This is a genomic window from Pseudomonas sp. GW821-FHT11D10 (assembly GCF_058808435.1).
On sequence record NZ_JBXARR010000005.1, the window covers coordinates 112726 to 169505 of the forward strand.

The 56780-nt window shown below is 62.3% G+C and carries 50 protein-coding genes and 2 pseudogenes (2 of these 52 only partly in view); 21 read left to right on the forward strand and 31 right to left on the reverse strand.

Translation table 11 applies throughout. The annotated features are described in order from the left end of the window. On the forward strand, positions 1–290 hold the end of the coding sequence (locus tag AC1RT4_RS17010; RefSeq protein ID WP_007952395.1) for a malic enzyme-like NAD(P)-binding protein. It extends 979 nt beyond the left edge of the window; the window shows 290 of its 1269 coding nt (coding positions 980–1269); the start codon falls outside the window, past its left edge; the stop codon is at positions 288–290. Positions 291–452: 162 nt separating this feature from the next. On the opposite strand, the gene AC1RT4_RS17015 is transcribed toward AC1RT4_RS17010, so the two are convergent. Further along, positions 453–2897 (reverse strand): penicillin-binding protein 1A, encoded by a 2445-nt coding sequence (locus AC1RT4_RS17015; RefSeq protein ID WP_371915874.1) that lies wholly within the window; start codon positions 2895–2897, stop codon positions 453–455. Between the two features lie 220 nt (positions 2898–3117). Between AC1RT4_RS17015 and AC1RT4_RS17020 the strand changes: the two genes are divergently transcribed. The 11 genes from AC1RT4_RS17020 to hemE all read left to right on the forward strand — a co-directional run bounded on the left by AC1RT4_RS17020 (position 3118) and on the right by hemE (position 18937). Further along, on the forward strand, positions 3118–4182 hold the full coding sequence (locus AC1RT4_RS17020; RefSeq protein ID WP_493086486.1) for a pilus assembly protein PilM: 1065 nt from the start codon (positions 3118–3120) through the stop codon (positions 4180–4182). Further along, positions 4182–4748 (forward strand): PilN domain-containing protein, encoded by a 567-nt coding sequence (locus AC1RT4_RS17025; protein ID WP_007952387.1) that lies wholly within the window; start codon positions 4182–4184, stop codon positions 4746–4748. The genes AC1RT4_RS17020 and AC1RT4_RS17025 overlap by 1 nt, the downstream gene beginning before the upstream one ends. Next, positions 4745–5368, forward strand: coding sequence for a type 4a pilus biogenesis protein PilO (gene pilO / locus AC1RT4_RS17030; protein ID WP_493086489.1), 624 nt, complete (start codon positions 4745–4747; stop codon positions 5366–5368). The genes AC1RT4_RS17025 and pilO overlap by 4 nt, the downstream gene beginning before the upstream one ends. Continuing rightward, positions 5365–5889, forward strand: a complete 525-nt coding sequence (locus tag AC1RT4_RS17035; RefSeq protein ID WP_197869308.1) for a pilus assembly protein PilP — start codon at positions 5365–5367, stop codon at positions 5887–5889. Before pilO ends, AC1RT4_RS17035 begins: the two co-directional genes overlap by 4 nt. 14 nt (positions 5890–5903) lie before the next feature. Next, a complete protein-coding gene (locus AC1RT4_RS17040; RefSeq protein ID WP_492620074.1) occupies positions 5904–7982 on the forward strand; it encodes a type IV pilus secretin PilQ in 2079 nt (692 codons plus the stop codon). A 4-nt stretch (positions 7983–7986) separates the two neighbouring features. Continuing rightward, positions 7987–8505 carry a shikimate kinase AroK gene (gene aroK, locus AC1RT4_RS17045; RefSeq protein ID WP_045121685.1) on the forward strand — a complete coding sequence of 173 codons (519 nt, stop codon included), beginning with the start codon at positions 7987–7989 and terminating at the stop codon, positions 8503–8505. A 150-nt stretch (positions 8506–8655) separates the two neighbouring features. Beyond that, positions 8656–9756, forward strand: a complete 1101-nt coding sequence (aroB, locus tag AC1RT4_RS17050; protein WP_493086491.1) for a 3-dehydroquinate synthase — start codon at positions 8656–8658, stop codon at positions 9754–9756. Positions 9757–9766: 10 nt separating this feature from the next. Then, positions 9767–11368: an AAA family ATPase gene (locus AC1RT4_RS17055; RefSeq protein ID WP_493086493.1), complete on the forward strand. Its 1602-nt coding sequence runs from the start codon at positions 9767–9769 to the stop codon at positions 11366–11368. A 350-nt stretch (positions 11369–11718) separates the two neighbouring features. Beyond that, positions 11719–16164: a glutamate synthase large subunit gene (gene gltB / locus AC1RT4_RS17060; RefSeq protein WP_493086495.1), complete on the forward strand. Its 4446-nt coding sequence runs from the start codon at positions 11719–11721 to the stop codon at positions 16162–16164. A 33-nt stretch (positions 16165–16197) separates the two neighbouring features. After that, positions 16198–17616: an FAD-dependent oxidoreductase gene (locus AC1RT4_RS17065; RefSeq protein WP_007909438.1), complete on the forward strand. Its 1419-nt coding sequence runs from the start codon at positions 16198–16200 to the stop codon at positions 17614–17616. A 253-nt stretch (positions 17617–17869) separates the two neighbouring features. Further along, on the forward strand, positions 17870–18937 hold the full coding sequence (gene hemE, locus AC1RT4_RS17070; RefSeq protein ID WP_007952372.1) for a uroporphyrinogen decarboxylase: 1068 nt from the start codon (positions 17870–17872) through the stop codon (positions 18935–18937). A 71-nt stretch (positions 18938–19008) separates the two neighbouring features. Here hemE and AC1RT4_RS17075 read toward each other — a convergent pair whose 3' ends face one another. Continuing rightward, a complete protein-coding gene (locus AC1RT4_RS17075; protein WP_493086497.1) occupies positions 19009–20283 on the reverse strand; it encodes an MFS transporter in 1275 nt (424 codons plus the stop codon). Between the two features lie 118 nt (positions 20284–20401). Here AC1RT4_RS17075 and AC1RT4_RS17080 point away from each other — a divergent pair, with 118 nt between their 5' ends. Next, a complete protein-coding gene (locus AC1RT4_RS17080) occupies positions 20402–21298 on the forward strand; it encodes a LysR family transcriptional regulator (RefSeq protein ID WP_493086499.1) in 897 nt (298 codons plus the stop codon). Here AC1RT4_RS17080 and AC1RT4_RS17085 read toward each other — a convergent pair whose 3' ends face one another. Then, the gene (locus AC1RT4_RS17085) at positions 21299–21736 is read right to left on the reverse strand and encodes an excinuclease (RefSeq protein ID WP_493086501.1); all 438 of its coding nucleotides are present in this window, start codon (positions 21734–21736) and stop codon (positions 21299–21301) included. Positions 21737–21906: 170 nt separating this feature from the next. Between AC1RT4_RS17085 and AC1RT4_RS17090 the strand changes: the two genes are divergently transcribed. After that, on the forward strand, positions 21907–22194 hold the full coding sequence (locus tag AC1RT4_RS17090) for an addiction module antidote protein (protein WP_011332089.1): 288 nt from the start codon (positions 21907–21909) through the stop codon (positions 22192–22194). 48 nt (positions 22195–22242) lie between these two features. Here the strand turns inward: AC1RT4_RS17090 and AC1RT4_RS17095 are convergent, their stop codons facing one another. From AC1RT4_RS17095 to AC1RT4_RS17195, 21 genes and pseudogenes are all read right to left on the reverse strand, one after another. After that, positions 22243–22683 carry a hypothetical protein gene (locus tag AC1RT4_RS17095; protein ID WP_007952363.1) on the reverse strand — a complete coding sequence of 147 codons (441 nt, stop codon included), beginning with the start codon at positions 22681–22683 and terminating at the stop codon, positions 22243–22245. A gap of 20 nt (positions 22684–22703) precedes the next feature. After that, positions 22704–23939 (reverse strand): beta-ketoacyl-ACP synthase, encoded by a 1236-nt coding sequence (locus tag AC1RT4_RS17100; RefSeq protein ID WP_375745020.1) that lies wholly within the window; start codon positions 23937–23939, stop codon positions 22704–22706. After that, positions 23939–24667 carry a 3-ketoacyl-ACP reductase FabG2 gene (locus tag AC1RT4_RS17105; protein ID WP_262195778.1) on the reverse strand — a complete coding sequence of 243 codons (729 nt, stop codon included), beginning with the start codon at positions 24665–24667 and terminating at the stop codon, positions 23939–23941. Before AC1RT4_RS17105 ends, AC1RT4_RS17100 begins: the two co-directional genes overlap by 1 nt. Continuing rightward, positions 24660–25124, reverse strand: coding sequence for a hotdog family protein (locus AC1RT4_RS17110; protein ID WP_127796688.1), 465 nt, complete (start codon positions 25122–25124; stop codon positions 24660–24662). The genes AC1RT4_RS17105 and AC1RT4_RS17110 overlap by 8 nt, the downstream gene beginning before the upstream one ends. After that, positions 25121–26317, reverse strand: a complete 1197-nt coding sequence (locus tag AC1RT4_RS17115) for a beta-ketoacyl-[acyl-carrier-protein] synthase family protein (protein ID WP_493086504.1) — start codon at positions 26315–26317, stop codon at positions 25121–25123. Before AC1RT4_RS17115 ends, AC1RT4_RS17110 begins: the two co-directional genes overlap by 4 nt. Continuing rightward, a complete protein-coding gene (locus tag AC1RT4_RS17120; protein ID WP_493086506.1) occupies positions 26314–26796 on the reverse strand; it encodes a hypothetical protein in 483 nt (160 codons plus the stop codon). The genes AC1RT4_RS17115 and AC1RT4_RS17120 overlap by 4 nt, the downstream gene beginning before the upstream one ends. Next, positions 26796–27521, reverse strand: coding sequence for a class I SAM-dependent methyltransferase (locus AC1RT4_RS17125; RefSeq protein ID WP_127796691.1), 726 nt, complete (start codon positions 27519–27521; stop codon positions 26796–26798). Before AC1RT4_RS17125 ends, AC1RT4_RS17120 begins: the two co-directional genes overlap by 1 nt. Continuing rightward, positions 27518–28765 (reverse strand): NAD(P)/FAD-dependent oxidoreductase, encoded by a 1248-nt coding sequence (locus tag AC1RT4_RS17130; protein ID WP_493086508.1) that lies wholly within the window; start codon positions 28763–28765, stop codon positions 27518–27520. Before AC1RT4_RS17130 ends, AC1RT4_RS17125 begins: the two co-directional genes overlap by 4 nt. Then, positions 28752–29912: pseudogene (locus AC1RT4_RS17135) on the reverse strand (cation:proton antiporter). Before AC1RT4_RS17135 ends, AC1RT4_RS17130 begins: the two are co-directional and overlap by 14 nt. After that, a complete protein-coding gene (locus tag AC1RT4_RS17140) occupies positions 29909–32248 on the reverse strand; it encodes an MMPL family transporter (protein WP_493086510.1) in 2340 nt (779 codons plus the stop codon). The pseudogene AC1RT4_RS17135 and the gene AC1RT4_RS17140 overlap by 4 nt, the downstream one beginning before the upstream one ends. After that, the gene (locus tag AC1RT4_RS17145; protein ID WP_201817129.1) at positions 32232–32834 is read right to left on the reverse strand and encodes an outer membrane lipoprotein carrier protein LolA; all 603 of its coding nucleotides are present in this window, start codon (positions 32832–32834) and stop codon (positions 32232–32234) included. Before AC1RT4_RS17145 ends, AC1RT4_RS17140 begins: the two co-directional genes overlap by 17 nt. Beyond that, positions 32831–33256: an acyl-CoA thioesterase gene (locus tag AC1RT4_RS17150; RefSeq protein ID WP_207984801.1), complete on the reverse strand. Its 426-nt coding sequence runs from the start codon at positions 33254–33256 to the stop codon at positions 32831–32833. The genes AC1RT4_RS17145 and AC1RT4_RS17150 overlap by 4 nt, the downstream gene beginning before the upstream one ends. Next, a complete protein-coding gene (locus tag AC1RT4_RS17155; protein ID WP_163973891.1) occupies positions 33249–34793 on the reverse strand; it encodes an HAL/PAL/TAL family ammonia-lyase in 1545 nt (514 codons plus the stop codon). Before AC1RT4_RS17155 ends, AC1RT4_RS17150 begins: the two co-directional genes overlap by 8 nt. Next, on the reverse strand, positions 34774–35721 hold the full coding sequence (locus AC1RT4_RS17160; protein ID WP_039766474.1) for a lysophospholipid acyltransferase family protein: 948 nt from the start codon (positions 35719–35721) through the stop codon (positions 34774–34776). Before AC1RT4_RS17160 ends, AC1RT4_RS17155 begins: the two co-directional genes overlap by 20 nt. Next, positions 35718–36452 (reverse strand): glycosyltransferase family 2 protein, encoded by a 735-nt coding sequence (locus tag AC1RT4_RS17165; protein WP_493086515.1) that lies wholly within the window; start codon positions 36450–36452, stop codon positions 35718–35720. The genes AC1RT4_RS17160 and AC1RT4_RS17165 overlap by 4 nt, the downstream gene beginning before the upstream one ends. Then, positions 36445–38124 carry an ApeI family dehydratase gene (locus tag AC1RT4_RS17170; protein ID WP_493086517.1) on the reverse strand — a complete coding sequence of 560 codons (1680 nt, stop codon included), beginning with the start codon at positions 38122–38124 and terminating at the stop codon, positions 36445–36447. Before AC1RT4_RS17170 ends, AC1RT4_RS17165 begins: the two co-directional genes overlap by 8 nt. After that, entirely contained in the window at positions 38121–38666 is a 546-nt protein-coding gene (locus AC1RT4_RS17175; protein WP_493086519.1) for a COG4648 family protein, read from the reverse strand. Before AC1RT4_RS17175 ends, AC1RT4_RS17170 begins: the two co-directional genes overlap by 4 nt. After that, positions 38663–38917 carry an acyl carrier protein gene (locus AC1RT4_RS17180; protein WP_007947135.1) on the reverse strand — a complete coding sequence of 85 codons (255 nt, stop codon included), beginning with the start codon at positions 38915–38917 and terminating at the stop codon, positions 38663–38665. Before AC1RT4_RS17180 ends, AC1RT4_RS17175 begins: the two co-directional genes overlap by 4 nt. Positions 38918–38926: 9 nt before the next feature. After that, positions 38927–39187 carry a phosphopantetheine-binding protein gene (locus AC1RT4_RS17185; RefSeq protein ID WP_007952344.1) on the reverse strand — a complete coding sequence of 87 codons (261 nt, stop codon included), beginning with the start codon at positions 39185–39187 and terminating at the stop codon, positions 38927–38929. Beyond that, a complete protein-coding gene (locus AC1RT4_RS17190; RefSeq protein WP_007952342.1) occupies positions 39168–39977 on the reverse strand; it encodes a lysophospholipid acyltransferase family protein in 810 nt (269 codons plus the stop codon). Before AC1RT4_RS17190 ends, AC1RT4_RS17185 begins: the two co-directional genes overlap by 20 nt. Then, on the reverse strand, positions 39953–40678 hold the full coding sequence (locus AC1RT4_RS17195; RefSeq protein ID WP_493086522.1) for a beta-ketoacyl synthase chain length factor: 726 nt from the start codon (positions 40676–40678) through the stop codon (positions 39953–39955). The genes AC1RT4_RS17190 and AC1RT4_RS17195 overlap by 25 nt, the downstream gene beginning before the upstream one ends. A 370-nt stretch (positions 40679–41048) precedes the next feature. Here AC1RT4_RS17195 and AC1RT4_RS17200 point away from each other — a divergent pair, with 370 nt between their 5' ends. Next, positions 41049–41819: a ParA family protein gene (locus tag AC1RT4_RS17200; RefSeq protein ID WP_007952339.1), complete on the forward strand. Its 771-nt coding sequence runs from the start codon at positions 41049–41051 to the stop codon at positions 41817–41819. 7 nt (positions 41820–41826) lie between these two features. Here AC1RT4_RS17200 and trxC read toward each other — a convergent pair whose 3' ends face one another. Further along, entirely contained in the window at positions 41827–42261 is a 435-nt protein-coding gene (trxC, locus tag AC1RT4_RS17205; protein WP_064592954.1) for a thioredoxin TrxC, read from the reverse strand. A 235-nt stretch (positions 42262–42496) separates the two neighbouring features. On the opposite strand from trxC, the gene mazE reads away from it, so the two are divergent. After that, a complete protein-coding gene (gene mazE, locus AC1RT4_RS17210; RefSeq protein WP_197869280.1) occupies positions 42497–42766 on the forward strand; it encodes a type II toxin-antitoxin system antitoxin MazE in 270 nt (89 codons plus the stop codon). Continuing rightward, the gene (gene mazF, locus AC1RT4_RS17215; protein WP_493086524.1) at positions 42766–43128 is read left to right on the forward strand and encodes a type II toxin-antitoxin system toxin MazF; all 363 of its coding nucleotides are present in this window, start codon (positions 42766–42768) and stop codon (positions 43126–43128) included. Before mazE ends, mazF begins: the two co-directional genes overlap by 1 nt. Before the next feature lie 6 nt (positions 43129–43134). Here mazF and selO read toward each other — a convergent pair whose 3' ends face one another. The 4 genes from selO to AC1RT4_RS17235 form a co-directional block, all read right to left on the reverse strand. Next, complete coding sequence (gene selO, locus AC1RT4_RS17220) at positions 43135–44598, reverse strand: protein adenylyltransferase SelO (RefSeq protein ID WP_493086526.1); 1464 nt, start codon at positions 44596–44598, stop codon at positions 43135–43137. A 48-nt stretch (positions 44599–44646) separates the two neighbouring features. Continuing rightward, on the reverse strand, positions 44647–48000 hold the full coding sequence (mscK, locus tag AC1RT4_RS17225; RefSeq protein WP_493086528.1) for a mechanosensitive channel MscK: 3354 nt from the start codon (positions 47998–48000) through the stop codon (positions 44647–44649). Positions 48001–48034: 34 nt separating this feature from the next. Then, entirely contained in the window at positions 48035–49777 is a 1743-nt protein-coding gene (locus tag AC1RT4_RS17230; protein ID WP_493086530.1) for a potassium/proton antiporter, read from the reverse strand. Positions 49778–50113: 336 nt separating this feature from the next. Next, positions 50114–51739 (reverse strand): methyl-accepting chemotaxis protein, encoded by a 1626-nt coding sequence (locus AC1RT4_RS17235; protein WP_493086532.1) that lies wholly within the window; start codon positions 51737–51739, stop codon positions 50114–50116. Between the two features lie 278 nt (positions 51740–52017). On the opposite strand from AC1RT4_RS17235, the gene AC1RT4_RS17240 reads away from it, so the two are divergent. The 4 genes and pseudogenes from AC1RT4_RS17240 to AC1RT4_RS17255 all read left to right on the forward strand — a co-directional run bounded on the left by AC1RT4_RS17240 (position 52018) and on the right by AC1RT4_RS17255 (position 54585). Beyond that, on the forward strand, positions 52018–52248 hold the full coding sequence (locus AC1RT4_RS17240) for a hypothetical protein (protein WP_007952320.1): 231 nt from the start codon (positions 52018–52020) through the stop codon (positions 52246–52248). Next, positions 52245–52547, forward strand: coding sequence for a cell division protein ZapA (locus AC1RT4_RS17245; RefSeq protein WP_007952314.1), 303 nt, complete (start codon positions 52245–52247; stop codon positions 52545–52547). The genes AC1RT4_RS17240 and AC1RT4_RS17245 overlap by 4 nt, the downstream gene beginning before the upstream one ends. Positions 52548–52692: 145 nt before the next feature. Continuing rightward, positions 52693–53718 (forward strand): annotated as a pseudogene (locus tag AC1RT4_RS17250) (cache domain-containing protein); the annotation flags it as partial. 135 nt (positions 53719–53853) lie between these two features. After that, the gene (locus AC1RT4_RS17255; protein WP_459797306.1) at positions 53854–54585 is read left to right on the forward strand and encodes a methyl-accepting chemotaxis protein; all 732 of its coding nucleotides are present in this window, start codon (positions 53854–53856) and stop codon (positions 54583–54585) included. Positions 54586–54729: 144 nt separating this feature from the next. On the opposite strand, the gene AC1RT4_RS17260 is transcribed toward AC1RT4_RS17255, so the two are convergent. Both AC1RT4_RS17260 and putA read right to left on the reverse strand, forming a co-directional pair. Then, positions 54730–56532 (reverse strand): acyl-CoA dehydrogenase, encoded by a 1803-nt coding sequence (locus AC1RT4_RS17260; RefSeq protein ID WP_493086534.1) that lies wholly within the window; start codon positions 56530–56532, stop codon positions 54730–54732. A gap of 181 nt (positions 56533–56713) precedes the next feature. Further along, positions 56714–56780: the end of a trifunctional transcriptional regulator/proline dehydrogenase/L-glutamate gamma-semialdehyde dehydrogenase gene (gene putA, locus AC1RT4_RS17265; RefSeq protein WP_493086536.1), read on the reverse strand. It continues 3887 nt past the right edge of the window; the window shows 67 of its 3954 coding nt (coding positions 3888–3954); its start codon lies beyond the right edge, outside the window — the gene reads right to left on this strand; the stop codon is at positions 56714–56716.

Below are 56780 nucleotides of genomic sequence, written 5' to 3' on the forward strand. Positions count from 1 at the left end.
GTGCCCTGGACGTTCGCGCCAAGCGCATCAACGAAGAAATGAAGATCGCCGCCGCCAACGCCCTGCGCGAACTGGCCAAGCTGCCGGTACCTCAGGAAGTGTGCGACGCCTACGGCGGTATCTCCCTGGAATTCGGCCGTGAGTACATCATTCCGAAGCCAATGGACAAGCGCCTGATCACCGTGATCTCCGACGCCGTGGCCAAGGCCGCGATCGAGACCGGTGTGGCGACCCTGCCGTATCCGAAGAACTACCCGCTGAAAAGCGTGGATGACGTGTTCAACGGCTAAGTCGTTGTAGCGCTTCAACCGAAAGCCCTGGCTCGCGAGAGTCGGGGCTTTTTTGTGCCTGAGGGTTTTGTGTCGGGTGGGTCGCGTTATCCACTGTCCATGCTGCAGGCAATAAAAAGCCCCGCACTTCTCACGAAGGCGGGGCTTTTTGGCAGATCAGGATCAGAACAGATCGATCGGCGCCTGCTCATCCGCCGGCAGCGGGCTGCCCGGCACGGTGCCATTGCCGATCTCATTGACCGACGGTGGCGTGTCCTCAGCCTTGAACAGCTCGAAGTACGCGCCCGGTGTGCTCGGCGATGCCGCGCGACCACTCACCGGATCCACCCGCAGGCTGAGGATGCCTTCCGGCTCCGGCTGGACATGTGGCGGCTTGTCCTTGAGCGCGGCGGCCATGTAGTTCATCCAGATCGGCAGTGCCACGGTTCCGCCGAACTCCCGGCGACCAAGGCTTTCCGGCTGGTCGAAACCGGTCCACACGGTGGTCACGTAATCGGCGTTGTAGCCGGAGAACCACGCATCCTTGGATTCGTTGGTGGTACCGGTCTTGCCGGCGATGTCGCTGCGGCCCAGGGCCAGTGCGCGACGGCCGGTGCCGAGCTTGATCACGTCCTGCAACATGCTGTTGAGGATGTAGGTGGTACGGCCATCGACGATGCGCTCGGCAACTGCCGGTGCTTGTGGCACGGCGGCGTTGCCCGGCGCTTCACCCGGAACCGGCGCTGCATTGACGGTAAACGATTCGGTAGCGGGGGCCGCGATGCCATCGGTGGCCGCGCCGCCCTGCGGTACGGTCGGCGGGTTGGCGACGAACAGCGTGTCGCCGTTGCGGCTTTCGATCTTGTCGATGATGTAGGGGGTGATCTTGTAGCCGCCGTTGGCGAAGGTGCTCCAGCCGGTGGCGATTTCCATCGGCGTCAGGGTCGCGGTGCCCAGCGCCAGGGACAGGTTTGGCGGCAGGTCCTGCTTGTTGAAGCCGAAGCGGGTGATGTAGTCGATGGTCTTGCCCACGCCCATCGCCTGCAACAGGCGGATCGACACCAGGTTGCGCGACTTGTACAGCGCCTCACGCAAACGGATCGGGCCGAGGAAGGTGTTGGTGTCGTTCTTCGGACGCCAGACCTTGTCCAGGTACTCGTCGACGAACACGATCGGCGCGTCGTTGACCAGGCTGGCGGCGGTGTAGCCGTTATCCAGTGCGGCGCTGTAGACGAACGGCTTGAAGCTCGAGCCCGGCTGACGCTTGGCCTGCATCGCGCGGTTGTAGTTGCTCTGCTCGAAGGCGAAACCGCCGACCAGCGAACGGATCGCGCCGTTCTGCGGATCCAGCGACACCAGCGCGCCTTGCGCCTGCGGAATCTGGCTGAACTTCAGCGAATTGTTCGGCTGGCGCTGCACGCGAACCAGATCGCCGATCTGTGCCACATCCGACGGCTGACGCGGGTTGGCGCCCATGCTGTTGGTATTAAGGAACGGTCGCGCCCATTTCATGGTGTCCCACGCCACGTGCTCTTCGCCGGTGCGGGTCAGCACTTGCAGGCCGTTCTTGTCGACCTGGGTGACGATGGCCGGCTCGAGGCTGCTGATGGTGCGTTGCTTGGTCAGTTCGGTGGCCCAGGCTTCACGGGTCTTGCCCGGCAGGCGCGATTCAGGACCGCGGTAGCCGTGGCGCTGATCGTAGGTCATCAGGCCTTCGTGCAGCGCGGTGTTGGCCATTTCCTGGAGGTTGCTCGGCACCGTGGTGGTGACGCGGAAACCTTCGGTATAGGCGTCGCTGCCATAGCGACCGACCATTTCCGCGCGAGCCATTTCGGCGATGTACGGTGCGTTCACTTCCGGGGTCGGCACGTGATAGCTGGCGTTCAGCGGTTCGTTGATCGCGGCGGTGTAGTCGGCCTCGGTGATCTTGCCGAGCTTGTACATGCGGCCGAGGATCCAGTCGCGACGTTCCTTGCTGCGCGCCGGGTTGGCCAGCGGGTTGAAGCGCGACGGGGCTTTCGGCAGGCCGGCGATCATCGCCATCTGCGCCAGGCTGACTTCGCGGATCGACTTGCCGTAATACACCTGCGCCGCCGCCTCGATGCCGTAGGCGCGGTTGCCCAGATAGATCTTGTTCACGTACAGCTCAAGGATCTCGTCCTTGGTCAGCTGGCGCTCGATCTGCAGGGCCAGAAGGATTTCCGTGGTCTTGCGCGAGAAGCTGCGTTCGCTGGTCAGGAAGAAGTTCTTCGCCACCTGCATGGTGATGGTGCTGCCGCCGGACTGGATGTGCCCGCTCTTGACCAGTTGGGTCGCGGCACGCATCAGGCTGCTCGGATCGACGCCATAGTGATTGGCGAAGTTGTCGTCTTCAGCACTTAGTAACGCATTGATGAAATTGGGGGGAATGTCGGCGAAACGGATCGGTGTGCGGCGCATTTCGCCAAATTCTGCGATCAACTTGTTGTCGCTGCTGTAAACCCGGAGCGGAATCTGCAACTGAATGCTTCTCAGCGCCTCCACAGATGGCAAACCCGGACTAAGGTAAAGAAACGCGCCGCTGAGACCTAAAAGCAGTCCGCAGAAAACGGCGACGATGGACCAACCGAAAAATTTCAGCAGACGAATCAAGGCTTTTGGACATCCACGGCAAAGAATGAATTGGGCGACAGGGTTCCGGGAAACACACAGAACGACCCGCGCCGGCAGTAAAAAGCGGAAAAAATCGCTGGGCATTATAAGCACTTTTCCGCTGGGGGCGTCATTTGCGCTTCTGTCAAGACGGGGCGAGGGAACGCAATGCGCATTACAGAGTCCGTAACTCACGGATAGTCATAGGGAATTGGTAGTGCTAGGACTCTTCAATAAAAAGGCCAATACGTTACTGGGGATCGACATCAGCTCCACATCGGTGAAGCTGCTGGAGCTGAGCCGTCAGGGTGAGCGCTACCGGGTCGAGGCGTACGCGGTGGAGCCGTTGCCGTCGAGTGCCGTGGTCGAAAAGAACATCGCCGAGCTCGAGGGCGTCGGCCAGGCCCTGTCCCGGGTGCTGGTCAAGGCGCGCACCGGGCTGAAAACCGTAGCTGTGGCGGTGGCCGGATCTGCGGTGATCACCAAGGTCATCGAGATGGACGCCGGGCTGTCCGACGACGAACTGGAAAACCAGCTCAAGATCGAAGCCGATCAATACATTCCCTATCCGCTGGACGAGGTCGCCATCGACTTCGAAGTCCAGGGCGTTTCGCCGCGCAACCCCGAGCGGGTCAACGTGCTGCTGGCCGCCTGTCGCAAGGAAAACGTCGAAGTCCGCGAAGCGGCGCTTGCACTGGCCGGGCTGACCGCTCGGGTGGTGGATGTCGAAGCCTATGCACTGGAGCGCTCGTTCGGTCTGCTGGCCACGCAACTCGCAGCATCCCAGGACCGGCTGACGGTGGCCGTGGTCGACATCGGCGCCACCATGACCACCCTCAGCGTCCTGCACAACGGCCGGATCATCTATACCCGCGAACAGCTGTTTGGCGGTCGACAACTGACCGAGGAAATCCAGCGCCGTTATGGCCTGACCCTTGAGCAGGCGGGTCTCGCCAAGAAGCAGGGCGGCCTGCCGGACGATTATGTCAGCGAGGTGCTGCAACCGTTTCGCGAGGCACTGGTACAGCAGGTGTCGCGCTCCCTGCAGTTCTTTTTCGCCTCCGGCCAATACAACGCCGTCGACCATATTCTGCTGGCCGGCGGCACGGCGTCGGTGCCCGGGCTTGACCGGCTGATCGAAGAGCGCCTGAACACACCGACCCAGGTTGCCAACCCGTTTTCCGACATGGCCTTGAGCAGCAAGGTCAACGCCGGGGCCCTGGCGAGCGATGCGCCGGCCCTGATGATTGCCTGCGGGCTCGCGCTCAGGAGTTTCGACTGATGGCGCGGATCAACCTTTTACCCTGGCGCGAGGAGCGCCGCGAAGAGCGGCGCAAACGCTTCCTGCTGGCCTTGACCGGCGTGGTGGTCGGTTCGGTGGGGGCGGTGCTCATTGCCGATCAGATCATCAGCGCCGCCATCGCGCGGCAGGTCGCGCGCAATGACTACATCGGCAAGCAGATCGCCGTGGTCGACGAACGGATCAAACAGATCAGCGAGCTCAAGGCCCATCGCCAGCAACTGGTGGAGCGCATGCGCATCATCCAGGACTTGCAGGGCAACCGGCAGATCAGCGGGCGGATCTTCGATCAGCTGGCGCGCACCTTGCCCGACGGGGTGTATTTCACCGACGTGAAAATGGTCGGCAAGACCCTGTCGATCAGCGGCGCCGCAGAGTCGAACAATCGGGTGTCCGACCTGATGCGCAATCTCGATGCCTCCGACTGGTTCGATGCGCCCAACCTCAATGAAGTGAAAGCCACCACCGCTGGCCAGGTGGATCAGGCCAACGTCTTCCAGCTGACCGTTCGCCAGACTCGACCCCGGATCGAGGAGGACGACCAATGAAGCCGTCCGAGTGGCTGGACAGCCTGCGCAACGTCGATTTCAACGACCTCGACACCAGCAACATCGGTTCCTGGCCGCCCGTAGTCAAAAGCCTGGCCGGCGGGCTGTTGATGGTGCTGGTCCTGGCGCTTGGCTATAACTTTTTCATCAGTGACCTGGAGAATCAGCTCGAGCTCAAGCGTGAGGAGGAGGTCACCCTCAAGGAGCAATTCGCGAGCAAGGCGCACATGGCGGCCAATCTCGAGCTGTACACCCAACAGATGAAGGAGATGGAAAACTCGTTCGGCGTGCTGTTGCGGCAACTGCCCAGTGACACCGAAGTACCGGGGTTGCTGGAAGACATTACCCGCACCGGACTGGGCAGCGGTCTTGAATTCGAAGAGATCAAACTGCTGCCGGAGGTCACCCAGCAGTTCTACATCGAACTGCCCATCCAGATCACCGTGACCGGTGCCTATCACGACCTTGCGACCTTCGTCAGCGGCGTGGCCGGTTTGCCTCGGATCGTCACTTTGCACGATTTCGAGCTGGCGCCAGCCAATCCCGAAGGCGGGCCGAAGCTGCGCATGAGCATTCTGGCCAAGACCTACCGCTACAACGACAAGGGGCTGCAGAAATGAGCCCGATCCGTTTTATCGCCTTGTCGGCATTGTTATTGGTGCTTGGTGGCTGTGGCGGCGATGACTTCAGTGACCTCGACGCCTACATGAATGAAGTGCGCCTGCGTCCGCCGGGCAAGATCGAGCCGACCCCGACATTCCGCTCCTACCCGACATTCACCTACAGCGCCGCCAACCTGCGCAGTCCGTTTTCGCGTCAGCTGCGGGTCGATCTGGCCGGGCAGAAACATGGCTCGCGCGACGTGAAACCCGATCCCAACCGGGTCAAGCAATACCTCGAAGGTTTCAACATCGAGCAATTCGAAATGGTCGGCACGATCGCCAACGCCTCCGGTTCCTTCGCTTTGCTGCGGGGGGCGGGCGGGGTCCATCGGCTCAAGGTCGGCGATTACCTGGGCCGCAACGACGGGCGCATCGTTGCAATCAGCGCTTCACAGGTCGATGTGGTGGAAATCGTTCCGGATGGCCAGGGCGCCTGGCTTGAGCGGCCGCGCACCATTCCTTTGAAAGAGCACTCATAAGTGGAAGTCGAATAATGAACAGGATTTTTTCCACCCTCGGTTTTTCGCTATGGATGGCGCTGCTTTCACCGATGGTACAGGCAGCCAATCTGAAGGCGCTGGACGTCGCGGCACTGCCGGGCGACCGGGTCGAGCTGAAGCTGTCGTTCGACGGCCCGCCCCCGCAGCCCAAGGGCTACACCACTGATTCTCCGGCGCGGATCGCCCTCGATCTGCCGGGTGTCGCCAGTCAGCTGACGAGCAAGACCCGTGACCTGGGCAGTGGCAATGCCCGCACGGCCACGGTGGTCGAGGCCAATAACCGGACGCGGCTGATCATCAGCCTGACGCAACTGGCGCCTTACGACACCCGGGTCGAAGGCAATACGGTATTCGTGGTGGTCGGGCAGGGCAGCAAAGTCGCTGCACCGCGTACGGCGGCTCGTGCACCGCGCGCAGCACCTGCGGCAGCGCCGGTCCGCACGTTTGCGCCGACCGCCAGAGCCATTCGTGGCGTGGATTTCCAGCGTGGCACGGCGGGCGAGGGCAATGTGGTCATCGACCTGTCCGACCCGGCCATTGCCCCGGACATCCAGGAACACGACGGCAAGATCATCCTCAATTTCGCCCGTACCCAATTGCCCGAACCGCTGCGGGTGCGCCTCGACGTCAAGGATTTCGCCACCCCGGTGCAGTTCGTCAACGCCGGTGTCAGTGGTGATCGCGCGACGATCACCGTCGAACCCAGCGGTACGTTCGACTATTCCACTTACCAGACCGACAACAAGCTGACCGTCAGCATCCGGCCGTTGACCGTCGATGACCTGCAAAAGCGCAACGCCGACCGCAACAGCTATAACGGCGAAAAGCTCTCTCTCAACTTTCAGGACATCGATGTGCGTTCGGTGCTGCAACTGATCGCCGACTTCACCAACCTCAATCTGGTGGCCAGCGATACGGTGCAGGGCGGAATCACCTTGCGCCTGCAGAACGTGCCGTGGGATCAGGCGCTGGATCTGGTGCTCAAGACCAAGGGCCTGGACAAACGCAAGGTCGGCAACGTGTTGCTGGTGGCGCCGGCGGATGAAATCGCTGCGCGCGAGCGGCAGGAACTGGAATCGCAGAAACAGATCGCCGAGCTGGCGCCGCTGCGCCGCGAGCTGCTGCAAGTGAACTACGCCAAGGCTGCGGACATCGCCAAGCTGTTCCAGTCGGTCACCAGCGCCGAGGCCAAGGTCGACGAGCGGGGTTCGATCACCGTCGATGAGCGGACCAACAACATCATTGCCTACCAGACCCAGGATCGCCTCGACGAGCTGCGGCGGATCGTGGCTCAACTGGATATTCCGGTGCGTCAGGTGATGATCGAGGCGCGGATCGTCGAGGCCAACGTCGATTACGACAAGAGCCTGGGCGTGCGTTGGGGCGGTTCGATCCAGAACAAGGGCAACTGGAACACTTCCGGGGTCAGCAACGGTTCGTCGACCACCATCGGTACGCCGGGCAGCACCAGCACCAACTCGCCGTTCGTCGACATGGGCACGGTCAATAACACGTCCGGGATCGGCATCGCGTTTATCACCGACAACGTCTTGCTCGACCTTGAGCTGACCGCAATGGAGAAGACCGGTAACGGCGAAATCGTCTCGCAGCCCAAGGTGGTCACCTCCGACAAGGAAACCGCGAAGATCCTCAAGGGCACCGAGATTCCGTATCAGGAAGCCAGCTCCAGCGGCGCTACGTCGGTGTCCTTCAAGGAGGCGTCGCTGTCGCTGGAAGTGACGCCGCAGATCACCCCGGACAACCGCATCATCATGGAGGTGAAGGTCACCAAGGACGAACCGGACTACCTGAACAAAGTGCAGGATGTACCGCCGATCAAGAAGAACGAGGTCAACGCCAAGGTGCTGGTGAACGACGGCGAGACCATCGTGATCGGGGGCGTTTTCTCAAATACTCAAAGCAAGGTTGTAGATAAGGTGCCATTTCTTGGCGATGTGCCGTATCTTGGCCGCCTTTTCCGGCGTGATGTGGTTTCGGAGAAAAAATCCGAGCTGCTGGTATTTCTCACTCCGCGTATCATGAATAACCAGGCGATTGCTGTGAGTCGTTGATTCTGTGCGAAATTTGATTCTTGTAGGACCGATGGGGGCTGGAAAAAGCACCATCGGCCGATTACTGGCCAAAGAGCTGCGCCTGCCGTTCAAGGATTCCGACAAGGAAATTGAACTGCGTACGGGCGCCAACATCCCGTGGATCTTCGACAAGGAAGGCGAGCCCGGCTTTCGTGACCGTGAGCAGGCGATGATCGCCGAGCTGTGCGCGTTCGACGGCGTGGTGCTGGCGACCGGCGGCGGCGCGGTGATGCGCGATGCCAACCGCAAGGCCCTGCATGAGGGCGGGCGGGTGGTGTATCTGCACGCCTCCGTCGAGCAGCAGGTCGGCCGCACCTCTCGCGACCGCAACCGGCCGTTGCTGCGCACCGCCAATCCGGAGAAAACCCTGCGCGACCTGCTGGCGATCCGTGATCCGCTCTATCGGGAAATCGCCGATCTGGTGGTGGAAACCGACGAGCGGCCACCGCGCATGGTCGTGCTCGACATTCTCGACCGCCTGCAGCAACTTCCGCCCCGTTAAAGCGCCGCACGAAATGCGCTATCCTCGGCGACCTGTAATGGCCGCCAAGGGTTGTGGCGGATGGCGTGCGAGTGGCGTCACACCAGCACATGCCGTGAACATTCGATAATTCCAGGCAGGACGCCTGCTTCATCTTCATCGTGGGGACACATGCAGACACTCAAGGTCGACCTAGGCGAGCGCAGCTACCCGATTCACATTGGCGAAGGATTACTGGACCAGCCTGAACTGCTGGCCCCGCATATCCACGGGCGGCAAGTGGCAATCATCTCCAACGAGACCGTTGCGCCGCTCTATCTCGAACGTCTGACCCGCAGCCTGGCGCAGTTCTCGGTGGTTTCCGTGGTGCTGCCCGACGGCGAAGCCTTCAAGAACTGGGAAACCCTGCAACTGATCTTCGACGGCCTGCTGACCGCTCGTCATGACCGTCGCACCACGGTGATCGCCCTCGGTGGCGGTGTGATCGGCGACATGGCCGGTTTCGCGGCCGCCTGCTACCAGCGCGGCGTCAATTTCATCCAGATTCCTACCACGCTGCTGTCCCAGGTCGATTCGTCAGTGGGCGGCAAGACCGGGATCAACCATCCGCTGGGCAAGAACATGGTCGGCGCGTTCTATCAGCCGAACGTGGTGCTGATCGATACCGCTTCCCTGAAAACCCTGCCAGCGCGCGAGCTGTCGGCCGGCCTGGCGGAAGTCATCAAATACGGTCTGATCTGTGACGAGCCGTTCCTGACCTGGCTCGAAGACAACGTCGACGCCCTGCGTGCGCTGGATCAAACGGCCCTGACCTATGCCATTGAACGCTCCTGCGCCGCCAAGGCTGCAGTGGTCGGCGCCGACGAAAAAGAAACCGGCGTACGCGCCACCCTCAATCTCGGCCACACCTTTGGCCACGCCATCGAAACCCACATGGGCTATGGTGTCTGGTTGCATGGCGAAGCGGTCGCCGCTGGCACCGTGATGGCGCTGGAAATGTCCGCGCGCCTCGGCTGGATCAGTGAGCAGGAGCGCGATCGCGGCATTCGCCTGTTCCAGCGTGCCGGTCTGCCGGTGATCCCGCCGGAAGAGATGACCGAAGCCGATTTTCTTGAACACATGGCAATTGACAAAAAAGTGATCGACGGTCGTTTGCGCCTGGTGCTGCTGCGCCGGATGGGCGAAGCGGTGGTGACCGACGATTATCCGAAAGAGGTTCTACAGGCCACGCTGGGAGCGGATTACCGCGCTCTGGCTCAGCTTAAAGGTTAATAAGATTCCGATGACTAGTTTGCATGCCGACGAGGCGTTCCTCGGCCATTTCCAGTTAAGTCACGACCCTTTCGCGCCGCGGGTGCCGGGCTTCAAATTTTTCCCGGCCCAGCGCAAGCCGGTGCTGGGTCAACTGCATCATCTGGCGCGTTACAGCCAGTTGCTGCTGGTGGTCACCGGCCCGCAGGGCAGCGGCAAGACCCTGCTGCGTCAGGCGCTGGTTGCCAGCACCAACAAGCAATCGGTGCAGAGCGTCGTCGTTTCCGCCCGTGGCGCCGGCGATGCAGCCGGTGTGCTGCGCCAGATCGCCCAGGCGCTGGACGTGGCCCAGGCCGACGTCGGGGCGATCCTCGATCAGGTCGTGCAGCTGGCGCTGACCGGTCAGGAAGTCTATCTGCTGGTGGACGATGCCGAGCAGCTCGACGAGTCTGCGCTTGAAGCGCTGATGGCGCTGGGCGCCGGCGCGCCGGAAGGCCGCCCGCACGTGTTCCTGTTCGGTGAGTCGTCGCTGATCGCCCAGCTCGAGGCTTTGCACCTTGAGGAAGAGCGCTTCCACGTCATCGAATTGCAGCCGTACACCGAAGAAGAAACCCGCGAGTATCTCGACCAGCGGCTCGAAGGCGCGGGCCGGGGTGTCGAACTTTTCACCGCGGATCAGATCTCTGATATTCACGAAAGCTCCGAGGGTTGGCCCGGCAATATCAACCAGGTCGCTCGCGATGCTCTGATCGAAGTCATGATTGCCAGCCGCTCTGCGGTCAAGCGTCCAAGTATGGGGTTCAACATGCCGAAGAAACACGTATTGGCGATTTCCGCCGTCGTTGTGGTCGCGGTCGCTGCCGCCTGGCTGATGCCGGGTCGCAACAAGGCACCGACCACCGGTGCGCCGGCCAACGAGCAGGCACAGCTGCCATTGGGCCAGGGCACGCCGCAAGCGGGTGGCGCGCCGTCCGTCGAATTCAACGGCAATACCCAACCAATGCCGCTGCCGCTGGTCGGCAACTCGCAACCGGTAATGCGTGGCCCGCTGGCTGAAGCCGCGGGTGGTATCACTGAAGGCGACGACGGTGTGCCGGTTGAAGGCTCCAGCAACACGCCACCGACCGTGACCACCACCGCGCCTCCTGCGGGCGTTCAGGCCGGCCCTGCACCGACCCCGGTTCCAGTTCCGGCACCGAAGCCGACCCCGGCGCCGACCCAGGTCGCTACCGCCAAGCCTGCGCCTGCTCCGGCGGCTCCAGCGGCCAAACCGGCTCCGGCGCCAGCCAAGCCTGTTGCCGCCGCCAAACCGGCCGAGAAGCCGGTCACCGTCGCCAAGGCCGCCGGTGGCAGCTGGTACGCCGGTCAGCCGACCAGCAACTACGTGGTGCAGATCCTCGGCACCAGCTCCGAAGCAACCGCGCAAAGCTTCGTCAAGGAGCAGGGTGGCGAGTACCGTTATTTCAAGAAAGTCCTCAACGGCAAGCCTCTCTACGTGATCACCTACGGCAACTTCGCCAATCGTGATGCAGCCGTTTCTGCCATCAAGGCCTTGCCAGCGAAGGTTCAGGCTGGTAAACCTTGGCCTCGCACTGTCGCCAGCGTCCAACAGGAACTGGCAACAACTCGCTGAAGATTCGGCGGCCTTACCCAGGCCGCCTCTCCAAGCACCTCAAAATTTCTACATGTGCGCGCCGCCCTTACGGGTCGCGTGCCTTGTGGTGTCTGCGTCACAGTAGTCTTTGAGTCGTTGCGGTCAAAATTAAAAAAGTTTTGACTAGCACAGCAGATCGCTTTAAACCTTTCACAAATGCGACATGAATTTGCGACATTTCGTCGTCAAATTTGTGAGCCTCTGTGTCGCTGTGTACAATGACCACCCTTTTGCCCCCGCTAAGCCGGCGTACGTTCGGCGCGAGATGCAAGTGGTTGAATTGAAAAGAAATTTGCCTCGAAAAGAGGCAGCCTGGTGAGAAAGTGTCTATGAAAGCAGGTCTGTACCAACCAGATGAATTCAAGGATAACTGCGGTTTCGGCCTGATAGCCCATATGCAGGGCGAACCCAGTCATACCCTTTTGCAAACGGCCATCGAGGCCCTGACCTGCATGACCCACCGCGGTGGGATTAATGCCGACGGCAAGACCGGTGACGGTTGCGGTCTGCTGATTCAAAAGCCCGACGCGTTCCTGCGTGCCATTGCCCAGGAAACCTTCAGCGTCGAGCTGCCCAAGCAATATGCCGTGGGCATGGTCTTCTTCAATCAGGATCCGGCCAAGGCCGAAGCCGCTCGCGAGAACATGAACCGCGAGATCCTGGCTGAAGGCCTGCAACTGATCGGCTGGCGCAAAGTGCCAATCGACACCAGCGTCCTCGGCCGCCTGGCCCTTGAGCGCCTGCCGCAGATCGAGCAGGTGTACATCGGCGGCGAAGGCCTGAGCGATCAGGACATGGCGGTCAAGCTGTTCAGCGCCCGTCGTCGCTCGTCGGTGGCCAACGCCGCCGACACCGACCACTACATCTGCAGCTTTTCCCACAAGACCATCATCTATAAAGGCCTGATGATGCCGGCCGACCTGGCCGCGTTTTATCCGGACCTGAGCGACGAGCGCCTGCAAACCGCGATCTGCGTGTTCCACCAGCGCTTCTCCACCAACACCCTGCCGAAATGGCCGCTGGCTCAGCCATTCCGCTTCCTCGCCCATAACGGCGAGATCAACACCATCACCGGCAACCGCAACTGGGCCCAGGCCCGTCGGACCAAGTTCAACAACGATCTGATGGATCTGGAAGAACTCGGCCCGCTGGTCAACCGTGTCGGTTCCGACTCCTCGAGCATGGACAACATGCTTGAGCTGATGGTCACCGGTGGCATCGACCTGTTCCGTGGCGTGCGGATGATCATTCCGCCAGCGTGGCAGAACGTCGAAACCATGGACCCGGATCTGCGTGCGTTCTACGAGTACAACTCGATGCACATGGAGCCGTGGGACGGCCCGGCTGGCGTGGTAATGACCGACGGTCGCTACGCGGTGTGCCTGCTCGACCGTAACGGTCTGCGCCCGGCGCGCTGGGTCACCACCACCAACGGTTTCATCACCCTCGCGTCGGAAATCGGCGTGTGGGACTACAAGCCTGAAGACGTGATTGCCAAAGGCCGTGTCGGCCCGGGCCAGATCTTCGCCGTGGACACCGAAACCGGGCAGATCCTCGACACCGACGCGATCGACAACCGTCTCAAATCCCGTCATCCGTACAAGCAATGGCTGCGCAAGAATGCCCTGCGCATCCAGGCGACCATGGAAGACAACGACCACGGTTCGGCTTTCTACGACGTCGATCAGCTCAAGCAATACATGAAGATGTATCAGGTCACGTTCGAAGAGCGCGATCAGGTACTGCGTCCGCTTGGCGAACAAGGCTACGAAGCCGTCGGCTCGATGGGCGACGACACGCCGATGGCCGTGCTGTCCCAGCGCGTGCGCACGCCGTACGACTATTTCCGTCAGCAGTTCGCGCAGGTGACCAACCCGCCGATCGACCCGCTGCGTGAAGCGATCGTGATGTCGCTGGAAATCTGCCTCGGTGCCGAGCGCAACATCTTCCAGGAATCGCCGGAGCACGCGTCGCGCGTGATCCTCAGCTCGCCGGTCATTTCCCCGGCCAAGTGGCGTTCGCTGATGAACCTCGACCGCCCGGGTTTCGAGCGGCAGATCATCGACCTCAACTACGACGAAAGCGTCGGCCTGGAAGCAGCGATCCGCAACGTCGCCGATCAGGCTGAAGAAGCCGTGCGTGCCGGTCGTACCCAGATCGTTCTGAGCGACCGTCATATCGCCCCGGGCAAACTGCCGATCCACGCTTCGCTCGCCACCGGCGCGGTGCACCACCGCCTGACCGAAAAAGGCCTGCGCTGCGACTCCAACATCCTGGTTGAAACCGCCACCGCACGCGATCCGCACCACTTCGCGGTGCTGATCGGTTTCGGCGCCTCGGCGGTCTACCCGTTCCTGGCCTACGAAGTGCTGGGCGACCTGATCCGTACCGGTGAAGTCCTGGGCGACCTCTACGAGGTGTTCAAGAACTACCGCAAAGGCATCACCAAAGGCCTGCTGAAGATCCTGTCGAAGATGGGCATCTCGACCATCGCGTCCTATCGCGGTGCTCAGCTGTTCGAAGCGATCGGTCTGTCCGAGGAAGTCTGCGACCTGAGCTTCCGCGGCGTGCCGAGCCGCATCAAGGGTGCGCGTTTCGTCGACATCGAAGCCGAGCAGAAAGCACTGGCCACCGAAGCCTGGAGTCCGCGCAAGCCGATCCAGCAGGGCGGTCTGCTGAAGTTCGTCCACGGTGGCGAATATCACGCGTACAACCCGGACGTGGTCAACACCCTGCAAGCCGCCGTGCAGCAGGGCGACTACGCCAAATTCAAGGAATACACCTCGCTGGTGGACAACCGTCCGGTGTCGATGATCCGTGACCTGTTCAAGGTCAAGACCCTCGACACGCCGCTGGACATCAGTGAAGTCGAGCCGCTGGAATCGGTGCTCAAGCGCTTCGACTCCGCCGGTATCTCGCTGGGCGCCCTGTCGCCGGAAGCTCACGAAGCCCTGGCCGAAGCCATGAACCGCCTCGGTGCGCGTTCCAACTCCGGCGAAGGCGGCGAAGACCCGGCGCGCTACGGCACCATCAAGAGCTCGAAAATCAAGCAGGTCGCGACCGGCCGTTTCGGGGTGACCCCGGAATACCTGGTCAACGCCGAAGTGCTGCAGATCAAGGTCGCCCAAGGCGCCAAACCGGGCGAGGGCGGGCAACTGCCGGGCGGCAAAGTGAACGGGCTGATCGCCAAGCTGCGTTACGCAGTGCCGGGCGTGACCCTCATTTCGCCACCGCCGCACCACGACATCTATTCGATCGAAGACTTGTCGCAGCTGATCTTTGACCTGAAACAGGTCAACCCGAAGGCGCTGGTTTCGGTGAAACTCGTGGCTGAAGCGGGCGTCGGCACCATCGCCGCCGGTGTGGCCAAGGCCTATGCGGACTTGATCACCATCTCCGGTTACGACGGCGGCACCGGTGCTTCGCCGCTGACCTCGATCAAATACGCTGGCGCTCCGTGGGAACTTGGTCTGGCCGAAACCCACCAGACCTTGCGCGGCAACGACCTGCGCGGCAAGGTTCGGGTCCAGACCGACGGCGGCCTGAAAACCGGCCTCGACGTGATCAAGGCAGCCATCCTCGGCGCCGAAAGCTTCGGTTTCGGTACCGCGCCGATGATCGCGCTGGGCTGCAAATACCTGCGTATCTGCCACCTGAACAACTGCGCCACCGGCGTCGCGACTCAGAACGAGAAGCTGCGCAAGGATCACTACATCGGCACCGTCGACATGGTGGTGAACTTCTTCACCTACGTCGCCGAAGAAACCCGTGAGTGGCTGGCAAAACTGGGCGTGCGTTCCCTCGAAGAGCTGATCGGCCGTACCGATCTGCTGGAAATCCTCGAAGGCCAGACCGCCAAGCAGCATCACCTGGATCTGACCCCGCTGCTGGGCAGCGATCACATCCCGGCGGACAAGCCTCAGTTCTGCGGCGTCGAGCGCAACCCGCCCTTCGACCAGGGCCTGCTGGCCGAGAAAATGGTCGAGATGGCGACGTCGGCGATCAACGACCTCAGCGGCGCCGAGTTCGATCTGGATATCTGCAACTGCGACCGTTCGATCGGCGCACGGATCTCCGGCGAAATCGCGCGCAAGCACGGCAACCAGGGCATGGCCAAAGCGCCGATCACCTTCCGCTTCAAGGGCACTGCAGGTCAGAGCTTCGGCGTGTGGAACGCCGGCGGTCTGAACATGTACCTGGAAGGCGACGCCAACGACTACGTCGGCAAAGGCATGACCGGTGGCAAGCTGACCATCGTGCCGCCGAAGGGCAGCGTTTATAAGACTCAGGAAAGCGCCATCATCGGCAACACCTGCCTGTACGGCGCCACGGGCGGCAAGCTGTTCGCCGCCGGCACCGCAGGCGAGCGTTTCGCCGTGCGCAACTCCGGTGCCCACACGGTCGTGGAAGGCACTGGCGATCACTGCTGTGAGTACATGACCGGTGGTTTTGTCTGCGTTCTGGGCAAGACCGGTTACAACTTCGGCTCTGGCATGACCGGCGGTTTCGCCTACGTGCTCGACCAGGACAACACCTTCGTTGACCGGGTCAACCACGAACTGGTGGAAATCCAGCGGATCAGCGGCGAGGCGATGGAAGCCTATCGCAGCCACCTGCAGAACGTGCTGAACGAGTACGTCGGGGAAACCGACAGCGAGTGGGGTCGTGAACTCGCCGAGAACCTCGATGACTACCTGCGTCGTTTCTGGCTGGTCAAGCCGAAGGCTGCCAACCTGAAGTCGTTGCTTTCCAGCACCCGTGCCAACCCGCAGTGATATGCGCCTGAAGAGTTTGATGAGGTTTTAACAATGGCTGAACGTCTGAATAACGACTTCCAGTTCATCGATGTCGGGCGCAAGGATCCGAAGAAGAAACTGTTGCGTCAACGCAAGAAAGAGTTCGTGGAAATCTACGAACCGTTCAAACCCCAGCAGTCGGCCGACCAGGCCCATCGCTGCCTGGGTTGCGGCAACCCGTATTGCGAATGGAAGTGCCCGGTGCACAACTTCATTCCGAACTGGCTGAAGCTGGTGGCCGAGGGCAACATCCTCCAGGCCGCCGAGCTGTCGCACCAGACCAACACCCTGCCGGAAGTCTGCGGCCGGGTGTGCCCGCAGGATCGTCTGTGCGAGGGTGCGTGCACCCTTAACGACGGTTTCGGTGCGGTGACGATCGGTTCGGTCGAGAAGTACATCACCGACACCGCGTTCGCCATGGGCTGGCGCCCGGACATGTCCAAGGTCAAACCGACCGGCAAGCGTGTCGCGATCATCGGCGCAGGCCCGGCGGGTCTGGGTTGTGCCGACGTGCTGGTGCGTGGCGGCGTGACCCCGGTGGTGTTCGACAAGAACCCGGAAATCGGCGGTCTGCTGACCTTCGGCATCCCCGAGTTCAAGCTTGAGAAGACCGTGCTGAGCAATCGCCGCGAAGTCTTCACCGGCATGGGCATCGAATTCCGCCTCAACACCGAGGTCGGCAAGGACGTGACCATGGAGCAACTGCTCGCCGAATACGATGCCGTGTTCATGGGCATGGGCACCTACACCTACATGAAGGGCGGTTTTGCCGGTGAAGATCTGCCGGGCGTTTATGACGCGCTGGACTTCCTGATCGCCAACGTCAACCGCAACCTGGGCTTTGAAAAGTCGCCGGAAGATTTCGTCGACATGAAAGGCAAGAAGGTTGTAGTTCTGGGCGGCGGCGACACGGCGATGGACTGCAACCGCACGTCGATCCGCCAGGGCGCCAAGTCGGTGACCTGCGCCTATCGTCGTGACGAAGCGAACATGCCGGGCTCGCGCAAAGAGGTGAAGAACGCCAAGGAAGAAGGCGTGAAATTCCTCTACAACCGCCAGCCGATCGCCATCGTTGGCGAGGACAAGGTTGAAGGCGTGAAGGTGGTCGAGACCCGTCTCGGCGAACCGGACGCCCGTGGCCGTCGCAGCCCCGAGCCGATCCCGGGCTCCGAAGAGATCATCCCGGCTGACGCCGTGGTCATCGCTTTCGGTTTCCGCCCGAGCCCGGCGCCGTGGTTCGAACAGTTCGAGATCCAGACCGACAGCCAGGGCCGCGTCGTTGCGCCTGAGCAAGGTCAGTACAAGCACCAGACCAGCAACCCGAAAATCTTCGCCGGTGGCGACATGGTTCGCGGTTCCGACCTGGTGGTGACGGCGATCTTCGAAGGCCGCAATGCGGCTGAAGGGATCCTGGATTACCTGGGCGTCTAAACTGGGATCCTGAGCCAAACGCAATAAACCTGTGGGAGCGAGCTTGCTCGCGAAAGCGGTGGATCAGCCAACAGCAATGTTGAATGTGAAGCCCTCTTCGCGAGCAAGCTCGCTCCCACAGTTGTTTCTCAGTGTTGCTGATAGCGCATTTCCAGCGCGACAAATTGACCCGATAGACAAAAGGCTGACCTGCATCCGTGCCTTTTGCGTCGCGCTCTGAGAAAATGCCCGCACTTTTTTTCCGGATGCCGACATGACTGCCCTGAAGAACGACCGTTTCCTCCGCGCCCTGCTCAAGCAACCCGTAGACGTCACCCCTGTGTGGATGATGCGTCAGGCCGGCCGCTACCTGCCGGAATACCGCGCCAGCCGCGCCCAGGCCGGTGATTTCATGAGCCTGTGCATGAATCCGGAATTCGCCTGCGAAGTCACGCTGCAACCCCTCGACCGCTATCCGCAACTGGACGCGGCGATCCTGTTCTCCGACATCCTCACCATCCCCGATGCCATGGGCCAGGGCCTGTACTTCGAGACCGGTGAAGGTCCGCGCTTCAAGAAAGTCGTCAGCACCCTGGCCGACATCGAAGCCTTGCCGATCCCCGATCCGCACAAAGACCTCGGTTACGTGATGGACGCGGTCAGCACCATCCGCCGCGAACTGAACGGCCGTGTACCGCTGATCGGTTTCTCCGGCAGCCCGTGGACCCTCGCCACGTACATGGTCGAAGGCGGCTCGTCGAAAGACTTCCGCAAGACCAAGGCGATGCTCTACGACAACCCGCAAGCCATGCACCTGCTGCTGGACAAGCTGGCGCAGTCGGTGACTTCTTACTTGAATGGCCAGATCCAGGCCGGCGCGCAAGCGGTGCAGATCTTCGATACCTGGGGCGGCAACCTGTCGGCGGCGGCGTATCAGGAATTCTCCCTGGCCTACATGAAGAAAATCGTCAGCGGCCTGATCCGCGAGCACGACGGTCGCAAGGTGCCGGTGATCCTCTTCACCAAGAACGGCGGCCTGTGGCTGGAAAGCATCGCCGACGCTGGTGCCGACGCACTGGGCCTGGACTGGACCTGCGACATCGGCAACGCCCGCGCCCGCGTGGGTGACAAGGTTGCGCTGCAAGGCAACATGGACCCGACTGTGCTGTACGCCAAACCTGAAGCGATCCGCACCGAAGTCGGGCGCATCCTCGCCAGCTACGGCAAGGGCAGCGGCCACGTGTTCAACCTTGGCCACGGCATCACCCCGGAAGTCGACCCGGAACACGCTGGCGCGTTCCTGCGTGCGGTGCACGAGTTGTCGGCGCAGTATCACGAGTAATCGGCGCTCAGCGCTAATGGTAGAAAACAAAAACGCCCGGCTTATGCCGGGCGTTTTTTTGTGGGCGTGAATCAGGCTTTGACGCCACCCAGCGGCGGCAGCTTCGCCAGCTTCAACGCCACCAACAGCGCCACCAGCAACAGCGCGCCGATGAACAGGCCAATCCCGTTCCATCCTGCCATGTGCCAGAACACCCCGCCCGCCGTCCCGGCGATGCTCGACCCGGCGTAATAGCTGAACAGATACAACGACGACGCCTGGCCCTTGGCTTTGAGCGCCCGACGGCCGATCCAGCTGCTGGCCACCGAGTGGGCGCCGAAGAAGCCGAAAGTGAAGATCAGCATGCCGACGATCACCAGTGGCAGCGGTGTGAACATGGTCAGGGCGAGGCCGGCGAACATCAGGGCGATGGTGGCCCACAGCACTTTGCGGCGTCCCAGTTTGTCGGCCAGCGAACCGATTTTCGCCGAGCTGTAGATGCCTGACAGGTACACCACCGACAGCAGCCCGACAAACACTTGATCCATGTGGTACGGCTCGGCCAGCAGGCGGTAGCCGATGTAGTTGAACAACGTGACGAACGCGCCCATCAGCACGAACGCCTCTAGGAACAGCAGCGGCAGGCCGGCATCGCGAAAGTGCATGGTGAAACCGTCGAGCAGGCTGCGCGGGTGCAGCGAGCGGGAGCGAAAGTTGCGCGACTCCGGCAGGATCTTCCAGAACACCGCCGCCGCGATCAGCGCCAGGCCACCGATCACCATCATCGCCGTGTGCCAGCTGACGAAGTCGATCAGTACACCGGTAATCAGACGCCCGCTCATGCCGCCAATCGCGTTGCCGCCGATGTACAGACCCATCGCCAGACCGATGTGCTGCGGATGGATTTCCTCGCTGAGATAAGTCATTGCGACCGCCGCCAGACCGCTCAATGACAGTCCGATCAGCGCGCGCATGATCAATACGCCGTGCCAGCTCGGCATCATCGAACTGGCGATGGTGCACAGGGCCGCGGCAAACAGTGCGGCAACCATCACCGGCTTGCGCCCGACCCGATCGGAAATCGGCCCGGTGATCAGCAGACCAAACGCCAGCATGCCGGTGGCCACCGACAGGATCAGGCTGCTCTGGGCCGCGTTGATCGAATATTCGTGGGACAGCAGCGGCATCATCGGCTGCACGCAATACAGCAGGGCGAAGGTGGCGAAGCCGCCGCTGAACAGCGCGAGCACCGTGCGCATGAACGCGGGCGTGCCTTTCTCGATGTAGATCTCTTGCAGTTCGGTCAGTACATCGTCCGCCGCAGCGGGCGGGACTTCATGGGCCAGTGGAGCGACGGCGGTTTTCACATCAGACCTCGGAGGGCGCGGGCAGGCAGGCAGTGAAAAAATCATATAGCTGGCTAATGTTTCTATCCAATATATTGTTCGACCTGTTTGATAGCTTTCACGACCTAATGAGGTGCCCATGGAATTGCGTCATCTGCGCTACTTCATCGCCGTCGCCGAAGAACTGCACTTCGGCCGCGCCGCGCAGGTGCTGGGTATCTCCCAGCCACCGCTGAGCCAGCAGATCCAGGCGCTGGAACAGGAAGTCGGCGCGCGGCTTTTCGAGCGTACCAATCGTCGGGTCGAGCTCAGCGAGGCCGGGCGACTGTTTCTGGAGGAAGCGCGGCTGGTGCTCGCGCAAGTCGACAAAGCGGCCGACGTGGCCCGGCGTGCACAACTCGGCGAGCTGGGTGAACTGAAGATTGGCTTTACCTCTTCAGCGCCGTTCAACTCGACCATTCCCCAGGCGATATTTTCCTTCCGTCAGCGTTTCCCGGCTGTGCACCTGAACCTGCGAGAGATGAGTAGCACCATGGTGGCCGACGCGTTGGTGGACGAATCGATCGAGGTCGGCATCATGCGCCCGCTGGGTTTGCCGGAATCGCTCAGCGTGGTCGAACTGATGCGCGAGCCGCTGGTGGCCGTGCTCAGCTCCAAACATCCGCTGGCGCAGGGCTCTGAGGAGGGGCTGTTTCTCTCGGCGCTGGCTCTGGAGCCGTTCGTGTTCTTCCCGCGCAGCTACGGCAGCGGTCTGTATTCGCAACTGATCAGCCTGGCCCGAGACGCCGGTTTCAGCCCGCACTTCGCCCAGGAGGCTGGCGAAGCCATGACCATCATCGGGCTGGTGGCAGCAGGTCTGGGTGTGTCGGTGATGCCGGCCTCGTATCAACGGATGCGCATCGACGGCGTGGTCTATCGGCCGCTGCTCGATCCCGAGGCCGTGACGGCGGTGTGGCTGGTGCAGCGCAAGGACCAGAAATCACCGATGGCCAAGGCGTTTGTCGAGTTGCTCACGCGCAAGGTTGAAGCCGGTTGATCAGGGCAGCCGCACCAGATCACCCTTCAACGCCACTCGCGTGACAAAGATGCCGGCCCGACATTCGTAAGTGTTCAGATCCTTGCGCACATGCTGGTCGTAGTAGCTGACGATATTGGTCACCGCATTCGCCCCGACACGCTTGGCCTCGGCCTGCAGCGCAATCAGATTCGACTGCAACACCCACTCGCAGGAGTCGTGATCGCTCTTGTTGAAGCCGTTGGTCTTCAAGTCACTGACCACCCCGCGCTGCAACAACCGCTGAGTCCCCTGAGGCCCGTTACCGACCAGATAAAACTTCACACTGCCATCCAGCCGCCCGGCGCGCATCGCATCCGACACGACTGTTTCGAACGGCATGTACATCAGATTGGTGGCGTGGCTGGCGCTGGGCAGCAGGCCGAGAAGGGCGGCGATGATCAGGGCTTTCGCTTGCATGGTTGTCTCCTTGACGTAACGCGCAGCAAATCACGGGTATGACGAGTGTAGACGCCGTATATCGGACAGAGAGAAGTCCATGTAGAGTGTGTGTAGCTCAACGGCTACAGCTGATCTTGAGACATCAAGCAAGCCAGGCTCATCGCGGAATCCTGGCAGGAGCAAAACCCATGACCGAACAATTCACTCGTTGGGACTCAGCCGAGTACCTCAAGACAGAAGAGGACATGGCCAACTATCTGGACGCCTGCATGGAAGAGGCGGGTGACGACCCGGCTTTTATTGCCAAGGCACTTGGCACGATTGCTCGGGCGCGTGGCATGACCCAGGTCGCGCGGGATGCGGGGCTATCAAGGGAAAGTCTTTATCGCGCACTGTCAGGCGAGGTAAATCCTGAATTTGGAACGATCCTCAAAGTCATGAAAGCGCTGGGACTGAAGTTGCATGCCAGCACATGATCTGAATAGAAAAGGGCGCCGAAAGGCGCCCTTTGTCGTTTCCGGCCGTTACTGAACCGTCGCCAGATCGCCCTTCAACGCTACGCCGGCCATGATCGCGCCCGCGTGGCATTCGTAGGTTTTCGCATCCTTGCGCTCGTTGCTCTTGTAGAAGCTGACGATGTTGGTCACTGCGTTGGCGCCGGCGCTTTTGGCGGCCTGGTGCAGGCTGATGATCGCCGATTGCACGACCCACTCGCAGGCTTCCTGGTCGGTCTTGTTGAAGGCGTTGGTCTTCTTGTTGGTCACGGCGCCGGGGCTGACGACGGTGACTTTGCCGGCCGGGGCGTTGCCTGCCAGATAGAACTTCACGCTGCCGTCGATCTTGCCGGTGCGGGTCGCTTCGGCGACGGCCTTGTCGAACGGCAGATAGACCGCCGTGTCACGGGCCTGGCTGACGGCCGGCAAGGCGCAGATGAGCAGGGTGGCAGCGAGTTTCTTGAAGTGCATGGAGGTCTCCTTGACCTGGATTAATTCGGTTGGGGCCAGCGACGGAAAATCAGCGAGGTGTTGACCCCGCCGAAAGCGAAGTTGTTGTTCATCACGTATTCGTGGCTCATCTGCCGGAACTCGCCGCGCAGGTAGTCGAGCTTGCCGCAGTGCGGATCGACTTCGTCGAGGTTGAGCGTGTGCACGTACAGGTCGCGGTTGAGCATCTCGATGCTGAACCATGATTCCAGCGCCCCGCAGGCGCCGAGGGTGTGGCCCAGGAAGCTCTTTTGCGAGCTGATCGGCATGCGTTCGCCGAACAGGGCGCTGGTGGCCAGGGTTTCGGCGACATCGCCCTGTTCGGTGGCGGTGCCGTGGCCGTTGACGTAGCCGATGACGTCCGGCGTCAGGCCTGCGTCTTCCAGCGCCAGTTCCATCGCCCGGCGCATGGTGACTTGTTCGGGGCGGGTGGTGTGCTGGCCGTCGGCGTTGCTGCCGAAGCCGACGATCTCGGCGTGAATGTGCGCACCACGTGCCAGGGCGTGTTCCAGCTCTTCAAGCACCAGCATGCCGCCGCCTTCACCGATCACCAGACCGTCGCGGCCCTTGTCGTACGGGCGTGGCGAAGTGTGCGGTGCATCGTTTTTCAGGCTGGTGGCGTACAGCGCGTCGAACACCATGGCTTCGGTCGGGCACAGCTCTTCGGCGCCGCCGGCGAGCATCAGCGGCAGGCGTCCGAACTTGATCGCCTCGTAGGCATAACCGATGCCCTGGCTGCCGCTGGTGCAGGCGCTGGAGGTCGGGATCAAACGGCCGGTGAGGCCGAAGAAGATACTGATGTTCGCCGCCGTGGTGTGCGGCATCATCCGCACGTAGGAGTTGGCGTTGAGGCCCTCGGCCACCGAGTTGAGCAGCATGTTGCCGAACGCCTTGATCTCGTCGGTGCTGCCGGTGGATGAACCACAGGCCACGCCCATGCGCCCGTCCTTGATCGATTCGTCGCCGAGCAGGCCGGCATCGGCCAGCGCTTTTTCCGCCGCGCCGACGGCCAGCCGCGAAACACGGCCCATGCTGCGCAACTGTTTGCGGGTCCAGTGCGCCGGCACCTGGAAATCATCGATGGGCCCGGCCAGACGGGTGTTGAGCTCGCTGAAGCGATCCCACTCGTCCATCCGGCGGATGCCGCTGCGGTTCGCGGCGAAATTGCCGGCGATGGTGTCCCAGTCGCTGCCCAGCGAGGTAATGCCGGCCATGCCGGTGACGACGACGCGCTTCATCAGCACAAGCCTCCGTTGACCGCCAGCACCTGGCGGGTGATGTACGACGCTTCCGCCGACATCAGGAAATTCACCGCACCGGCCACCTCTTCAGGCGTGCCCATGCGTTGTGCGGGGATCATTTTCATCAGTTCTTCCACGGGCACGTTTTCATCCAGCATCGCCGTGTCGATCAGGCCCGGCGCGACGCAGTTGACCGTGATCTTGCGCTTGGCCAGTTCGATCGCCAAGGCCTTCGCGGCGCCGATCACGCCGGCCTTCGACGCGCTGTAATTGACCTGGCCACGGTTGCCGATCAGCCCCGAGACCGAAGTGATGCAGACAATTCGACCGGCGGCGCGGCGGCGGATCATCGGCATCATCACCGGGTGCAGGACGTTGTAGAAACCGTCGAGGTTGGTGCGCAGCACCACGTCCCAGTCATCGTCGCTCAGGGCCGGAAAGGCGCCGTCGCGGGTCAGGCCGGCATTGAGCACCACGCCGTAGTAGGCGCCGTGGGCTTCAACGTCGGCTTCGAGGATGGCTTTGCAGGTTTCGCGATCCGCCACGTCGAATTGCAGGATGCGCGCGTTGCGGCCGAGCGCTTCGACTTCGGCTTTCACTGCTTGCGCTTGCGTCATGCCGCTGCGGCAATGCAGGACGATATCGTGGCCGGCACTGGCCAGACGCAGGGCGATGGCGCGGCCGATGCCACGGCTGGAGCCGGTGACCAGTATTGATTCAGTCATCGTTCGACTCCTTGGATTGCTCTAGATAGTCCGCCGCGTGGGGCGGGCGGAACACGTTCAGCCGGGCGCTGGCCTCGATGCCGGGCGCGTTGATGTGGCATTCGAATACGCCCATGCCGTTGTCGTCTTCCAGCGAGCGCAGGCCATGGATGGTCAGTTCGCTGCCGACCGGAAAGGCCGCGACATTGCATTCGAACTTGCGTGTGCCGAGCAGAAAGCCCAGCTCCACCGGGTTGCCTTTCTGCCGCGCATGGCAACCGGCGAACGCGGCGACACTTTGCGCCATCAATTCGACGCCGACCCACGCCGGCAGGCTGCCGTCGGGCAGGCTGAACAGGCCGCCGGGCCGGACGGTGAGGGTTGTGTGGATCTGTTCGTCGTCAAAGCTCAGGATCCGGTCGATCAGGATCATGTCGCCAGCGTGGGGCAGCAATTCGGCGAGCGGCCAGTGGGTCATGGGGCGTCTCCGATAATCAGGCTGACGTTATTGCCACCGAAGGCAAACGAGTTGCTCATCAGGTAGCGGGGTGCAATGGACGCCAGGCGCTCGCTTGCGGTCACCCACTTCAGCGTTGGCAATGCCGGGTCGGCCTGGCCGTCCCAGACATGCGGAGGCAAGGCGTGGTCGGGGTTGTCGGCACTCAGGCTCAACCAGCAGAACGCCGCTTCCAGTGCGCCGGCGGCACCGAGGGTGTGGCCGGTCATCGGTTTGGTCGAGGAACACGGCACGCCTTCGGCAAACAGCGCGTCGACGGCGAGGCTTTCCATGGCGTCGTTGTGCTGGGTCGCGGTGCCGTGCAGGTTCAGGTAGCTGATGTCGCCGGCTTTCAGGTGGGCTTGATCGAGGGCTTTTTGCATCGATTGCAGCGCACCACGGCCGGTCGGTTCCGGAGCGGAAATATGGTGCGCGTCGGAGCTGGCGCCAGCGCCGAGCAGGGCAATGCCCGGCCCTGCGCCGCGTGCTTTGCTCATCACGAACAGCACCGCCGCTTCGCCGATGTTGATGCCGTTGCGGTTGGCGGAAAACGGATTGCAGCGCTCGTCCGACACCGCTTCCAGCGCACTGAAACCGTTGAGGGTCAGTTTGCACAGGCTGTCGACACCACCGCACAGCACGGCGTCGCACAGGCCCAGATCGAGCAGGCGTCGGGCGCTCATCAGCGCTCGTGCGCTGGAGGTGCAGGCAGTGGAAATCACATAGGTCGGGCCGCTCAGTTGCAGCCAGTCGGCGAGAAAATTCGCCGGGGCGCCGAGTTCCTGTTGCCGGTAGTCGTAATCGGCCGGGAACTGGTGGTCGCGAATGTAGTGCGCCAGGCCACGGCTGGCCTCGTCGATGCCCGAAGTGCTGGTGCCGAGCACCACGCCGATGCGCTCGCGCCCATACGTCTGGATCGCCTGCTCGATGTCATCGCGAATCTGCAACGCGGCTTCCAGCAACAGTTGATTGTTGCGGCTGCGCTGGTCGGCCAGCGCCTCGGGAATCGGCGCCAGATCGCCGTGCACGGCGGCCACCGGCAGTTCGCGCTCCGGCACCCAGCCGGACTCGCGGCGCATGCCCGAGCAGTCGCCGGCAAACAGGTTGCGTGCCACGGCTTGCTTGTCGCGCCCCAGGGCGCAAATCACGCCGAGGGCATTGAGGTAGGCGGTCATGACGTCGGTTCACCGAGTGGCGTTACGCGATAGTGCGGGCCTTGTGGCAGGTTCAATTCGAAGCTCAAGGGTTGGGTGTAACGGATGTCCCAGCGCGCCGGCAGGGAACGTTGGCCGCCCTGTTGCTGCGCGTCGGGGTAGTTGCGCGACAGCTCGCCCGCCGGGGTCAGGGCGAACAGCAGCGCGGCGAACAGCTCCCGGGCTTCCGGGTTGGGTGGCAGCAGGCCGTCGGCCTGCCAGTGCCCGTCGATCAACCGCTGACGCGCCTGGGGAATGCCCAGCGGATCCATCATCGACCAGCGGATGCCGGGGCCTTCGCGCTGGATCACCAGCAACCAGTCTTGCTGTTGCCCGGCCAGGTGACGTTCGATATGCAATTGCATCGGCAGCGGCAGGCTCGGGTTGCCGGCCGGCAGTGGCGCCTGACTGGCGCAGGCACCGAGCAGCAAGACGCAGGCGAGCAGCAGAACACGCAACATCAGACAGCCTCGTTCAAGGGTTTGCGGGCCACCACGTTGACCAGAGTTTCTTCCCGCTGGCCAAAAGGCTTGGGCTGGCGCAGGCCAAAACGTTCGAGCAGGCCGAAATCCTTCGACCGGCTCCACCACAGGTACGGGTACGAAACGTTCTGTTCGGCGAACTCGAAACCCTGCTGGCGAATCATCTCCAGGTACTGCGCCGCGCTCTTTTGCACGTGCATCGGATGGCGGAACAGCCAGCGAATCACCCACGTATCAATGTAAGCCTCGGTGGACTCGGCGAACAGCAGATAACCGCCGGGTTTGAGCACCCGATAGAACTCGGCCAGGGCTTTTTCCTGCTCCACCAGATGATGGAAGGTCTGGTGACAGAACAGCAGGTCGACGCTGGCATCCGGGACATTCAAAGTCGCGCAGTCGCTGCCGATCAGCTCGACGTCGAAGCCCAGACGCGCGGCCTCGGCGGCGCTCAGTTCAAGGCTGTGCGGATCGGCATCGACGCCGATCAGGCGCTGCGGCGCGAAGGTCTGGCGCAGATGGCCGAACGACTTGCCTTGGCCGCAACCGGCATCCAGCAGCACCGGACTGGCCGGCAACGATTCGCTGAACAGTCCGCGCAGATCGTTGATCGCCACGCGCAACACATGGTGCTGCCAGGTGTGGCTGCGCAGGAACCAGAAGCCGAAGCGGGTTTCCTCGACGTAGTTGTCGCTCAAGTAATTCATGTGTCGTCCCTTGCACAGAGTTCGGAGATCGTCTTCAGCCGACGGCGCGCTTCACTGACGAACGGGTTGCGTTCGTCCCAGGCGTAACCGGCGAGGATCGAGCAGATCATGCGGCGGATTTCCGGCGAGCCTTGCTCGTGGAAAATCACGTCCTGGAAAGTGCCGGCGTACCAGCCTTCGACGTAGCAGCGGAAAGTGTCGACCCCGCGTTTCAGCGGCTCGGCGAACTCGCTTTGCCAGTCCACCGTTTCGCCCTGCAACTGCCGGTGCAGCACAGCGGCGGCCATGCTCGCCGAACGCATGGCAATGGTCACGCCCGAGGAAAACACCGGGTCGAGAAATTCCGCCGCGTTGCCCAGCAGCGCAAAGCCCGGGCCGTGCAGGGTTTTGACGTTGGCCGCATAGCCGCCGAGAGTACGCGCAGGGGTGTCCCACACCGCGTTGTTCAGCACCTTGGCCAGGCTCGGGGTTTCGGCGATGAAACCGCGCAGGCAGGCGTCGAGGTCGGTATCGCGACCTGCGAAATGTTCAGCGGCAGCCACCACGCCGACGGAGCAGCGACCGTTGCTGAACGGGATCGACCAGAACCAGATGTCGCGATGCTGCGGGTGGGTGGTGATGAGGATCTTCTCGCGGTCGAAGTCGGGATGATCGATGTGGTCTTCGACGTGGGTGAAGACGGCCTGACGAACCGGGAAATTCGACGGCGCTTCCAGGTCGAGCAGGCGCGACAGCACGCGGCCGTAGCCGCTGGCATCGAGGACAAAGTCGGCTTCGACGCGGTATTCGCTGCCGTCTTCGCGGCGCACATCCAGCTGCGGTCTCGGACGTTCGAAATCGACGCTGACAATCGCGTCGCCGTAGCGGATTTCCGCACCCTGCAACGCCGCCTGATCGGCCAGCAACTTGTCGAAGTCGGCGCGTTGCACCTGCAGGGTCGTGGGCTTGCCGGCGGTGAAGGTGTCACCAAAATCGAAGGCGCTGTAGCGCTCGCCCCAGGCGAATGCCGCGCCGTTCTTGCGCTGGAACCCGGCGGCATTTACCGCTTCGAGCATGCCGGCTTCTTCGACGAAATCCAGGCAATGGCAGAGCAGGCTTTCACCGATGGAGAACCTCGGGAAATGCTGGCGCTCGATCACCAGCACGTCGTGTCCCTTGCGCTTGAGCAATGCGGAGGCAATGGCGCCGGAGGGGCCGGCGCCGATGATCACGACCTGACGGGATTCCATTTCAACGATTGGCACGCGAGCTCCTGGGTACGGCAATAGGATTCAGTGACGCCCGGTGCAAGCCGATGAAGGCCGGCAACAGCGTCGCGATCAGACCCATCAGCATCAGCGCAAAATACAGCGCCGGGCTGATGAGCTGTTGTTGCAACAGCAGATTGAGAAAAACGATTTCGCTCAAGCCGCGAATGTTCAGCAGCACGCTTTCGCGCTAGCGGCTGGCGCCTGCGAACGACGCGCCGGCCCAGCCGAGACCGAGCCAGTTGCCCAGGATTTTGCTGGCGACCGGCAACAGCAGCAGCGCCGCCCATTGCACGGCGCCGAGGCTGGCGAGGGCGCTGTGCACGTCGATCTGGACGATGCCGAAAGTGAGGATCAGCGGAATCGCGACCCAAGTCTGCAAACGGTTCATCCAGTGCGCTGGCAGCGGCAATACCAGCGGCACCTTGAGCGCGGCCATGCACAGCAGATAACCGATGCCGAAAATCAGTGCGTTGAGTTTGTAGTGTTCGGCCAGCACCAACAGCGCAAAAAAGCCGAGGCTGTAGGTCAATGGCCGGCGTATGCCGAACACCCGCAGCAGCACCGGCACGCAGGCCATCCCCAGCGGCAGCAACAGACTGCTCAGGTGCAGACTGCCCTGGGCGAGGCCGAACAGGGTCCAGCAGGTCAGGTCGATCAGGATTGCGGTCTGCACCAGACGCCGGGTGGCGGCGGGCGGGTAGTCGATGTGGCGCAGGTACAGGTACAACACCGGGATCGCAGTGATGGCGAACACCAGACCGATCGCCAGCGAGTTGATCCACGGTTGCGTCGGCAACAGCCAGTACGCCGTCGCCAGGCCGCAGGTGAACGGCACGGCAAAACTCGGCAGGGCGATCTTCACGCTCTGACGGTCCAGGCGCAGGTCGATCACGTCACTGAGGATGTGCCCCAGCAGCAGCGCGAAGCTCAGGCTGTAGAGATTTTTCAGCCAGCCCGGCGCGATCAGTTCGGCGCCGTTGAGTTGCCAGCCTGGTTCGATCCAGAAGTACATCAGCAGCGGCAGTCCGAAGCTGGCCAGCAGCAATTGACTGACGATCGGGATCAGCCCGAAATGCCGGCCGACCCGGGTGGCGACGAAGAACAGCGCCAGGGCCATCAGCCAGAAAATCACCACCATCATGCTGCAGGCTCCGTGACGGCAACCGCGTGGGCCTGACGCCCGGCCCACGGCGCGAGCATGAAGCTGAACGCCAGTCCAAGGCTCACCGACAGGCCGAAGTTACTCACCGCCGGCGTACTCGACACCGCCAGCAGACCGAACGACAGCCAGGTGGTGGCGGCCGCGAGCAAGGTGCCGAGCAGGCTGACCGCCGCGCCGCCGACCTGTTCGCGCATGAGGATCGCGTAGTCGACGCTGATCGCCGTCACCAGCAACAGGCCGAACAGGCTGAACAGGGTCAGCGGCTGACCGAGCCAGCCCAAGCTGGCGAGGCTGCACAGCGCAGCAAGCAGCGGCAGAGCGACGATCCGCAGCGCGCCACCAAGACCGAACGGCAGCATCAGCACCAGCACGATCAACACGCAGGACGCGAGTTTGAGTTCAGCGGCGCTGATCTGGGTCTGGGCGAACACCTTGTTCAGATCGCCGAGCCGGTCCACCAGTATCACGCCCGGCAGGTCCAGCGCCTGCACCCGCAACAGCGACGGATTATTCAAGCCTTGCAAGCTGACCATCGCTGCCACGCCGTCCTCGGTCGGCCCCAGCCACAGCGTGCGGTAGGGCTCGCCGAGGGGGCCGGCCAGCGCGGCATCGATGTCTTCGGCGGGTAGCGCCTGCAACTGTTGCAGTTCGGTTTGCAGCGCCGCCAGCGGCACGCCGACCTCCGGCAACGGCTGCCAGAACTGCGGCAACTTGCTCAGCGCCTCACGCACTTGTTGCTGTTGAGACGGCGGGCTGACCAGTTGATTGAGCGCCAGATAACCCTGCAACTTGTCGAGGTTGACCAGTTGATCCAGTCGCTCGCTCAGGGCCGCTTGCCGTTCCAGCAATTGCTGCTGATCGGCGGCGCGCACCAGGAAGAACTGGCTGGTCGGCTGATAGCCGGTAATCCGCGCAATGGTCTGCGCCTCATCGGTCAGGCGTTGCGGCGCGCCGACCCACTGGCGAATGTCGTTCTTGCTTTCCAGTTGCAGCAGGCCACCGACGCAGAAGGCGATCAGCAGGGCCAGCAACACCGGCGTCCTGATGTGTTCGAGCAGGGTTTCGCGCAACCGCACCAGACGCTCGGCCAGTTGCAGCGGCCATTGCGCCGGGCGCAGTTCGACGTTTTTCAGCAGCGCCGGCAGCAGGCACACCGCCGACAGGTAGGCGCCGAGCAAACCGGCGGCGGAAAACACCGCGATCTGGGTCAGCGCCGGGAAAGGCGTCCAGGCCAGCGCCAGGTAACCGATGGCGCTGGTGATCAGGCTCAACGTCAGCCCGGACAGGGTCAGGCGCAGCGCCGGCCAGCTGTGCCACGGCTTGAGGCTCCAGCTCTTGGACAGGTAGTGCAGCGGGTAATCCACCGCCACGCCGATCAGGCTGGAACCGAGCACCAGCGTCATCACGTGCATGTGCCCGAACAGCGCCACGCAGGCCACTGCACCGAACAGCATGCCGACCAGCACCGGAATGAACGCCAGCAGCACCCGCCAGCGGCGGAAGGCGAGCAGCAACAAAAGCAGAATGCCGACGGTGGCGCCGCCGCCGACCCAGGTCATTTCCCGGGTCGCTTGCTGCTGACCGTTGGCGGCGTACAGCAGGCCGCTGGCGGCCAGCAATTGCACGTCGGCGCGAGCCGCTTGTTCACGGCTGTGTTGTAGCAGGGCGGCGACTTGCAGCGGTTGATTCATGTCGAAGGCGCTGCCGGTGGTGCGCGCCCGCAGCAGCACCCAGCTCTTGCCGTCGGCATCGGCGATCAACGCGCCGCTGCCGATGTCCAGTTGCACCGCGCCATGTTGTGGCTGGCTGTTCTGGATGCGTCCGGTCAGGCCCAGCCAGTCGTCCTGACTCGGTACCAGGCTGAATCCGGTGAACGGGTCGAACAGCGCCTGCACCCGTTGCTGGATGAAGGCGTCGGGATGTTCGCTCAGCAGTTGCCGGTCATCCGCCGAAAGCATCGCCAGCCGCCCTTGCAGCAATTGCGTGCGCAGGGCCGGCAGGTCGGCTTGCAGGTTCCACTGGACCTTTTCGAACAGTCCGCTGGCCTGCCATTGCTCGCCCAAGGTCTGGGCCATGGCGACGGCTTGTTGGCGATCGGCGTGACCGACCAGCACCAGCATGTCGCGGTTGAGCGGTTCCTGCATGCGTTGTTCAGCGCGCAGTTCGAGGGCGTCCGGGTGGGTGCCGGGCACCAGTTCCATCAGGTTGGCCGACAGCGGCGCACCGTCGCGCCACTGCCAGGCGCCCAGTGCGACGACGGCCAGCAGCAGGATCAGGAACAGCCAGGGCAGCCTGCGTTCACTCGGCAAAGTCATGTTGCTCCGCGTCGCTCAGAGGTTGGCCGGCGGTGCTGTCCTGCATGCGCAGCACGGTGCTGTCGCCCTGGGTTTCCAGGAGTTCGATGGTGTTCACCAACGTGCCGCCGCTGATGTTGATCTGATTGAAGACCTGCTTGAGCAGCACCGAGCGCGGGGTCAGGGTCAGTTGCCATTTCTGCGCATCGCCGCTCAGGGCCAGTTCGAAATCCCGTTGCAGACCGCTGCTGTCGCCTTGCAGGACCGCGAGGAACAAACGGTTCTGTTCGGCCCCGGCGCTCTTGTTCGGCAGCAGTTGCCAGCCGGTGGCATCACGCCGGGCAATGCCCTTGGCGCTGATCCGGTAATCCTGCTGCAGCGGGGTTTTCAGCAGCCAGAGCAAACCGTGGTTTTTCGCCAGCACGAAGCTGCCCTTGCTGATCAGCGGCTGGGGCAGGGCGCGCAGGTGTTTTTCCTGGATGAACTGGCCGTGGATCACGTCCGGCTTCGCCAGTTGCTCGCTCAACTGTTGCAGGTCGAAGGCGTTGGCCAGCGACGACAGCGTCAGCAGCGCAAGGGCCCCGAGAGATTTCAACAGCACATTCATCGCAGCATCCTTTCCACGGCATCGGTGAAGACTTTCGGCGAGGCCAGTTGCATCTCGCGGCTGCTCATCTCGACGGCGACCTGCACCGAGCTGGCGCGGGTCAGGCGTTCGCCGGTCTCGGCATCGGTGATCAGGTAGTTAATCTTCAGGCGGTTTTCCCATTCCACCAGACTGGCGCGCACGTTCAGCCGCTGACCGAACACCGCGCCGCGCACGTAGCGCAATTGCAGGTCGATCACCGGCCAGGCGTAGCCCGAGTCGACCATCTGGTTGTAGTTGTGGCCGATCTTGTCGAGCAACGCGCAGCGCGCCACTTCCAGGTATTTCACGTAATGGCCGTGCCAGACGACGTGCATGGTGTCGACGTCAAAGAACGGCACGAGGATTTCCGTATCGGCGTGAAGCACTCCGGCGCTACGCATGCAGCCTCCAGTGTTGTTCGGCGATGCGTTGCAGGCACAGGCGCAGTTCGCCTTCCAGGGCGCGGTCTTCGATCACCGGCGGGAAGTCCTGGGCCAGTTGTTCATGCATGGCGGCCAGCGACGGTGGCAGCGGACGCGCGTCTGCATCGCGGCCGCGCAGCCACACGCCTTGATTGGCCGCGAGCAGCGTGGCGGCGGCGACCTGTTCGGTCAGCTCCAGTACACGAATGGCGTCGCGGGCGGCGATGGTGCCCATGCTCACCTTGTCCTGGTTGTGGCACTCGGTCGAGCGCGAGAACACGCTGGCCGGCATGGTGTTTTTCAACGCTTCGGCGGTCCAGGCGCTGGCGCCGATCTGCACGGCCTTGAAGCCGTGGTTGAGCATCGCCCGGTCGGCGCTGGCGCCGGACAGGTTGCTCGGCAAACCGTGGTTGTAACGCTCGTCCACCAGCAGCGCGAGTTGTCGGTCGAGCAGGTCGGCGACGTTGGCCACGAGGTTTTTCAGGCTGTCCATGGCGAACGCGATGTGTCCGCCGTAGAAGTGCCCGCCGTGCAGCACGCGCTCGGCTTCGGCGTCGATGATCGGGTTGTCGTTGGCGCTGTTGAGTTCGGTCTCGATGAACGAACGCAGCCAGTTCAGGCTGTCGGCCAGCACGCCAAGCACGTGCGGTGCGCAGCGCAGCGAGTAGCGATCCTGCAAGCGGTGCAGCGGCGCGGTCGGTGCGTCGATCGCCAGATCCTTGCGCAGCCACGCGGCGACCTGCATCTGTCCCGGATGCGGCTTGGCGGCGAACAGGCGCTCGTCGAAGTGCTCCGGATTGCCTTGCAGCGCCACCACGTTCAGCGCGGTGATGCGGGTGGCCAGTTGCAGCAGGTAATCGGCGCGGGCGTAGGCCAGGCAGGCTAGGCCGGTCATCACGGCGGTGCCGTTCATCAGCGCCAGCGCTTCTTTCGGGCGCAGCACCAGCGGGGTCCAGCCCAGTTCGCGGTGCACGTCGGCAGCTTGGCGGCGTTCGCCACGGAACATCACTTCGCGCTCGCCGGACAGGGTCGCGGCGACGTAGGACAGCGGCGTCAGATCGCCGCTGGCGCCTACCGAACCCTCTTCGGGGATCAGCGGCAAAATGTCGTGTTCAAGGAAGGCATGCAGACGTTCGAGCAGTTCGATGCGCACCCCGGACACGCCGTGGCACAGCGACTGCAAACGCGCCGCCAGCACCGCGCGGGTGGCCTGGGCGTCGAGCAGTTTGCCCAGCCCGCAACCGTGGAACGTGTAGAGATGACGCGGCAATGCCTCGACGTGATGCAACGGCACCGCGACCACGCAGGAATCGCCGTAACCGGTGGTCACGCCGTAGATCACGCCTTCCTTGTCCAGCAGCGAATCGAGGAACCGCGCGCCTTTGGCGATGCGTTCGCGATAAGGCGCGTCGCTCTGCAACTGCACGGGCGCCTGACGGTTGGCCAGGGCCAGCACGTCTTCGATGCGCAAAGGGCGTTCGCCGAAGGTGACCGGCTCAGGAGTTGGCGTTGTCATCGGTTTTCCAGAATGGGTAAAAGTTGAACCATTGGCACGGTGCTTCGAGGCAATAGTGACTCAGGCGTTGCGCATAGCGGGTGGCCCACTGATGAATGACCTGTTCGCGCTCGCGGCGTGACCACACCACGGCGTCGGCGAACGGTTCGAGGGTCAGGCGATAGTGTCCGTCAGGTTGCTTGAGGCACATCAGCAGGTTGACCGGGCATTTCAGCAGGCCGGCCAGCAGCCACGGCCCTTGCGGGAACGGTGCCGGGTGGCCGAGAAAGTCCACGGTCACGCTGCGCCCGCCGTGCAGCGGCACACGGTCGCCGGCAATCGCCAGCCACTCGCCGCGCTCCAGCCGTTCGTGCAGTTGCAGCATGATCACCGGGTCCAGCTCGCTGACCTGGATCAGACGCAGGTTGGTCGCCCCGGCCTCGCCCAGCAGGCGATTGAATTGCTCGGCGTGCTTGGTGTGCACCAGCACGTTCATCGTGACCTTTTCACCCAGCTCCGCCAGCGCCCGGCACACTTCGAGATTGCCCAGATGCGCGCCCACCAGCATTTGCCCGCGACTGCCGCGCAACTGATTGCGCAGCAGCGCCGGGTCGATGATTTCGATCTGCTCGATCTTCAGCTTGCCGTTCCACACGTCGAGCTTGTCGAGCAGCGAATCGGCGAATGCCATGAACTGGCGGAATACCCGCCATCGGGTCGGGCGCAATTCGTGGCGACCGCTCCAGTCGGCGAGGCGCTGCTGATACTGCCAGGCACTGCGCCGGGCGGTGCGGCCGAACAGGAAAAAGTACAGGACGATGCCGTACAGCAACGGACTCAGCAGGCGTCGGCCAAGAACCTTGGCGGCGAACGCGGTGAATTTCATCAGCAGGAAACTGCCGCGCTCTTCGCGGTCGGCCCAGTGCTTCTTGTCGGTCTCGACGGTCATGAGCGCCACCGTCGCCAGAGGATTACGGGCAGGCGCAGCAACATGCCGAAGAACAGGCGCGTGTGCATGCTCGAGATCAGCACGTTGTCGTGGAACAGGCGAAAGTGCGACACGCCGTCCAGCGGGTAATGCACGCTGGTTTGCAACCAGCGCATCGGCTGATTGCGCCATGACAGGCGCACCAGAATGTCCGAGTCGAAATCCATGCGCTTGCCGATCCGCGCCGAGTCGATCACGCCCAGCGTCGGTTCCAGCGGGTACACGCGGAAGCCGCACATAGAGTCGCGAATCTGCAGCGACAAGGTGTTGATCCACACCATCACGTGGGTCAGGTAACGCGCATACAAACGGCCTTTTGGCACACTGGCGTCATACAGCGGATAACCGCAGATCAGCGACTTGGGGTGAGCGCGGGATTCTTCGATGAAACGCGCGACATCCTGCAAGTCATGCTGACCGTCGGCGTCGACCTGCAAGGCATGGCTGAAGCCCAGTCGCGCCGCTTCACGCAGGCCGGTCATCACCGCGCCGCCCTTGCCCTGGTTGGCAGTGAGGCGCACCAGATAAACCCGCTCGCGCTCGGCCAGCAAATCCAGCACCGCCGCGCAGGATTTGCTGCTGGCATCGTCCACCAGAATGCACGGCAGATCCTGGGCGAGCAGAGCGTCGACCACCGTGCCGATGGCGGTTTCGTGGTTGTAGACCGGGATCACGGCGCAAGGGTTATGCATCGCCAGTCCCCAGCAGAATCCGCCCGCTGGAGCAGGTGGCCGTGTCGTTGCGATAGGCGAAATACAACTTGCCGCGCTCCGGGTCGAAGCGCAGGTGCAACTGGATTTCATCGCCGGGGCGCACCAGTTGTTGGAATTTCAGCACTTCCATGCCGGCGAAGGCGCCGGGCAGGTTGAGCAGTTGCCGACCCAGGTTCAGCGCCCATTCGACCTGCACCACACCCGGCAGCACCGGGGCCTTGGGGAAGTGGCCGCTGAAGTAGGCCAGGTCCGGCGGAACGCTCAATTGCAGGTTCCATTCGCCCTCGGTTTCGGCCTGTTCCAGAATCTCCGGTGCCTTCGGTCGTGGGGCCAGCAGCAAGGCTTCGACGTCGGCTTGAGGCAACTTGTCCTGCGAGGTCAGCGGCAACTGTCGCAGCAGACGCCAGCGGCGGGGCAGGGCCAGGGCTTCGCAATGGTCGCCGAGATGTCGGCGCAGGGTTTCGGTCAGGCTGCGCCGACCGTGTTCGCGCAGTGCAAACAGGCCGGATTCACTGAGCACCAGCAGCGCGCCGAGCGACGCACGGTTTTCCTGCACCACGCCCAGGCGCGCTTCGGCGACCCAGTCGTGGGCCACCAGCGCCTGTTCAAGCATCGGCAGGGAAATACGTTTCTCTTCGAGTTTGACGATCCGGTCGAGCCGCCCGAGCAATTCAAAGCGGCCATCGGCCTGAATACGGGCCGCATCGGCGGTGTGTTCGACATGCCCGGCGGGCAGATAAGGCGAAGCGATCAGCAGGGCGCCGTCGCTGTCCTGGCTCAACTCGACGCCGGCAAACGGCTGCCACAACGATTCGCCCTGACGCCAGGCGATACCGCCGGTTTCCGAGCTGCCGAGGATTTCTGTCGGCCACTGTCCCAGGCGTTGATACAGGCTTTGCGCGGCGTCTGCCGGCAGTGCGCCACCGGACGAAAACACCCGGCGCACGACGCTCAGCGCCGGCCAGTCGAGGTTGTCGCCCATGCGTTTGAGCAGCGCCGGGCTGGCGACCCAGGCAAAGGCCGGGTGCTCGCGGCTGGCGCGTTGCAGGTCTTCCGGGAAGGCCAGTTGCTTGCGCAGGAACGGACGCCCGGCGCACAGCGGCCACAGCACGCGGAACAGCAAGCCGTAGATGTGCTGGGTGGCGACGCTGCCAAGAATGCAGGCTTCGCCGAGATCCGCGCCCCACAGTTGCTCAAGGGCTTCGACTTCGTTGGCCAGTTGGCGCAGGGATTTGTCGATGCGCTTGGGCTCGCCGCTGGAGCCGGAGGTGCACAGGCTCAAGCGGCACTGGTCGAGATCCAGATCGGCAGCGGGCAGGGCCGGTTGCAGCAGATCGCTGAGGCGGGCGTCATCGGCCTGATCAGTCAGCCACAGATCGACGTCGTTCGACCAGCGCTGGCGGGTCTGCGCTTGCAGATCCGAGGGCAGCAGTACGCTGACGCCGGCCCGCCAGGCGCCGAGGAGGGCGACGGCCAGGTCGGCGGCATCTTCCAGATGCACCGCCAGACGCTGCACGCCGCGCGCTTGCAGACCTGCCGCCAGGCTCAGGGCCTGTTCGCGCAGTTGTGCGTGATCGAGTGCCGGTGCGCTCGTGACAACACGCGCCGGCAGGGCCTTGAGCAACAGCTGCTCAAGTTTTATCCAGTTCATGGGCGACCTCTTACCCGTTGTCGTATCAGCCATTCAATGGCAAACATCAGGCCGATCAATCCGTAGGAGATCAGGCCGGTGTACAACATCCACCAGTTCAGCGGCGCCCACAGTGTCAGCAGGGCGGCGCACAAACCGTTGCAAAAGAAAAACACGCTCCAGGCCACGGTGACCTGGCGGGTGTAACGAATCGCCTTGGGCGGCAGTTGCGGTTCACGCAGGCGCGCCAGACGCTCGACCATCGGCGGGCCGTATTTCAGGCTCAGGCTGAACAGCACCAGCATGAAGCCGCTGATCAGCACCGGGTACCAGCGCAACAACAAAGGGCTGTCGACCACCGCCAGCAACAGGCAGAACACGATTGCCACGCAGGCCATCCACAGGCTGCCGGGCTTGCGTTCGCCGGTCAGCGCCCGGGCCAGCCACAGGCCGCCCAGCAGCAGACCGAACTGCCATGGCGCGAAATGCTCCATGCCGAAATACACCGCAAAGGGATACAGCAGGCCTGCCATCAGCAGGCCGAGGCCGATCAGTCGGCTCATGCGGCCGGTTGAACCAGACGGTAGACCGCCTCGACCACGTCGCTGACGGTGCGCACCGACTTGAATTCCTCGGCGGCGATTTTCTTGCCGGTCTGGCGTTTGATGTGATCGATCAGGTCGACGGCGTCGATGCTGTCGATTTCCAGATCCTGATACAGATTGGATTCCAGGCTCACGCGAGCCGGGTCCAGTTCGAACAGCTCGACCAGGGCATCGCGCAGGGTGTTGAAGATGTCGTCACGAGTTTGCATGGTCCGGTCTCAAGCTGCCTGTTTTGCCGTGACGAACGCCGCAAGGCTCGCCACGTTGGAGAAATGGTTACGGGTGTCCTTGGCGTCGGCGTCGATCTTGATGCCGTACTTTTTCTGGATCGCCAGGCCGAGCTCCAGGGCGTCGACGGAATCCAGGCCCAGGCCTTCGCCGAACAGCGTCTGGTCGTCGCCGATGTCCTCTGCGCTGATGTCTTCGAGGCCCAGGGCGTCGATGATCAGCTCTTTGATGTCACGGTTTAGATCGCTCATCTTCGGCGAGCTCCTTGATAAAGAATTGGTGTAAATAGTCGTTGAGCTTGCGCGAAGCCTGCGGGGCAGGCCCCTGCGCGGCGAAAGTCTGTGGGTCTATATCGGCCCCGACACGAAAACTGAAGTGCACGCGGCGACTGGGAATGCGATACCAGGGCTCGGCCTTGGTCAGGGTGGTCGGACTGACGTGGATGACCACCGGGGTGACGATTTTCGCACCGCGCAAGGCGATGGCCGCCGCGCCCCGATGAAAGGCCGGCGCCTGACCCGGCTGGGTGCGGGTGCCTTCGGGGAAAATGATCAGGGTCTGCCCGCTCTGCAAGGCACCGGCGGCGGCGTCGAGCATGTCCATGCTGCCGTCGTTGCTGATGTATTCAGTGCTGCGCAGCGGGCCACGGGTGAAGGGGTTTTCCCACAGGCTTTTCTTCACCACGCAATTGGCCCGGCGCACCAGGCCGATCAAAAACACCACGTCGATCAGCGACGGGTGGTTGGCGATGATCATCTGCCCCGGGCGGCCGAGACGTTCGGCGCCCTGAATGTCGTAGGTCAGCACACCGGTACGGGCCATGAACCGGACGAAAAACCAGAACAGCCGGCTGACGGTCTGGCGCGCCCGCTCGCGATGCACCCTGGCATCGCCCGGCAGACAGCCGAGCAATGGAAATACCAGCAGGCGCAGGCACAGGCCGCCGAGCCCGAACAGGGCGAAGCTGGTGGCAGTGGCCAGCAGACGCCAGTAATAGGCGTCGCGGTTTTTTCCGATTACGGGTTGCGTTGCCAGGTCCATAGACGAGTCTTCCAGGCATGTTGGCAATGGGGTTGCTGACCGAGCAGGGTTCGCAGCAGATTCAGCGCGTGGGGCCACTGCGTTTTGGACAGTGCTTCGGGGGCGCTGTTCAGGGTCAGCCGCCAGTCGGTACCGGGGGTGAGCAACAGCCCGACGGCATAGGGGAACGGTACGTCGTCGATCCACGTCGAATAGGCTTCGGGCGGTTGTTCCTCGGTGATCACCAGCAGTACCGCCGGGGCGCCTTCGTTCAACAGCGTTGCCGCTTCGAGCATGCCGTGTTCGAGGCCGTCGCCGGCTGCGGCGAGGGCGGTCATTTCGCTGGTTTCGCCGCGCATGATCGACCACAGGCCGATGATCGCGTTGTGCACCGACAGGCTGAACTGGGTCGGCGACAGCGGCTGTTCGTTGGCCAGATCGCTGAGGATTTCAAAGGTGCGCGGGGTTTCGCCGTGCCGTGATACGAACACCAGCGGCAAATTTTCCCGACCGTCGGCCAGCGGCCAGCCGACACTGAACGCCATCCGCGCCAGACGACTGAGACGACGGCGCTGCATGGCCGGCAGAAACGACACATCGGGTGCGGCATCGCTGCCTTCAAGCACGACCGGCTGTCGGCTCCAGGCCTGCCAGGCTTCCACACTGTCGAGCCCGGGAGCCCAGGCGCGCCATTGGGCGATGTTGAAGTTGATCACGGACATTTATCCCGCCCCTGCGGGCTGATTTGACGCGGTTTCGCCAACGTCGCCGCTGAGCTGATTTAGCCGGAAATGGCATGGCGCGTGGCGCCGGGTGGCGCGCATTATCCCGGTGCGACGAGTGTGTAGCAAATGCTGGTTACATTTTGCGCAGTGAAATGGACCGAATGGTACGCAGCGAAAAACTGTCACTTGGCCATTATCCAGATTGTCGGGTGTCTGTCTGTCGGGCATATCGGCGATCAACGGGTGTCTTTGCCCCGTATTCATTGGGATATTGGCGCCTGACTCTGTAGTCCGTGTCCATCGAGGTAGCGAACCGGCACCGGGCACCACTACACTCGGCCATTCTTTGATACACGGAGGTTTTGTCATGCGGCGCGTGGTGTTCAATCAGAAAGGTGGCGTGGGCAAATCCAGCATTGCCTGCAATCTGGCGGCGGTGAGCGCCAGCGAGGGTTATCGCACGCTGTTGGTCGACCTCGATGCCCAGGCCAATTCCACTCAGTATCTGACCGGGCTCACGGGTGACGACATTCCGATGGGCATCGCCGACTTCTTCAAGCAGACCCTGTCTTCCGGGCCGTTCTCGAAAAAGAATCAGGCGGATATCTACGAAACGCCGTTCGACAACCTGCACATCATCACCGCCACCGCCGAACTGGCCGACCTGCAGCCCAAGCTTGAGGCCAAACACAAGATCAACAAGCTGCGAAAGCTGCTCGACGAGTTGTCGGAGGATTACGACCGGATCTATCTGGATACGCCGCCGGCGCTGAATTTCTATGCGGTCTCGGCCCTGATTGCCGCCGATCGGGTACTGATTCCCTTTGACTGCGACAGCTTCTCGCGTCAGGCCCTCTACGGTCTGATCGCCGAGATCGACGAGTTGAAGGAAGACCACAACGAAGGCCTGGAAGTCGAAGGCATTGTGGTCAACCAGTTCCAGGCCCGGGCCAGCCTGCCGCAGCAGATCCTCGACGAGCTGATCGCCGAGGGCCTGCCGGTACTACCGGTCTACCTCGCCAGTTCAGTGCGCATGCGCGAATCCCATCAGGCCAACACGCCGCTGATCCACCTCGATCCACGGCACAAGCTGACGCAGCAGTTCGTCGAACTCCATAACCTGCTCGAAGACGCCTGAAGCCTTGTCAGATGCCCTGGCTGCGCAGCCAGGCCATCAACTGCGGCAACGGGAAGGCCCCGCTCTGACGGGCCACTTCCCGGCCGTTGCGGAACAGAATCAGGCTCGGAATCGAACGAATCCCCAATTGCGCCGACAACTGCTGATTGGCCTCGCTGTCCAGCTTGGCCAGCCGGCACTTGCCCGCCAACTGCGCAGCCGCCTGCTCGAACACCGGCGCAAACGACTTGCACGGCCCGCACCAATCTGCCCATACGTCCACCAGCAACGGCAGATCACCCTTGATCTGACTGGCGTAATCGCCTTGCTTGAGTTCAAACGGCTTGTTCAACAGCACCTCGGACTTGCAGCGCCCGCACTTCGGGTGATCGTTGAGGCGCTCGGCGGGGATGCGGTTGAGGCCGTTGCAGGAGGGGCAGGGGATGAGGAGTGGGTCGGTCATGATAGGTCTCGATTGAGCAATTGATGTCACTGATCTGGTGTCGAGGGACTCATTTATCAATGTCTTGAATCGTCACAGTTTTCTGCCGGCCGCCTTTCGATTGATGTCTAGTCTGAGAGCAAATTCCTGTTTTAACGTTCGTCGTGAGGAGATCGCTTTGACTGTATCTGCGTGCTACTTTTGTTGCACAAATCGAGAGATCGATGACTTCCATTTACCGGATCGGAGTGACTTCATGTCCGTAACTTCCAGAATTCGCCGTCAGGGGGGCGCTGCAGTCATAACGATTCCTCCAACGCTACTGAAGCTTTTGCATTTGGATGTGGGCGCTCAACTGGAGTTGAATGTGGTCGATGGTGAGTTGGTTGCCAGGCCCGTCGCCCCGGTTGCTCGCAAGCGTTACAGCTTGGCTGAACTGCTTGAAGGCGCCGAACATTTACAGGAGCTGAATGCTCAAACTGCCGAAGCTCGTGAAGGTGAACCTGTTGGCAGGGAGTTGGGTTGATGGTGCGTCGGCAGTCCCCCCAACGGGGAGATGTTTACTGGATCGATCCCAATCCTGTGGCCGGGCGGGAGATGATGAACAGACATCGTTTTGTTGTCATCACGCCTCGTGAGATCAATGCTCTGGGTGTCAGCATGACGGTCCCGGTCACAAGCGGTGGCAATTTCAGCCGGAGCTCGGGGTTGGCCGTGACCATTTCAGGTCACGAAACCAATGGCGTCGCCGTGTGTAATCAGGTTCGAAGTTTTGATATCGAACAGCGTGTTCGTGACGGTAACGCTAAATTCATTGAGCGGCTGGATGACGTAACGATGGCTGACATCGTTGCTCGAGTCATCAGCGCAATTGATCCTTTGGATTGAGGTTACTCAGGACGAACAACTGATCTCCAGATGCTTGCCCCACTCAGGCGGCCGTTCCGCATAGCTCTCCATTCCAGGTTGTTCCTCGAATGGATTGCTCAGCACCGCGTGCAACCGGCGCACTTCTGAATAGTCACCCTGCTCGGCAGCATCAATCGCCCTCTGCGCCAGATAGTTGCGCAGGATGTACAGTGGATTCACCGCATTCATCCGCGCACGGCGCTGTTCCTGATCGGTCGCGCTATCGCGTGCGACTCGGGCGACATAGCGCTCGCCCCAGGCATCGAAACCCTTGATATCGACGAAGTCATCGCGCAGGCGAGCGACGGCCTGTTCGGCTGATTCTTCGCCCAGGCGGCGGAAGAACAGCGTGTAGTCGACGCCGCTGTTCTGCATCAGTTGCAGCAGTTGTTCCAGCAGTTGCTGGTCGTCGTCCTCGGCGGTGGTGAAGCCGAAGCGGCGGCGCATGAGGTCGAGGTAATGGGCCTGGAACAGCGGCAGGTACAGGCCGAGGGTTTCGCGCAGGGCTTCGACGCTGATGAACGGTGTCAGGGCCTGGGCCAGGGCGCTGAGGTTCCATTGGCCGACCGGCACCTGATTGCTGAAGGAGTAGCGGCCCTGATCGTCGGAGTGGTTGCAGATGAAGTTTGCGTCGAAATCATCGAGGAAGGCGAACGGGCCGAAGTCGAAGGTGATGCCGAGGATCGACATGTTGTCGGTGTTCATCACGCCGTGGCAGAAACCGTAGGCCTGCCACTTGGCGATCAGTTCGGCGTTGCGCTCGACGATCTCGCGGAACATCGCCAGATAGGGTTCCGGCTGTTCCAGGCATTCGGGGTAGTGCATCGCCAACACGTGTTCGCCGAGCAGCTTCTGCTGTTCGGGACGCTTGGTGTAATAGAAATATTCGAAATGGCCGAAACGGATGTGGCTCGGCGCCAGGCGCAGCACCATCGCGGCGCGTTCCTGTTTCTCACGCCACACCGGAGTGTCGGAGCCGATCACGCAGGCGGCGCGTGAAGACGGGATGTTCAGCGCATGCAGCGCTTCGGAAGCGAGAAACTCGCGGATCGACGAACGCAGCACCGCGCGACCATCGCCCATGCGCGAGAACGGTGTCTGCCCGGCGCCCTTCAGATGCAAGTCCCAATGCTCGCCGGCCGCGTTGTAGACCTCGCCCAGCAACAACCCACGACCGTCGCCCAGTTGCGGGGTGTAGCCGCCGAACTGGTGCCCGGAATAGACCATCGCCCGTGGCTCGGCATCGGCCCACAACTTGTGGCCGCCGAACAGTTCGGCAAATTCCTGGGTGTCGGCCACTGCCGGGTCGAGATCCAGCAGCGCCAGGGCCGCAGGGCTGGCCACCACCAGTCGCGGATTGTCGATCGGTTCGGGCAGCACATGGGCCGAGAACGCATCGCCCAGGCGGGCGAAGCGGTTGTCGAAGGTCAGTTCGTCGAGGGCTTTCAAGGGCCGGCTCCAGCAGAATGTCCGAGCATTCTGCTGGGAATGGCCGGGTTAGTCGAGTTTGGCCGGCGGCGGTTCCTGCAGCGGTTTCTGGTCGTCGCTGACCGGCACGATGGTTTTGGTTTCCGGTTCGATCGGCACCATCTTGTATTCCTGGCCATGCAGGTTCTTCAGGTAAACCTCCATCTGGCGGAACGAGATGTTGATGTGCTGCTTCTTGAACTCGCGGTTGATGAAGCGGTTGACCTCATCGAGTACCGGGTTGCGGTCGCCGAGGTCACGCACATGCATGCGCAGTTCGTGATCGAGAGTACTTTCGCCGAAGTTGAGGAAGTACACGTGCGGCTCGGGTTCCTTGAGTACACGCGGGTTTTCCCGGGCGGCCTTGAGCAGCAGTTCCTTGACCAGATCCAGATCGGAACCGTAATCCACGCCCAGTTTCAGGGTCACCCGGGTGATGGTGTCGGTCAGCGACCAGTTGATCAGTTGCCCGGTAATGAACGTCTTGTTCGGGACGATGATGTCCTTGCGGTCGAAGTCGGTGATGGTCGTGGCGCGGATGCGGATCTTGCTCACCGTGCCCGACAGGTTGCCGATGGTGATGGTGTCGCCGATCCGCACCGGGCGTTCGAACAGGATCATGATGCCGGAGATGAAGTTCGCAAAGATCTCCTGCATGCCGAAACCGAGGCCGACCGACAGCGCCGCCACCAGCCATTGCAACTTGTCCCAGCTCACGCCAAGGGTCGACAGGGTCGAGACGAAACCGACCCCGGCGATCACGTACGACAGCAGCGTCGTGGTCGCGTAGGCGCTGCCCTGAGCCAGATTGAGTTTCGACAGCACGAACACTTCAAGCAGGCCCGGCAAGTTGCGGGCGAGCGCAAAGGTGATGCCGATGATGATCAGCGCACCGAGCATGTCGCCGATGCTGATCGGCACCATGCTCATGTTGGCGCCGGTGCCGCTGGTGTATTCGTAGAGGGTGATGTTGTCGAGGTACGAGAACACCGTGATCAGGTCGGCCCAGACCCAGTACAGCGCGGCGATGAAGCCGCCGAGCAGTGCCAGACGGATCAGGCGCAGGGACTGTTCGTTGACCTTCTCGATGTCCAGGGTCGGCTCTTCGATCACCGCTTCGCCGTCGCCGGCCTCTTTCGCGGCCTGACGTTTGGCCAGGGCGCGCTGGTAAGCCAGACGGCGTGCCGCAACCGCGAGGCCGCGGACGAAGGTGGCTTCGATCACCAGCCAGAACATCAGCAGGTACAGGGTGTTGATCAAGCGGTCGCTGAGCTTCAGCGCAGTGTAGTAGTAGCCGAAGCACACGGCGACGAACAGCGCGATGGGCAGCAGGGTGAACATCACACCCACGGCCTTGCGGAACAGCGAGGCGTTTTCGTGGGTCGGGCTGCTGATCAGCAGGCGGCTGAGCAGCCACGCCATCAGGGCATAGCAGGTCAGCACCACCGGCATGCCGATGACATCGTCGGCCAGCGCCGCCGGTTGCAGTTCGGCAACCGCCACCACCGCCACCAGAGCCATGACCACCAGGCCGAGGCGACGCACCCAGCCTTGCAGGAATTCGACCTGCGGTTTTTCCCAGCGGAAGTGCAGTTCAGCCACGCCACCCGGCGCGAGGATCCGGTAAGCGGTGTAGAACACCAGCCACGCCTGGGCCATTTGCAGCAGCGCCGCGCCCATATTGGCGTTCTGCCCGCGGGCGTCGATCTGCAAGGCCAGCCCGCAGAGGGCCAGGCCCAGCGCCACCGGCATCGCCAGCAGAATATTGATCAGGATCGCCTGTGGCGTGTGCCACTGGCTGTCACGCTTGAAGTGGCCGATGTCCTGGTGAACCTTGTTCAGGCGCGAATACAGTTGCTTGCGCCGCCACAGCAGCGCGCCGATCAGCAGCGCCAGCGGCAGGAACAACAGCGGTCGCTGGGTCAGGCCGTCGGTCAGTTCGCTGAAGCTCGAGGCCAGCGGCAAAGTGTCGATCTGACGCTTGAGGCGCTCCGGCACGCCGCGCATCCATTCGGTGTCCAGCGGCTTGTTGCTGGGAATCCAGAACATTTGCTCGTCGAGGGTCGCGCGCAGACTTTGCGCGGTGCTCAGCAGTTGTTTCTGGTTCAGTTGCAGGGTGATCGACTCGTTGAGCATCGCGCTCAGTTCGCGGTTCAGACGTTCCAGCAGGTCGGCGCGGGTGTTGGCCAGTTCCAGCAGGCTCTTGCGCAATTGCGGCGTGACCTGCTCCGGCGGCTGGGTGGACAGCAGGTTGTCGACGTAAGACGTCGGGTTGCTCAGCAGTTCTCGTTGCTGGCTGACTTCGAACTGATACAGGCGAATGTCGGCGATCTGGTCCGCCAGGTCGCGATCGACCTTGAGGCGAGGCAGGGCCTGTTTCTGTTTATAGAGAATCTTCGACAGCAACAGGCTGCCCTTTAGCACGTTGATCTGCTCGTCGAGGGCCGAATCGCTCTGGGTCACGCTGTCCAGTTGCTGCTTGGTCTGCAGGTTCTGCTGGGTGACTTCGTTGAGGCGGTCGGTGCTCTTGAGCAGGTAGTCGGAGAGCTTGAGGTTGGCCGCGCTTTCGGTGGCGAGCAGAGTGCTGCCGCCGGACTTCTGCGCCTCGATCGATTGCTGGGTCACGGTTTCCTGAGACAGGGCCAGACGCTTCTGGTTGATCAGGGTTTGCAGCTCCTGAATCTCGCGATCCAGACGGTCGGACTTCTCCGAAAGCAGGTCATGCTGACTGTTGCCCAGATCCTGCAACTGGTTGTTGCCGGCCAGTTCCTGACGACGCAGCGGGATCAGCGCGTTCAGGGCGGCCAGCTCGGCGTTGATCTGGTCGCGTTGCTCGGCGCTCAGGGTCTTGCCGCCGTCCTTGCCGGTCTTGAGGATGTTGTTGATCTGCTGGATGCGCGTCTGGCTGCTGGAAATCTCGGCCTGAGCGCGCTCGGGGCGGGTCTGGGCGGTGATGATCAGGCTGTTGGCTTCGGCCAGGGCCTTTTGCAGATCGCTTTGCTGGGTCGAGCGCTCGGTGAGCATCTGCTCCAGCTGCTGGATGTTTTCCTTGGGGAAGCGCTGCGCCACCGGCACCACGGCGCTGGCCTTGAGGCGGGTCAGTTCGCGTGCGTTCTCGATGGTCTGCTTCGGCGCGGTCGCCAACTGCTGCTTGAGGTCGCTGAGCTTCTGCTCGTAGTCACGCCGGTTATTGAGCTGGTTCAGCGTGTTTTGCAGAACCGTTTGCAGGGTCTTTTTATCGGCGTCGGGCAGTTTGCTGTCGGCGATCTTGTCCAGACTGGCCTGCACGGCTTCGCTGGACGGCGGTTCGGCGGCTTGCAGCGGGCCGACGGAAAGACTCAGGCCCAGCAGGGCCGCGACGAAAAAGGAGCGCAGGGTAGGCATAGAGACCGGTCAAGCAAGTGAGAGTGGACGCAGTTTAGAGGAAGAGCCCGGGGCCCGGGCGACTTCCTTCGGGGAATCTGACGCCCACTTTGCCGATCTTGTTCCCGTCCATGACCGCAACCGTCCAGTGGGTGTTGTTCCATTCCACCTGGTCGCCAACGATCGGTGCACCGCCGACTTTCTGGGCAATGAAGTGACCCAGGGTCATGTCCGGATCGATGCCTTCGGCGGGCAGGCCGTACAGGGCGGCAACCGCTTTGAGCTGGGCGTCTCCTTCGAGTACGAAGTCGCCGAAGAAGCGCAGATCGAGGCCGCGTTGCGGCGCTTGGCTGAACAGTTTTCCGAGGGCCGGAAGGTTGTGTTCATGGCCGATAACACACAGCAAATCATCGACTTCCAGCACCGTACTACCCGACGGATGGAGCAGTTGTTGACCGCGAAACAGGGCGGCGATACGTGTGCCTTCGGGCATTTTCAGTTCACGCAGGGGCGAGCCGATGCACCATTTTTCCGCGCCGAGCTTGTAAACGAACAGTTCCCACTCGCTGGTGACGTGCACTTCGAGGGCGGCGCGGGAGATCGGCGCCGGCTCCGGTGGCACCGTCACCTTGAGCAGCTTGGCCACCCACGGCAGGCTCGTGCCCTGCACCAGCAGCGACACCAGCACGATAAAGAACGCAAGGTTGAAATACAGCTGCGCATTCGGCAGCCCGGCCATCAGCGGGAACACCGCCAGAATGATCGGTACCGCGCCACGCAGGCCGACCCAGGAAATGAAGGCTTTTTCGCGGCCATGGAAGGCCTTGAACGGCAGCAACCCGACCAGCACCGACAGCGGGCGTGCGAACAGAATCATCCACAGCGCCAGACCCAGGGCAGGCACGGCGATCGGCAGCAAGTCGTGCGGAGTGACCAGCAAACCCAGCACCAGGAACATGCCGATCTGCGCCAGCCACGCCATGCCGTCGAGCATGTGCAGAATGCCGTGACGGCTGCGCACCGGGCGGTTGCCGATCACCAGACCGCACAGGTACACGGCGAGGAAGCCGCTGCCGTGCAGGGCGTTGGTCAGGGCGAACACCACCAGACCGCCGGCGATCACCAGAATCGGATACAGGCCGGCGGCCAGATTGATCCGGTTGACCAGTTGCAGCATCAGCCAGCCACCGCCCAGACCGATCACCCAACCGATGCCGAACTCGCGGATCAGGTGGGTCAGCAGGCTCCAGTGCAGGCCGGTCTGGCCGCTGGCGAGCATGTCGATCAGGGTCACGGTGAGGAACACCGCCATCGGGTCGTTGCTGCCGGATTCGATTTCCAGGCTGGCGGTTACCCGTTCGTTCAGGCCCTTGCCGCCGAGCAGCGAGAACACCGCTGCAGCGTCCGTGGAACCGACGATGGCGCCGATCAGCAGGCCCTGGATCAGGTTGAGGTCGAACAGCCAAGCGGCGGCCATGCCGGTGAGGCCGGTAGTGATGAGTACCCCGACCGTCGCAAGTGACAATGCCGGCCACAAGGCCACGCGGAAACTGGACACCCGGGTGCGCAACCCGCCGTCGAGCAGGATCACTGCCAGCGCGAGGTTGCCGACCAGATAGGCCGTCGGGTAGTTATCGAAAATGATGCCGCCGCCATCGACCCCGGCAGTCATGCCGACCGCGAGGATGATCACCAGAATCGGGATGCCGAGACGGGAAGAAAGGGAGCTGACAAGAATGCTTGCGCCTACCAGCAACGCGCCGATCAAGAACAGGCTGTTGATGGTCGTCGCATTCAAAGGCAGTACTCCAGAAGCGGAAAGACGGGCACAAACTGACCATGCAGTCTGCGTGCCAGCGATTCTAACCTGTTGAAATGTGATGCTGTCAAAAAGGTTTTTGCGGCGGAGTCATTAGCGGTTGTGCCTGGCTTCAGACCGCTGCCCTCACCCTAACCCTCTCCCGGAGGGAGAGGGGACTGATCGCGGCGTTTGTACGAGTTGCACCGACTTGCAGTTGCGAGTCGAACTCAGGATCTGAAAAGCCCCGATCTGCTCCCTTTCCCCCTCGCCCCCTTTAGGGGGAGAGGGCTGGGGTGAGGGGGTGGCTTTTGATCTTGACCTTGATCTAAAAAATCAAAGGCTAAACCGCCCAACCATATTGTTCAGATCCAGCGCCAATCGCGACAGCTCATTACTAGCCGCACTGGTCTGATTCGCACCGGTTGCCGATTGCACCGACAGATCGCGGATGTTCACCAGGTTGCGATCCACTTCCCGCGCCACTTGCGCCTGTTCTTCGGCGGCGCTGGCGATCACCAGGTTGCGCTCGTTGATTTCAACGATGGCCGTGTTGATCGTGTCCAGCGACAGGCCGGCGCCACGGGCGATGTTCAGGGTCGATTCGGCGCGTTCGGTGCTGTTGCGCATCGAATCCACGGCGTGTTCGGTGCCGCTCTGGATGCTGCCGATCATGCGCTCAATCTCGCTGGTCGACTGCTGGGTGCGGTGCGCCAGGGCACGAACTTCGTCAGCCACCACGGCAAACCCACGACCGGCTTCACCGGCACGGGCCGCTTCAATCGCAGCGTTCAGTGCCAGCAGGTTGGTCTGGTCAGCCAGGCCACGGATCACGTCCAGCACCTTGCCGATGTCGCGGGATTCGTTGGCCAGATCGCCGATCAGGGTCGCGGTGCTCTGTACGTCGGCGCTCATCCGCTCAATGGCGCTGACGGTTTCCTGCACCAGATCACGGCCGTCGCCGGCGGAGGTGGTGGCGTTCTTCGAGGCTTCCGAGGTGCTGACCGCGTTGCGCGCTACTTCTTCAACAGCGCTGGTCATCTCGTTGACCGCCGTGGCGGCCTGCTCGATTTCGTTGTTCTGCTGGGTCAGGCCACGGGCGCTTTCGTCGGTGACGCTGTTCAGCTCTTCGGCGGCGGACGCCAGTTGAGTGGCCGAGCCAGAAATCCGCTGCAGGGTATCGCGCAGCTTCGACTGCATCTTGGCCATGGCCGCCAGCAGGCGACCGGCTTCGTCGGTGCCGTCAACGTGGATCGGCTGGGTCAGGTTGCCTTCGGCGATGGTTTCCGCCGCATCCAGTGCCTTTGCGATCGGCTTGGTGATGCTGACGGTCAGCAACCAGGCGAACAGGAAGGTCAGGCCAGTGGCGATCACCAACAGGGTCACCACCAGATTGAAGGCCGAGGAATACTGGTCGGCGGCCTGCTGGTTGGTTTCGCTGATCTGCTGGCCGTTGATCTGCATCAGGCGGTTGAGCACGGTGTTCATTGCTTCGGAGTTGTCGAGCAACTGGGTGTTCAGCAGGTTGCGCAGCTCATCCACCTGGTTGTTGCGCGACAGGGTTTTCATCCGGTCTTCGATCTGGCGGTACTGACCCAGCAACTGCACGTACTGATCGTAGGCCGCACGCTCTTCGGGGCTGCCGATCAACGGCTCGTAATCGGTCTGGGCCTTGCGGATCTGCTGGTTGCGCATCTCCAGCAGATCGACGGTTTTCTGCTGGACGTCCGGCTCGCGGTTCACCAGCAAACGGTACGACAGCACCCGTAGGCGCAGGGTCAGCTGGGTGAACTCGTCGAGGTTCTTGATGCTCGGCACGCTGCTGGAGGAAATGTCCTCGGCGGCGCCGCGGATCTTGCTCATCTGGTTCAGGGCGAACACACCGAGAATCAGCATCAGGCCGCCGATCAGGGCGAAGCCGGTGAACGCCCGGGGGGCGATATTCATATTGCGAAGGGACATGGGGCGTATACCAGGAAGGGCCGCATCCATGCGGGCTGAGACTGCTGTTGGATGACTTATCGGTCATACGACTAAAGTCTTGAGTCGGTGCGCGTATTTGTCGCATCCGCACCCAAGCGACGAAGTGCAGGAACCAGATCGGCAGATCACAGTCTCTAAGACTCGCAAGAACGGTCGAGCCGCCAGGAAAATCAAGGCCTTGCGCCGGTTTAACCCTGGCGTCAACGACGACTTTTCTTTATCGTACGCGCCCTTTGAAAAAGCCCTGGAAGATCAAAATGTTGGAAGCATCCCTCAGCCAATTGGAACAGCTCGTCAGCGACCTGGTGCAACAGAACCAGACCCTGTCGGAAACCAACCAGACCCTGTCCACGGAACTGGCCCAGGCCAAGGATGAAAACGAAAGCCTGCAACTGAGCCTGATGGAACAGGAAGAAAAGCACGGCGCCACCGCCGCGCGCATCCAGGCCTTGGTTGATCGCGTCAACGCAGGTCCTGTCAGCGCATGAACCACGGCACAGCAGGGGTAAAAGTCATCTCCATCATGGGGGAGGACTATTCGATCAAGGCACCGGCCGGGGAAGAACAGACCCTGCTGGACGCCGCATTGATGCTCAAGGCCGCACTGGCCGACACCAAGCGCAAATACCCGACGCTGATCGGCGACCGCCTGCTGGTGCTGGCGGCGATGAATCTGTGCTCGCAGCAGATTGAAATGAAGAAGCAGCATCAGGAAGAACTCGAGCGTTACCAAGAGCAAGTCAGCGCCACGGTCGAGACCATCGCCAAGACCATCAATCAGGGTTGATGGGGTTGCGCACAACCAAAGAATAGGATTGTCGATTACGCTGTATACAATCGGCACGGCTGTTGCAGTGTTTCAGCCTCTTATTCTTTGGGGGTGCTCCATGCAGTTCTGGCGTCGCAGTATTCAATGGCAGCTGATCCTCGGTATGGGCACCGCCCTGCTGGTCAGCATTCTGATCGTGGTTGGCATTTATACCCTGGTGGTCAACCGCCTCGCCCAGAGCTATCTGGTCGAACAGGCGCTGCCGTCGAGCATCGAAGCGACGCGCAACGACATCGAACGAATCCTCGTTCAACCCCTCACCGCCGCCAAGGACATCGCCAGCAACACCATGGTCCGCGACTGGCTGGCCAATGGTGAAGACTCCGCCAAAACGGCGGGCTTCGCGCAGTATCTGGAAGGCATCCGCGCCGAACACAAGGCGTTTACTGCGCTGATCATCGGCACCGAATCCAATCACTACATCACCGAAAAAGGCCTGGATCGCACCCTCAGCCGCGACAAACCGGCCGATGCGTGGTTCTACTCCTTCCTCGACAGCAATCAGCCGCGAACCCTGAACATCGACAACGACGGGGCCACCGGAGAGCTGGCGCTTTTCATCGATTTGAAGGTGGAGCAGGCCGGCAAAGTGGTCGGTGTCGCGGGCCTTGGGCTGAGCATGAAAGAGCTGTCGGAGCTGATCCACAACTTCAGCTTCGGCGAACGCGGGAAGGTCTATCTCGTGCGTTCCGACGGTTTGATCCAGGTCCATCCCGAAGCACAGTTCAGTGGTAAGCGCACCTTGAGCGAGCAGATCGGTGGCTCGGCGGCACAAGCGGTCATGGGCCATAAAGTCGCCGCCAACAGCAGCTTCCAGCGTGACGGCGAAGACTTCCTCGCCTTCAGCCTGCCTTTGCGCGACCTCGGCTGGACCTTGGTGGCCGAAGTGCCGCAGTCGCAGATCTACGCCGAAGCCCGCCGGGCGATGTGGATGAGCAGCGGCATCGGTCTGGCGGTGGCGCTGGTTTGCCTGGCGCTGGTGATCTGGCTGGCTCAGGGATTGGTGCGACCGATTCGTCAGGTAACAGCTGCACTGGTAGCAATCGGTAGCGGTGGTGGAGATTTGACCCATCGGTTAGATTCCAGCCGCGCCGACGAACTGGGCGACCTCGCCCGGGGCTTCAACCGTTTCCTCGACAGCCAGCGCGGGATGATCGGCGAAGTGCTGACCACCAGCGAGCGTCTGCGTGTTGCCGTCGGCCAGGTGGCCAGGGTTGTGGATAACACCGCCGAACGCTCCGGCCGTCAGCAGGAAATGACCGACATGGTCGCCACCGCCGTCCACGAGATGGGCCTGACGGTGCAGGAAATTGCCCAGAACGCCGGCAATGCTGCGCTCGCCTCTCAAACTGCGCGCGATGAAGCGATGCAGGCGCGGGAAGTGGTCGGCGGTTCGATTCGCCATATAGAAAGCATGTCCGATGAAATCGGCGTTGCCGCCGGCGCAGTGGGGGAGCTGGCGCATCAGGTGGCGTCGATCGATCAGGTGCTGGCGGTGATTCGCGGGGTGTCAGAGCAGACCAATTTGCTGGCGTTGAACGCTGCCATCGAAGCGGCGCGGGCCGGAGATATGGGGCGTGGTTTTGCGGTGGTGGCGGATGAAGTGCGCACCTTGGCGCGACGGACTCAGGCGTCTACCGACGAGATTCAGCAGATGATCGGCAGCCTCAAGCAGGGGGCGGAGAATGCGGTGTCTTCAATGCGCACCGGGCAGGCTGCGACTGGCACCGGGGTTGAGTCGAGCCAGCGTACGGGGGCGTCTTTGACCGCGATTACCGGGCAGGTCGAGCGCATCAGTGACATGAACCATCAGGTGGCGACGGCGACTGAGGAACAGTCGGCGGTGACCGAGGAGATCAACCGCAACGTGCAGGGGATTTCCGATCTGGCGCGGGCGACGGCGGGGGAGGTTCGCGCCTGTCGTGAGGATTGTCAGATGCTGCAGCGGCTGGCGGATGATCTGGCGCGGCAGATGGGTGGTTTCAAACTTACCTGACCGATCGTTCCCACGTCGAGGCGTCGAACCGTCTGCGTGGGAATGCAGCCCCGGACGCTCCGCGTCCTCTCAAGATCGTGACGCAGAGCGTCACAGGAGGCATTCCCACGCGGAGCGTGGGAACGATCGCTCACATAATCCGGATCAGAACCACGCGTCCTGCATTGCCAGACACGTATCATCCCGCGCCTCCAGCAACGCCAACTCATGCTGGCACCCCGGCACTTCCCACGTCAGGAAATACCGCGCCGCCTGCAACTTGCCCTTGTAGAAGTCGACATCCGCCACATTCCCCTTGGCCAACCCTTCCTCGGCCCGAATCGCCTGTTCCAGCCAGCGCCAGCCAATCACCGCGTGCCCGAACACCTTCAGGTACAACGCCGAGTTCGCCAGGCTGCTGTTGACCTTGCCTTGAGCCAGATCCGTCAGCAGACCAATGGTCACGCTCTGAAGGCGCGCGACCAGTTTCTCCAGCGGCTCACGCAGTGCGGTCAACGATTCGTACGCCACCGCGCGTTCCGCGGTGGCGGCAATCAGGCGGATCAGCTGCTTGAGCCCGGCGCCACTGTTCTGCGCCAGTTTGCGCCCGAGCAAGTCCAGCGACTGAATGCCGTGAGTGCCTTCGTGGATCGGGTTCAGGCGGTTGTCGCGGTAGTACTGCTCCACCGGGTATTCGCGGGTGTAGCCGTGGCCACCGAGAATCTGGATCGCCAGTTCGTTGGCTTTCAGGCAGAACTCGGACGGCCAGGATTTGACGATCGGTGTCAGCAGATCCAGCAGTTCATGGGCCTGTTTGCGCTCGGCCTCGGTTTCCAGCGTAGTGGTGTCATCGAACAGCCGCGCGGCATACAGACCGAGATCGAATGCCCCTTCGACGTAGGATTTCTGCGTCAGCAGCATGCGTCTGACATCGGCGTGCTGAATGATCGCCACCGGCGCCGTCGTCGGATCCTTGCTGTCCGGCACCCGGCCCTGCGGACGTTCGCGAGCGTATTCCAGCGAGTACAGATAACCGGCGTAACCGAGCATTACCGCGCCCATGCCGACGCCGATCCGCGCCTCGTTCATCATCTGGAACATGTAGCTCAGACCGTGATGCGGCTTGCCCACCAGATAGCCGACGCACTCGCCGTTATCGCCGAAGTTCAACGCCGTGGAAGTCGTACCGCGCCAGCCCATTTTGTGGAACAGCCCGGCCAGCAACACGTCGTTGCGCTTACCGAGGCTGCCGTCATCGTTGACCAGAAACTTGGGCACGATAAACAGCGAAATGCCCTTCACCCCGGCCGGCGCGTCCGGCAGCTTGGCCAGCACCATGTGTACGATGTTTTCCGAGAGCGGGTGATCGCCGCCGGAAATGAAGATCTTGTTGCCCTTGAGGCGATAAGTGCCGTCGGACGCAGGCTCGGCGCGGGTACGAATATCCGACAGCGACGAACCGGCGTGGGGTTCGGTCAGGGCCATGGTGCCGAAGAAGCGGCCGTCGATCATCGGTTGCAGGAAACGTTGCTTCTGCTCTTCGGTGCCGAAGCTTTCGATCAGGTTGGCCGCGCCCATGGTCAGGAACGGATAGGAAGTCGAAGCCGCGTTGGCCGACTGGAAGTGGGCGAAGCAGGCCTGGGACAGCAGTGTAGGAAGTTGCATTCCGCCGGCGTCGAAACTGCGCGCAGCGTTGAGGAAACCAGCCTCGAGGAAAGCATCCACCGCCGGTTTCACCTCGGGAATCAGAATCGCCTGACCGTTCTCGTAGCGCGGCTCGTTCTCGTCGCCCTTGCGGTTGTGCGGTGCGAAGTACTTCTCGGCGATGTTGCGCGCTGTGCCGATGGCGGCATCGAAGGTTTCGCGGTTGTGCTCGGCAAACCGCTCGCGCCGGGTCAGGCCCTCGGCATCGAGGACTTCGTACAGCTCGAAAGCCAGATTGCGGGAACTGAGCAGCGTCTCGGACATGGCGGCCTACCTTTTTTTGGAATGGGCCGAGTCTAGGCGTGCGAATAAAGGCTGAACAGGAAGATTGATAACGGTGATGGAGAGGCAAAAAAATGGGCGCCGGTGAGGGCGCCCATTTCTATGTTCCTGTTGATCGCTCCCACGCAGAGCGTGGGAACGATCAGCGGTGATCAGCGGGGGGTTAGCCGATGGTCATCAGGCTGGCGTTACCGCCCGCCGCCGCGGTGTTGACGCTCAGCGCGCGCTCG

What these genes read in the sequence shown, in the direction of transcription:
- AC1RT4_RS17025 (WP_007952387.1), top strand. Translation starts at nt 4,182, where the DNA reads ATGGCGCGGATCAACCTTTTACCCTGGCGCGAGGAGCGCCGCGAAGAG.
- pilO (WP_493086489.1), top strand. Translation starts at nt 4,745, where the DNA reads ATGAAGCCGTCCGAGTGGCTGGACAGCCTGCGCAACGTCGATTTCAAC.
- AC1RT4_RS17035 (WP_197869308.1), top strand. Translation starts at nt 5,365, where the DNA reads ATGAGCCCGATCCGTTTTATCGCCTTGTCGGCATTGTTATTGGTGCTT.
- AC1RT4_RS17040 (WP_492620074.1), top strand. Translation starts at nt 5,904, where the DNA reads ATGAACAGGATTTTTTCCACCCTCGGTTTTTCGCTATGGATGGCGCTG.
- aroB (WP_493086491.1), top strand. Translation starts at nt 8,656, where the DNA reads ATGCAGACACTCAAGGTCGACCTAGGCGAGCGCAGCTACCCGATTCAC.
- AC1RT4_RS17055 (WP_493086493.1), top strand. Translation starts at nt 9,767, where the DNA reads ATGACTAGTTTGCATGCCGACGAGGCGTTCCTCGGCCATTTCCAGTTA.
- gltB (WP_493086495.1), top strand. Translation starts at nt 11,719, where the DNA reads ATGAAAGCAGGTCTGTACCAACCAGATGAATTCAAGGATAACTGCGGT.
- AC1RT4_RS17065 (WP_007909438.1), top strand. Translation starts at nt 16,198, where the DNA reads ATGGCTGAACGTCTGAATAACGACTTCCAGTTCATCGATGTCGGGCGC.
- hemE (WP_007952372.1), top strand. Translation starts at nt 17,870, where the DNA reads ATGACTGCCCTGAAGAACGACCGTTTCCTCCGCGCCCTGCTCAAGCAA.
- AC1RT4_RS17080 (WP_493086499.1), top strand. Translation starts at nt 20,402, where the DNA reads ATGGAATTGCGTCATCTGCGCTACTTCATCGCCGTCGCCGAAGAACTG.
- AC1RT4_RS17085 (WP_493086501.1), bottom strand. Translation starts at nt 21,736, where the DNA reads ATGCAAGCGAAAGCCCTGATCATCGCCGCCCTTCTCGGCCTGCTGCCC.
- AC1RT4_RS17090 (WP_011332089.1), top strand. Translation starts at nt 21,907, where the DNA reads ATGACCGAACAATTCACTCGTTGGGACTCAGCCGAGTACCTCAAGACA.
- AC1RT4_RS17095 (WP_007952363.1), bottom strand. Translation starts at nt 22,683, where the DNA reads ATGCACTTCAAGAAACTCGCTGCCACCCTGCTCATCTGCGCCTTGCCG.
- AC1RT4_RS17100 (WP_375745020.1), bottom strand. Translation starts at nt 23,939, where the DNA reads ATGAAGCGCGTCGTCGTCACCGGCATGGCCGGCATTACCTCGCTGGGC.
- AC1RT4_RS17105 (WP_262195778.1), bottom strand. Translation starts at nt 24,667, where the DNA reads ATGACTGAATCAATACTGGTCACCGGCTCCAGCCGTGGCATCGGCCGC.
- AC1RT4_RS17110 (WP_127796688.1), bottom strand. Translation starts at nt 25,124, where the DNA reads ATGACCCACTGGCCGCTCGCCGAATTGCTGCCCCACGCTGGCGACATG.
- AC1RT4_RS17115 (WP_493086504.1), bottom strand. Translation starts at nt 26,317, where the DNA reads ATGACCGCCTACCTCAATGCCCTCGGCGTGATTTGCGCCCTGGGGCGC.
- AC1RT4_RS17120 (WP_493086506.1), bottom strand. Translation starts at nt 26,796, where the DNA reads ATGTTGCGTGTTCTGCTGCTCGCCTGCGTCTTGCTGCTCGGTGCCTGC.
- AC1RT4_RS17125 (WP_127796691.1), bottom strand. Translation starts at nt 27,521, where the DNA reads ATGAATTACTTGAGCGACAACTACGTCGAGGAAACCCGCTTCGGCTTC.
- AC1RT4_RS17140 (WP_493086510.1), bottom strand. Translation starts at nt 32,248, where the DNA reads ATGACTTTGCCGAGTGAACGCAGGCTGCCCTGGCTGTTCCTGATCCTG.
- AC1RT4_RS17145 (WP_201817129.1), bottom strand. Translation starts at nt 32,834, where the DNA reads ATGAATGTGCTGTTGAAATCTCTCGGGGCCCTTGCGCTGCTGACGCTG.
- AC1RT4_RS17150 (WP_207984801.1), bottom strand. Translation starts at nt 33,256, where the DNA reads ATGCGTAGCGCCGGAGTGCTTCACGCCGATACGGAAATCCTCGTGCCG.
- AC1RT4_RS17155 (WP_163973891.1), bottom strand. Translation starts at nt 34,793, where the DNA reads ATGACAACGCCAACTCCTGAGCCGGTCACCTTCGGCGAACGCCCTTTG.
- AC1RT4_RS17160 (WP_039766474.1), bottom strand. Translation starts at nt 35,721, where the DNA reads ATGACCGTCGAGACCGACAAGAAGCACTGGGCCGACCGCGAAGAGCGC.
- AC1RT4_RS17165 (WP_493086515.1), bottom strand. Translation starts at nt 36,452, where the DNA reads ATGCATAACCCTTGCGCCGTGATCCCGGTCTACAACCACGAAACCGCC.
- AC1RT4_RS17170 (WP_493086517.1), bottom strand. Translation starts at nt 38,124, where the DNA reads ATGAACTGGATAAAACTTGAGCAGCTGTTGCTCAAGGCCCTGCCGGCG.
- AC1RT4_RS17175 (WP_493086519.1), bottom strand. Translation starts at nt 38,666, where the DNA reads ATGAGCCGACTGATCGGCCTCGGCCTGCTGATGGCAGGCCTGCTGTAT.
- AC1RT4_RS17180 (WP_007947135.1), bottom strand. Translation starts at nt 38,917, where the DNA reads ATGCAAACTCGTGACGACATCTTCAACACCCTGCGCGATGCCCTGGTC.
- AC1RT4_RS17185 (WP_007952344.1), bottom strand. Translation starts at nt 39,187, where the DNA reads ATGAGCGATCTAAACCGTGACATCAAAGAGCTGATCATCGACGCCCTG.
- AC1RT4_RS17190 (WP_007952342.1), bottom strand. Translation starts at nt 39,977, where the DNA reads ATGGACCTGGCAACGCAACCCGTAATCGGAAAAAACCGCGACGCCTAT.
- AC1RT4_RS17195 (WP_493086522.1), bottom strand. Translation starts at nt 40,678, where the DNA reads ATGTCCGTGATCAACTTCAACATCGCCCAATGGCGCGCCTGGGCTCCC.
- AC1RT4_RS17200 (WP_007952339.1), top strand. Translation starts at nt 41,049, where the DNA reads ATGCGGCGCGTGGTGTTCAATCAGAAAGGTGGCGTGGGCAAATCCAGC.
- trxC (WP_064592954.1), bottom strand. Translation starts at nt 42,261, where the DNA reads ATGACCGACCCACTCCTCATCCCCTGCCCCTCCTGCAACGGCCTCAAC.
- mazE (WP_197869280.1), top strand. Translation starts at nt 42,497, where the DNA reads ATGTCCGTAACTTCCAGAATTCGCCGTCAGGGGGGCGCTGCAGTCATA.
- mazF (WP_493086524.1), top strand. Translation starts at nt 42,766, where the DNA reads ATGGTGCGTCGGCAGTCCCCCCAACGGGGAGATGTTTACTGGATCGAT.
- mscK (WP_493086528.1), bottom strand. Translation starts at nt 48,000, where the DNA reads ATGCCTACCCTGCGCTCCTTTTTCGTCGCGGCCCTGCTGGGCCTGAGT.
- AC1RT4_RS17235 (WP_493086532.1), bottom strand. Translation starts at nt 51,739, where the DNA reads ATGTCCCTTCGCAATATGAATATCGCCCCCCGGGCGTTCACCGGCTTC.
- AC1RT4_RS17240 (WP_007952320.1), top strand. Translation starts at nt 52,018, where the DNA reads ATGTTGGAAGCATCCCTCAGCCAATTGGAACAGCTCGTCAGCGACCTG.
- AC1RT4_RS17245 (WP_007952314.1), top strand. Translation starts at nt 52,245, where the DNA reads ATGAACCACGGCACAGCAGGGGTAAAAGTCATCTCCATCATGGGGGAG.
- AC1RT4_RS17255 (WP_459797306.1), top strand. Translation starts at nt 53,854, where the DNA reads ATGGTCGCCACCGCCGTCCACGAGATGGGCCTGACGGTGCAGGAAATT.
- AC1RT4_RS17260 (WP_493086534.1), bottom strand. Translation starts at nt 56,532, where the DNA reads ATGTCCGAGACGCTGCTCAGTTCCCGCAATCTGGCTTTCGAGCTGTAC.